At 72.1% G+C, this 55309-nt stretch carries 52 protein-coding genes (2 of these 52 cut by a window edge); 22 read left to right on the forward strand and 30 right to left on the reverse strand.

Annotation, left to right across the window (positions count from 1 at the left end):
• Positions 1 to 105 carry the final stretch of a phenylacetic acid degradation bifunctional protein PaaZ gene (gene paaZ / locus ACFVN5_RS03915; protein WP_376953351.1) on the forward strand. It extends 1977 nt beyond the left edge of the window, so only the last 105 of its 2082 coding nucleotides appear in the window; the start codon falls outside the window, past its left edge; it ends in the stop codon at positions 103 to 105.
• 27 nt (positions 106 to 132) lie between these two features.
• Here the strand turns inward: paaZ and ACFVN5_RS03920 are convergent, their stop codons facing one another.
• Positions 133 to 2232 carry a RecQ family ATP-dependent DNA helicase gene (locus ACFVN5_RS03920; RefSeq protein ID WP_376953352.1) on the reverse strand — a complete coding sequence of 700 codons (2100 nt, stop codon included), beginning with the start codon at positions 2230 to 2232 and terminating at the stop codon, positions 133 to 135.
• 184 nt (positions 2233 to 2416) lie between these two features.
• Here ACFVN5_RS03920 and ACFVN5_RS03925 point away from each other — a divergent pair, with 184 nt between their 5' ends.
• Positions 2417 to 2764, forward strand: coding sequence for a hypothetical protein (locus tag ACFVN5_RS03925; RefSeq protein ID WP_376953353.1), 348 nt, complete (start codon positions 2417 to 2419; stop codon positions 2762 to 2764).
• Between the two features lie 25 nt (positions 2765 to 2789).
• Here the strand turns inward: ACFVN5_RS03925 and ACFVN5_RS03930 are convergent, their stop codons facing one another.
• The 3 genes from ACFVN5_RS03930 to ACFVN5_RS03940 form a co-directional block, all read right to left on the reverse strand.
• Positions 2790 to 3503 (reverse strand): ANTAR domain-containing protein, encoded by a 714-nt coding sequence (locus ACFVN5_RS03930; RefSeq protein WP_376953354.1) that lies wholly within the window; start codon positions 3501 to 3503, stop codon positions 2790 to 2792.
• Entirely contained in the window at positions 3500 to 4207 is a 708-nt protein-coding gene (locus ACFVN5_RS03935; RefSeq protein ID WP_376953355.1) for a GAF and ANTAR domain-containing protein, read from the reverse strand. The genes ACFVN5_RS03930 and ACFVN5_RS03935 overlap by 4 nt, the downstream gene beginning before the upstream one ends.
• Positions 4208 to 4373: 166 nt before the next feature.
• Complete coding sequence (locus ACFVN5_RS03940; RefSeq protein ID WP_376953357.1) at positions 4374 to 5444, reverse strand: LLM class flavin-dependent oxidoreductase; 1071 nt, start codon at positions 5442 to 5444, stop codon at positions 4374 to 4376.
• A 111-nt stretch (positions 5445 to 5555) separates the two neighbouring features.
• Here ACFVN5_RS03940 and ACFVN5_RS03945 point away from each other — a divergent pair, with 111 nt between their 5' ends.
• Positions 5556 to 5750, forward strand: a complete 195-nt coding sequence (locus ACFVN5_RS03945) for a hypothetical protein (RefSeq protein ID WP_376953358.1) — start codon at positions 5556 to 5558, stop codon at positions 5748 to 5750.
• A 16-nt stretch (positions 5751 to 5766) separates the two neighbouring features.
• On the opposite strand, the gene ACFVN5_RS03950 is transcribed toward ACFVN5_RS03945, so the two are convergent.
• The 3 genes from ACFVN5_RS03950 to paaI form a co-directional block, all read right to left on the reverse strand.
• Positions 5767 to 6417 (reverse strand): TetR/AcrR family transcriptional regulator, encoded by a 651-nt coding sequence (locus tag ACFVN5_RS03950; RefSeq protein ID WP_376953359.1) that lies wholly within the window; start codon positions 6415 to 6417, stop codon positions 5767 to 5769.
• Between the two features lie 140 nt (positions 6418 to 6557).
• Positions 6558 to 7811 (reverse strand): phenylacetate--CoA ligase PaaK, encoded by a 1254-nt coding sequence (paaK, locus tag ACFVN5_RS03955; RefSeq protein ID WP_376954307.1) that lies wholly within the window; start codon positions 7809 to 7811, stop codon positions 6558 to 6560.
• Between the two features lie 156 nt (positions 7812 to 7967).
• Positions 7968 to 8381, reverse strand: coding sequence for a hydroxyphenylacetyl-CoA thioesterase PaaI (gene paaI / locus ACFVN5_RS03960; RefSeq protein ID WP_376953360.1), 414 nt, complete (start codon positions 8379 to 8381; stop codon positions 7968 to 7970).
• Between the two features lie 137 nt (positions 8382 to 8518).
• On the opposite strand from paaI, the gene paaA reads away from it, so the two are divergent.
• From paaA to ACFVN5_RS03990, 6 genes are all read left to right on the forward strand, one after another.
• Positions 8519 to 9502 (forward strand): 1,2-phenylacetyl-CoA epoxidase subunit PaaA, encoded by a 984-nt coding sequence (gene paaA, locus ACFVN5_RS03965; RefSeq protein WP_376953361.1) that lies wholly within the window; start codon positions 8519 to 8521, stop codon positions 9500 to 9502.
• On the forward strand, positions 9502 to 9807 hold the full coding sequence (gene paaB / locus ACFVN5_RS03970) for a 1,2-phenylacetyl-CoA epoxidase subunit PaaB (RefSeq protein ID WP_136707718.1): 306 nt from the start codon (positions 9502 to 9504) through the stop codon (positions 9805 to 9807). The genes paaA and paaB overlap by 1 nt, the downstream gene beginning before the upstream one ends.
• Positions 9804 to 10712: a 1,2-phenylacetyl-CoA epoxidase subunit PaaC gene (gene paaC, locus ACFVN5_RS03975; protein WP_376953362.1), complete on the forward strand. Its 909-nt coding sequence runs from the start codon at positions 9804 to 9806 to the stop codon at positions 10710 to 10712. The genes paaB and paaC overlap by 4 nt, the downstream gene beginning before the upstream one ends.
• A complete protein-coding gene (gene paaD, locus ACFVN5_RS03980; protein WP_376954309.1) occupies positions 10709 to 11254 on the forward strand; it encodes a 1,2-phenylacetyl-CoA epoxidase subunit PaaD in 546 nt (181 codons plus the stop codon). The genes paaC and paaD overlap by 4 nt, the downstream gene beginning before the upstream one ends.
• Positions 11254 to 12480, forward strand: coding sequence for a 1,2-phenylacetyl-CoA epoxidase subunit PaaE (gene paaE, locus ACFVN5_RS03985; RefSeq protein ID WP_376953363.1), 1227 nt, complete (start codon positions 11254 to 11256; stop codon positions 12478 to 12480). The genes paaD and paaE overlap by 1 nt, the downstream gene beginning before the upstream one ends.
• 123 nt (positions 12481 to 12603) lie before the next feature.
• Complete coding sequence (locus ACFVN5_RS03990) at positions 12604 to 13389, forward strand: enoyl-CoA hydratase/isomerase family protein (RefSeq protein WP_376953365.1); 786 nt, start codon at positions 12604 to 12606, stop codon at positions 13387 to 13389.
• An 85-nt stretch (positions 13390 to 13474) separates the two neighbouring features.
• Here the strand turns inward: ACFVN5_RS03990 and ACFVN5_RS03995 are convergent, their stop codons facing one another.
• The 10 genes from ACFVN5_RS03995 to ACFVN5_RS04040 all read right to left on the reverse strand — a co-directional run bounded on the left by ACFVN5_RS03995 (position 13475) and on the right by ACFVN5_RS04040 (position 25425).
• A complete protein-coding gene (locus tag ACFVN5_RS03995) occupies positions 13475 to 15091 on the reverse strand; it encodes a peptide ligase PGM1-related protein (RefSeq protein WP_376953366.1) in 1617 nt (538 codons plus the stop codon).
• Complete coding sequence (locus ACFVN5_RS04000) at positions 15088 to 16224, reverse strand: adenylate/guanylate cyclase domain-containing protein (RefSeq protein WP_376953367.1); 1137 nt, start codon at positions 16222 to 16224, stop codon at positions 15088 to 15090. Before ACFVN5_RS04000 ends, ACFVN5_RS03995 begins: the two co-directional genes overlap by 4 nt.
• The gene (locus ACFVN5_RS04005) at positions 16214 to 16606 is read right to left on the reverse strand and encodes a response regulator (protein WP_376953368.1); all 393 of its coding nucleotides are present in this window, start codon (positions 16604 to 16606) and stop codon (positions 16214 to 16216) included. Before ACFVN5_RS04005 ends, ACFVN5_RS04000 begins: the two co-directional genes overlap by 11 nt.
• Positions 16603 to 18885 (reverse strand): GAF domain-containing protein, encoded by a 2283-nt coding sequence (locus ACFVN5_RS04010; RefSeq protein ID WP_376953369.1) that lies wholly within the window; start codon positions 18883 to 18885, stop codon positions 16603 to 16605. Before ACFVN5_RS04010 ends, ACFVN5_RS04005 begins: the two co-directional genes overlap by 4 nt.
• Positions 18886 to 19013: 128 nt before the next feature.
• Entirely contained in the window at positions 19014 to 19373 is a 360-nt protein-coding gene (gene mnhG / locus ACFVN5_RS04015; protein ID WP_376953370.1) for a monovalent cation/H(+) antiporter subunit G, read from the reverse strand.
• Positions 19370 to 19642, reverse strand: a complete 273-nt coding sequence (locus ACFVN5_RS04020; RefSeq protein WP_376953371.1) for a monovalent cation/H+ antiporter complex subunit F — start codon at positions 19640 to 19642, stop codon at positions 19370 to 19372. The genes mnhG and ACFVN5_RS04020 overlap by 4 nt, the downstream gene beginning before the upstream one ends.
• Positions 19639 to 20232: a Na+/H+ antiporter subunit E gene (locus ACFVN5_RS04025; RefSeq protein ID WP_376953372.1), complete on the reverse strand. Its 594-nt coding sequence runs from the start codon at positions 20230 to 20232 to the stop codon at positions 19639 to 19641. The genes ACFVN5_RS04020 and ACFVN5_RS04025 overlap by 4 nt, the downstream gene beginning before the upstream one ends.
• Positions 20229 to 21815, reverse strand: a complete 1587-nt coding sequence (locus tag ACFVN5_RS04030) for a Na+/H+ antiporter subunit D (protein WP_376953373.1) — start codon at positions 21813 to 21815, stop codon at positions 20229 to 20231. Before ACFVN5_RS04030 ends, ACFVN5_RS04025 begins: the two co-directional genes overlap by 4 nt.
• Positions 21812 to 22330: a Na(+)/H(+) antiporter subunit C gene (locus tag ACFVN5_RS04035; protein WP_376953374.1), complete on the reverse strand. Its 519-nt coding sequence runs from the start codon at positions 22328 to 22330 to the stop codon at positions 21812 to 21814. Before ACFVN5_RS04035 ends, ACFVN5_RS04030 begins: the two co-directional genes overlap by 4 nt.
• Positions 22327 to 25425 (reverse strand): Na+/H+ antiporter subunit A, encoded by a 3099-nt coding sequence (locus tag ACFVN5_RS04040; RefSeq protein WP_376953376.1) that lies wholly within the window; start codon positions 25423 to 25425, stop codon positions 22327 to 22329. Before ACFVN5_RS04040 ends, ACFVN5_RS04035 begins: the two co-directional genes overlap by 4 nt.
• 116 nt (positions 25426 to 25541) lie before the next feature.
• Here ACFVN5_RS04040 and ACFVN5_RS04045 point away from each other — a divergent pair, with 116 nt between their 5' ends.
• Both ACFVN5_RS04045 and ACFVN5_RS04050 read left to right on the forward strand, forming a co-directional pair.
• Positions 25542 to 26762, forward strand: a complete 1221-nt coding sequence (locus tag ACFVN5_RS04045) for an AAA family ATPase (protein WP_376953377.1) — start codon at positions 25542 to 25544, stop codon at positions 26760 to 26762.
• Entirely contained in the window at positions 26762 to 27667 is a 906-nt protein-coding gene (locus tag ACFVN5_RS04050; protein WP_376953378.1) for a sulfurtransferase, read from the forward strand. The genes ACFVN5_RS04045 and ACFVN5_RS04050 overlap by 1 nt, the downstream gene beginning before the upstream one ends.
• Here ACFVN5_RS04050 and ACFVN5_RS04055 read toward each other — a convergent pair.
• On the reverse strand, positions 27664 to 28536 hold the full coding sequence (locus tag ACFVN5_RS04055; RefSeq protein WP_376953379.1) for a class I SAM-dependent methyltransferase: 873 nt from the start codon (positions 28534 to 28536) through the stop codon (positions 27664 to 27666). The genes ACFVN5_RS04050 and ACFVN5_RS04055 overlap by 4 nt on opposite strands.
• A 109-nt stretch (positions 28537 to 28645) precedes the next feature.
• Between ACFVN5_RS04055 and ACFVN5_RS04060 the strand changes: the two genes are divergently transcribed.
• Positions 28646 to 29602: an FKBP-type peptidyl-prolyl cis-trans isomerase gene (locus ACFVN5_RS04060; protein WP_376953380.1), complete on the forward strand. Its 957-nt coding sequence runs from the start codon at positions 28646 to 28648 to the stop codon at positions 29600 to 29602.
• Positions 29603 to 29632: 30 nt separating this feature from the next.
• Here the strand turns inward: ACFVN5_RS04060 and ACFVN5_RS04065 are convergent, their stop codons facing one another.
• From ACFVN5_RS04065 to ACFVN5_RS04075, 3 genes are all read right to left on the reverse strand, one after another.
• The gene (locus ACFVN5_RS04065; protein ID WP_376953381.1) at positions 29633 to 30556 is read right to left on the reverse strand and encodes an energy-coupling factor transporter transmembrane component T family protein; all 924 of its coding nucleotides are present in this window, start codon (positions 30554 to 30556) and stop codon (positions 29633 to 29635) included.
• On the reverse strand, positions 30553 to 32325 hold the full coding sequence (locus ACFVN5_RS04070) for an ABC transporter ATP-binding protein (RefSeq protein ID WP_376953382.1): 1773 nt from the start codon (positions 32323 to 32325) through the stop codon (positions 30553 to 30555). The genes ACFVN5_RS04065 and ACFVN5_RS04070 overlap by 4 nt, the downstream gene beginning before the upstream one ends.
• Before the next feature lie 135 nt (positions 32326 to 32460).
• Complete coding sequence (locus ACFVN5_RS04075) at positions 32461 to 33774, reverse strand: glycosyltransferase (protein WP_376953383.1); 1314 nt, start codon at positions 33772 to 33774, stop codon at positions 32461 to 32463.
• A gap of 230 nt (positions 33775 to 34004) precedes the next feature.
• Between ACFVN5_RS04075 and ACFVN5_RS04080 the strand changes: the two genes are divergently transcribed.
• The gene (locus ACFVN5_RS04080) at positions 34005 to 34421 is read left to right on the forward strand and encodes a transferase (protein ID WP_376953384.1); all 417 of its coding nucleotides are present in this window, start codon (positions 34005 to 34007) and stop codon (positions 34419 to 34421) included.
• A gap of 299 nt (positions 34422 to 34720) precedes the next feature.
• Here the strand turns inward: ACFVN5_RS04080 and ACFVN5_RS04085 are convergent, their stop codons facing one another.
• Positions 34721 to 35785 (reverse strand): LLM class flavin-dependent oxidoreductase, encoded by a 1065-nt coding sequence (locus ACFVN5_RS04085; protein ID WP_376953386.1) that lies wholly within the window; start codon positions 35783 to 35785, stop codon positions 34721 to 34723.
• Between the two features lie 208 nt (positions 35786 to 35993).
• On the opposite strand from ACFVN5_RS04085, the gene ACFVN5_RS04090 reads away from it, so the two are divergent.
• On the forward strand, positions 35994 to 37466 hold the full coding sequence (locus ACFVN5_RS04090; protein ID WP_376953387.1) for an FAD-binding protein: 1473 nt from the start codon (positions 35994 to 35996) through the stop codon (positions 37464 to 37466).
• Positions 37467 to 37549: 83 nt separating this feature from the next.
• On the forward strand, positions 37550 to 38734 hold the full coding sequence (locus ACFVN5_RS04095) for a hypothetical protein (protein WP_376953388.1): 1185 nt from the start codon (positions 37550 to 37552) through the stop codon (positions 38732 to 38734).
• A 65-nt stretch (positions 38735 to 38799) separates the two neighbouring features.
• Here ACFVN5_RS04095 and ACFVN5_RS04100 read toward each other — a convergent pair whose 3' ends face one another.
• The gene (locus ACFVN5_RS04100) at positions 38800 to 39201 is read right to left on the reverse strand and encodes a hypothetical protein (RefSeq protein WP_376953389.1); all 402 of its coding nucleotides are present in this window, start codon (positions 39199 to 39201) and stop codon (positions 38800 to 38802) included.
• A gap of 112 nt (positions 39202 to 39313) precedes the next feature.
• Between ACFVN5_RS04100 and ACFVN5_RS04105 the strand changes: the two genes are divergently transcribed.
• On the forward strand, positions 39314 to 40315 hold the full coding sequence (locus tag ACFVN5_RS04105; protein ID WP_376953390.1) for an LLM class F420-dependent oxidoreductase: 1002 nt from the start codon (positions 39314 to 39316) through the stop codon (positions 40313 to 40315).
• Between the two features lie 120 nt (positions 40316 to 40435).
• On the opposite strand, the gene ACFVN5_RS04110 is transcribed toward ACFVN5_RS04105, so the two are convergent.
• On the reverse strand, positions 40436 to 40714 hold the full coding sequence (locus tag ACFVN5_RS04110; protein WP_376953391.1) for a glutaredoxin family protein: 279 nt from the start codon (positions 40712 to 40714) through the stop codon (positions 40436 to 40438).
• 82 nt (positions 40715 to 40796) lie between these two features.
• Here ACFVN5_RS04110 and ACFVN5_RS04115 point away from each other — a divergent pair, with 82 nt between their 5' ends.
• Positions 40797 to 41234, forward strand: a complete 438-nt coding sequence (locus tag ACFVN5_RS04115; protein WP_376953392.1) for a YdeI/OmpD-associated family protein — start codon at positions 40797 to 40799, stop codon at positions 41232 to 41234.
• Between the two features lie 125 nt (positions 41235 to 41359).
• Here the strand turns inward: ACFVN5_RS04115 and ACFVN5_RS04120 are convergent, their stop codons facing one another.
• The 3 genes from ACFVN5_RS04120 to ACFVN5_RS04130 all read right to left on the reverse strand — a co-directional run bounded on the left by ACFVN5_RS04120 (position 41360) and on the right by ACFVN5_RS04130 (position 46803).
• Complete coding sequence (locus ACFVN5_RS04120) at positions 41360 to 44902, reverse strand: TM0106 family RecB-like putative nuclease (RefSeq protein ID WP_376953393.1); 3543 nt, start codon at positions 44900 to 44902, stop codon at positions 41360 to 41362.
• A 62-nt stretch (positions 44903 to 44964) separates the two neighbouring features.
• On the reverse strand, positions 44965 to 45981 hold the full coding sequence (locus ACFVN5_RS04125) for a zinc-binding alcohol dehydrogenase family protein (RefSeq protein ID WP_376953394.1): 1017 nt from the start codon (positions 45979 to 45981) through the stop codon (positions 44965 to 44967).
• A gap of 186 nt (positions 45982 to 46167) precedes the next feature.
• Entirely contained in the window at positions 46168 to 46803 is a 636-nt protein-coding gene (locus ACFVN5_RS04130) for a TetR/AcrR family transcriptional regulator (RefSeq protein WP_376953395.1), read from the reverse strand.
• A gap of 119 nt (positions 46804 to 46922) precedes the next feature.
• On the opposite strand from ACFVN5_RS04130, the gene ACFVN5_RS04135 reads away from it, so the two are divergent.
• The 5 genes from ACFVN5_RS04135 to ACFVN5_RS04155 all read left to right on the forward strand — a co-directional run bounded on the left by ACFVN5_RS04135 (position 46923) and on the right by ACFVN5_RS04155 (position 52707).
• Positions 46923 to 48482 carry a purine-cytosine permease family protein gene (locus ACFVN5_RS04135; RefSeq protein WP_376953396.1) on the forward strand — a complete coding sequence of 520 codons (1560 nt, stop codon included), beginning with the start codon at positions 46923 to 46925 and terminating at the stop codon, positions 48480 to 48482.
• Positions 48479 to 49513, forward strand: coding sequence for an agmatine/peptidylarginine deiminase (locus tag ACFVN5_RS04140; protein ID WP_376953397.1), 1035 nt, complete (start codon positions 48479 to 48481; stop codon positions 49511 to 49513). Before ACFVN5_RS04135 ends, ACFVN5_RS04140 begins: the two co-directional genes overlap by 4 nt.
• On the forward strand, positions 49510 to 51390 hold the full coding sequence (locus tag ACFVN5_RS04145; protein WP_376953398.1) for an amidase: 1881 nt from the start codon (positions 49510 to 49512) through the stop codon (positions 51388 to 51390). Before ACFVN5_RS04140 ends, ACFVN5_RS04145 begins: the two co-directional genes overlap by 4 nt.
• A 20-nt stretch (positions 51391 to 51410) precedes the next feature.
• Positions 51411 to 51782: an HNH endonuclease gene (locus ACFVN5_RS04150; protein ID WP_376953399.1), complete on the forward strand. Its 372-nt coding sequence runs from the start codon at positions 51411 to 51413 to the stop codon at positions 51780 to 51782.
• A 169-nt stretch (positions 51783 to 51951) separates the two neighbouring features.
• A complete protein-coding gene (locus ACFVN5_RS04155) occupies positions 51952 to 52707 on the forward strand; it encodes an SDR family NAD(P)-dependent oxidoreductase (RefSeq protein WP_376953401.1) in 756 nt (251 codons plus the stop codon).
• Positions 52708 to 52777: 70 nt separating this feature from the next.
• Here the strand turns inward: ACFVN5_RS04155 and ACFVN5_RS04160 are convergent, their stop codons facing one another.
• The 3 genes from ACFVN5_RS04160 to ACFVN5_RS04170 all read right to left on the reverse strand — a co-directional run.
• Positions 52778 to 53290, reverse strand: a complete 513-nt coding sequence (locus ACFVN5_RS04160; protein ID WP_376953403.1) for a hypothetical protein — start codon at positions 53288 to 53290, stop codon at positions 52778 to 52780.
• 345 nt (positions 53291 to 53635) lie between these two features.
• Positions 53636 to 55183, reverse strand: coding sequence for a molybdopterin-dependent oxidoreductase (locus tag ACFVN5_RS04165; RefSeq protein WP_376953405.1), 1548 nt, complete (start codon positions 55181 to 55183; stop codon positions 53636 to 53638).
• A 77-nt stretch (positions 55184 to 55260) separates the two neighbouring features.
• A protein-coding gene (locus ACFVN5_RS04170) for an alpha/beta family hydrolase (protein ID WP_376953406.1) crosses the window boundary here: on the reverse strand, positions 55261 to 55309 show its 3' portion. Its footprint extends 659 nt past the window's final position; only the last 49 of its 708 coding nucleotides appear in the window; the start codon falls outside the window, past its right edge — the gene reads right to left on this strand; the stop codon is at positions 55261 to 55263.

Consider the following 55309-nt stretch of genomic DNA (forward strand, 5'->3'; position numbering starts at 1 on the left):
GAGGTGCGCTGGGACGCGGTGCTGAAGAACCAGGACGACGAGCTCGTCGCGACCTACGACGTGCTCACCCTCGTGGCGAAGGAGCAGGCGCCGCAGCCGGCGTAGCGCCGGGGACCCGCCGCGTCGCGGGCCTCAGCCGCGCAGCGCCAGCACGAACGGGAGCACCGCGGTCGCGCCTCGCTCCCGTAGGGTCCGTGCCGCGACGGTGAGCGTCCACCGGCTGTCGGCCTGGTCGTCGACGAGCAGGACGCCGCCCTCGGGCATCTCGAGCCCGTCGGCGGTGAACCGGTCCCAGACGCCGGCGAGCCGGAAGGCGCTGTTCCCGCCGGGCCGACCGGCGGGGCCGCCGTCCACCGGCGTGAGCGCCCCGAGGTAGGGCATCCGTCCGATCTCGGCGATGCCACGGGCGAGCGAGTCGACGAGCAGCGGCCGCGACCGCGACGGCACCGAGGCGACGGCGACGGGCCGATCGGCCCAGCCCCAGTCGGCGAGCACGCGCACGCAGGCCGCCAGCACCTGCGACGGGACCGGCCCGTCGGGCGTGCCCGGCGCGAGCAGCTCGCGCATGGTGCCGCCCCAGCCGAGGTCGGTCAGCCGGGCGAGCGCCCGGCCCTTGTCGGCCTGCTCGCCGGCCGGGATGCGGCCCTTGACCGGGACCCCGAGCCGGTCGGCGCCGGTCGGCCAGGCGCGACGCGGCTCGATGGGCACGCCCACCCGGTCGAGCGCGCCGGCGGCGGCCTCGGCGGCGCCGTCGGCCAGTCCGCCGGGGTACCAGGCGCCGGCACAGGTGTCGCAGCGGCCGCAGGGCACCGCCGTCTCGTCGTCGAGCGAGCGCTGGAGGAACGCCATGCGGCATCCGTCGGTCTGCTCGTACTCGATCATGTGCCGCTGCTCGGCTTCGCGCTCCTCGGCGATGCGCCCGTAGCGCTCGGCGTCGTAGCTCCACGGCTCGCCCGTCGCGACCCAGCCGCCCTGCACACGCCGGACGGCGCCGTCGACGTCGAGCACCTTGAGCAGCAGCTCGAGCGGCGTGCGGCGGATGTCGACCCGGGCCTCGAGCGCCGGCGTCGACAGCGGCTCGTCGGACAGCTCGTCGATCACGCGGCGGGCGCGCTCCTCGTCGGGCATCGACGCCGTCGCGAAGTAGTGCCAGATCGCCGGGTCCTCGTTGCCGGGGAGCAGGAGCACGTCGGCGCGCTCGGTCGCTCGGCCGGCCCGCCCGACCTGCTGGTAGTAGGCGACCGGCGACGACGGCGCCCCGAGGTGCACCACGAAGCCGAGGTCGGGCTTGTCGAATCCCATGCCGAGCGCGCTCGTGGCGATGAGCGCCTTCACCTCGTTGCGCTTCAGCAGGCGCTCGGACTCCTCGCGCTCGTCGGGATCGGTCTGGCCCGTATAGGCGCGGACGTCGTGCCCGCGCTCGCGCAGGAGGCGCGCCGTGTCGTTCGCCGCCGAGACGGTCAGCGTGTAGATGATGCCCGAGCCGGGCAGGTCGTCGAGGTGGCTCAGCAGCCAGGCCAGGCGGGTCGTGGAGTCGGGGAGTCGCAGGACGCCGAGGCGAAGCGACGAGCGGGCCAACGGGCCGCGGATCGTCAGCACCTCGCTCCCGCCGAGCTGCTCCGCGACATCCGCCACCACCCGGCTGTTCGCCGTGGCCGTGGTCGCGAGCACCGGCACGTCGGCCGGAATGCGGGCGATGAGGTCGCGGAGCCGACGGTAGTCGGGCCGGAAGTCATGACCCCAGTCGCTGATGCAGTGCGCCTCGTCGACGACGAGCAGCCCGATGCGTCGCACCAGCGCAGGCAGCTGCTGCTCGCGGAACGAGGGGTTGTTGAGCCGCTCGGGCGACACCAGCAGCACGTCGACCTCGTCGGCGTCGAGCCGGCGCACGACGTCGTCCCACTCGTGCGGATTCGTCGAGTTGATCGCCACCGCGCGCACGCCCGCACGCTCGGCCGCCGCGATCTGGTCGCGCATCAGCGCGAGCAGCGGCGAGACGAGCACGGTCGGACCGCCGCCCCTGCGGCGGAGCAGCGCCGTGGCCACGAAGTAGACCGCGGACTTGCCCCAGCCGGTGCGCTGCACCACGAGCGCGCGGCCTCGCCCGTCGACGAGCGCCTCGATCGCCTCGAACTGCCCGTCGTGGAACTCCGCGTCGGGCCGGCCCACGAGCTCGCGGAGCGCGGCGAGGGCGTCGGCACGCGTGGCGTCGGTCGTGACGAGGGCGGTCATGCCTCCACTCTCGTCGATGCGGCCGACATCCACGCGATGCGATCCACGAGACCGGCTTCACCACAAGGGATTGAGGCGGCTCGGCGGCCGCGTTAGCGTGGACCTGTCGACCCCCCGGACCCTGGGATCGGAACCCTACCGGCCGCCTCGGCGGCACTCCGCTTCCAGAGGGGGGTCTGGGACCATGCACCGAATCCACTATGGAGCGGTCGCGTACCTCACCGGCGACGAGATCGCTCGCGCCGTGCTCGACTACGCCGCCCTCCTCGCCCGCAGCGGGGACGCCGACGTGGTGGCGTTGCCCGTCCGGGAGCCCGACGGGTCATTGCGCGAGGTCCGCCTGGTCCTGGGCGCCGGGCTGCCCATCGCCGCCACGGACATCGGTCCCGGCAATCCCGAGGAGCTCCACGACGATGTGCTCATCGCGGACCTCGACCGACGGGCGGCGAAGCGACGACACACGGTCAGAAGCCTGACGACCGAGGAGATGGGCCAGCTCGCCGCGTCCGACGAGGACTTCCTCGACTACTGACGCGGGGTGCCCCGGAGCTCCGCGTTCAGAAGATGAGGTGGCGCTGCACCAGCTGCTCCGCGACGCTCGTGAGCGGCAGTTGGTTGTTCCGGGCGTAGTGCCGCATCATCTCGAACGCCTGGTCCATCGACACGTCGTGCGTGTGCGCGAGCACGCCCTTCGCCTGCTCGATGACGACGCGCGTGTTCAACGCGAACTGGAGCTGCTCTCGGGTCGTCTCGGTCGCGCGCATCGTGCGCTCATGCAGGATGCCGATCGTCGCCACGTCGGCGAGCGCCTGCGCGGCGCGGAGGTCGTGCGCGTTCAGCTCGCCGGTCTCGGTCCGGAGCAGGTTGACCGAGCCGATGGTCGTGTCGCGGAGGCGGAGGGGGATCGCGTACGCCGACCGGAAGCCGGCGTCGAGCGCCGCCCGGTTGAACGGACCCCAGCTCGTCGGCGCGCTCTCGATGTCGGGCACCGAGATCACGAGCGCCGTGCGGTAGCTGTCGATGCAGGGCCCGGCCTCGGCGGACAGCTGGATGGTCTCGACGAGTCGGCTCTCCTCGTTCGTGGACACGACGAGCTCGAGGTCGCCGAATTCGTCGGCGAGCAGCAGTCCGGCCGCCGAGACGTCGAGCAGCGTACGGCAGGTCTCGACGAGCGTCTGCAGCAGCTCGACCACGTCGTAGTCGTCGACCAGCGTGTCGGCCAGGCCCGCGAAGACCTCGAGGATGCGGTCGTGCCGATCGGTGTCCCTCATCGGACGTCTTCGATGCGGTTCTCGACCATCCGGAAGGTGAGTCGACGCGACACGATGTCGTCGGCGATCGCCCGCATGCTCCGCCGCTCGGTCAACGCCTGCCCCTGGATGAGCGCGTGGGCGTCCTCCGCCGAGATGCCGAGCTGGGCGATCACGAATCCGGTGGCCTGGTGGATCGTTCGGCGGGAATGTCGGGTCTGGCCGTCCTCCTCGAGGTTGCCGGCGAGGCGCACTGCGCGTCGGAGCACGTGCCGGCTGATGAGGTCCGTGATGGCGGCCACCTGTTCCGCCTGCTCGAGCGGGAGCTCGGCCGGCCGTTCGTTGTAGAGGTCGAGCGCGCCGATGTGCATCGCGCCGATCGAGAGTGGGAACGCGAACAGCGCCCCGACCTGCTCCTCGCGGAGTGCGTCGGAGAAGGCCGGCCAGTTCCGACGTGGGTGGTTCCGGATGTCGGGTTCGAGGATGGGCCGGCCGAGGTCGACCGAGTCCCAGCACGGTCCCTCGCCGAGGTCGAGCTGCAGCTCGTCGATGCGTGCCGCGATCTCGTCGCTCGCCGAGACCGTCTCGGAGCCGAGGAACCGCCCGAGGGTCGACACCGCTGCACCCGACATCGGGATCGCGACGAGCACGGAGTCGGTGAGGTCCTCGTCGACGAGATGGGGGCGCGAGAGCACCTCGATGGCCGCGTCGAAGCGAGCGCTCATCGCGGGCTCCGCGGCATCTCGGCCACCATCGCCTCGGGCGCTCGCTGCACCATCACGTGCTCACGGTATCGCAGCGGAATCCCGCCCACACGGGGGTTGTGTTTCTGCGCGGCGGAGAGACGGCGAGACGTCCGCGTGAGCGGCCTCGCGGCAGGTCGCTCCAGGATCAGCGATTCGGCGTCCACCCGATCGCCGGGCCGACGTGCTCGGCGATCGAGGCGAGCAGCCGCGCGTTGTAGTCGACGCCGAGCTGGTTCGGCACGGTGACGAGCAGCGTGTCGGCGGCCGCGACGGCCTTGTCGTTCGCGAGTTCCTCGGCGATGCGGTCGGGCTCGCCGATGTAGCTCTTGCCGAAGCGCGCGAGCCCGCCGTCGAGGAATCCGACCTGGTCCCTCGTGTCGCTGCCGACGCGGGGGCCGAAGTACTCGCGGTCCTCGTCGGTCACGAGCGGGATCACGCTGCGCGACACCGAGACGCGCGGCGTCCGCTCCCAGCCGGCGGCCTCCCACGCGTCGCGGTACAGCTGGATCTGCTCGTACTGCAGCTCGTCGAACGGCACGCCCGTGTCCTCGGTGAGCAGCGTCGAGCTCATCAGGTTCATGCCCTGCTCGGCGGTCCACTCAGCGGTCGCACGCGTGCCGCTGCCCCACCAGATGCGGTCGACGAGGCCGGGCGACTGGGGCTGGATCGGCAGCGGCGCGGTGGACCCGGTCATCTGCGGGTTGCCCGCCACGACGCCGGCGCCCGTGATCGCGGCGCGGAACAGCTCGGTCTTCTGGCGCGCGAGGTCGGCGTCAGTCTCGCCTTCGGGCGGCACGAACCCGAACGCGTGCGAGCCGTCCTGCGCGGGCTCGGGCGAGCCGCGGCTCACGCCCAGCTGGAGTCGCCCCTCGCCGCCGGCGTGGGCGCTGATCAGGTCGGCGGCCGCGGCATCCTCGGCCATGTAGAGGGGGTTCTCGTAGCGCATGTCGATGACGCCCGTGCCGATCTCGATGCGGCTCGTGCGGGCGCCGATCGCGGCGAGCAGCGGGAACGGGCTCGCGAGCTGCCGCGCGAAGTGGTGCACGCGGAAGAACGCGCCGTCGATGCCGAGCTCCTCGGCCGCCACCGCGAGCTCGATCGACTGCACGAGCGCGTCGCGTCCGGAGCGCGTCGACGACTGCGGCGAGGGATGCCAGTGGCCGAACGAGAGGAATCCGATGCGCTGCTTCACGACGGGTACAGCATCCTGCGGCATCCGCTCATTCCCCTCTGCTCCGCGGCCGCCGAGAATAGGGCATCTGCCGGATGCCGGGCGGCCACCTCAGACAGGAGTCTAGGGTCAACGACGCACGGAACCGGAGTGGACATGTTGATCTCGGAACTGACCTTCCCGCATCTCGCCGAGGCACGCGAGGCCCAGCTCGTGCAGCAGCTCGAGCGTCGCCGGGTCGTGGCCGAACGACTCGCCGTGGCGTCGGGCGACGCGCCGGCGCCCGCACGACGTCGACGCGAGCGGATGCCACGCGCCCGCGTCGCGACGAACGAGCCCTGCCCGGCGTAGACCTCGCGCCCCGGACTCAGCCGAGCAGCTCCTGCACTCGGTTCGACGTGGGCATGCGCAGCCCGTCGAGCGCGATCGCGATGACGTCGTCGGCGAGGCGGTCGGCGTCCTCGGCGCCGCCCGGCCGGTACCACTCGACGATCGAGTTGATCATGCCGAACAGCAGCCGCTCCACGACGCGCACGTCGATGTCGCTGCGCAGCGACCCCTCGGCCTGCGCCTCGGACACGAGCGCCGTCACCCGCTTGTCGAACGCGCGCCGGCGGGCGAGGGCGCGGCGCTCCACCTCGGTGTTGCCGCGCACGCGCAGCAGCAGGGTCACGTAGGGCAGCTTCTCGACGAGCACATGCACGGCGCCGCGCAGCACGTGGTCGAGCCGGTCGGCGGCACGCCGGGGCGCCGCCCCGTCGACGAGCTCAGGATGCGCCGCCTCCTCCAGCACGCCCTCGAGCGCGCCGAGCGCCGTGTCGAGGGCGCGGTCGAGGATCTCGTCCTTCGACGCGAAGTGGTGGTAGATCGCGGACTTCGAGAGGCCGAGCCGGTCGGCGAGCACGCCCATCGACGTCGCGTCGTAGCCGTACTGGTTGAACGCGGCGACGGCGACGTCGAGGATGCCCTGCTGGTCGTAGCCGGGGCGTCCCCGTCGGAGGCTTCCGTTCTCTGACATCGCCCCCAGTCTCCCATCTCGGTCGTCCCGCCGGCCGTTGCGCCACTTCCGTGCCCTCTGCGCCAGGCGAGATGGCGCGGTGGCCGCCGAAGTGGCGCAGAGCGGATGCCCCGCGCCGGCCGCCCGGCACGTCTCCGACCTCAGCGGAGGTCGTAGACCCGCTTGTACTTGCCCTCGCTGCGCGGCAGGGCGCCCGGCTCCTCGAGCTGCACGGCGACCGTCGAGCCGACGTGCACCTTGATGCGCTGCGCGAGGACGACCGCGGCGGCCTCGCACGTCTCGATCGAGAGGTCGGGGTGCCGCTCGATGCGCACCTTCAGGGCATCCATTCGCCCCTCCTTCGAGAGCTCGAGCACGAAGTGCGGCGTGAGCTGCTCGATGCCGAGCACGAGCTCCTCGATCTGCGTGGGGAACAGGTTCACGCCGCGCAGGATGATCATGTCGTCGTTGCGGCCCGTGATCTTCTCCATGCGACGCATGCCGGGACGGGCGGTGCCGGGCAGCAGGCGGGTGAGGTCCCGCGTGCGGTACCGGATGACCGGGAACGCCTCCTTCGTGAGCGACGTGAACACGAGCTCTCCCAGGTCGCCGTCGGCCAGCACGGCGCCGGTGTCGCCGTCGATGATCTCGGGCAGGAAGTGGTCCTCCCAGAGGTGGGGGCCGTCCTTCGTCTCGAGGCACTCGTTGCCCACGCCCGGTCCCATGACCTCGCTGAGGCCGTAGATGTCGAGCGCGTCGAGCCCGAGGCGCTGCTCGAGCTCGTGGCGCATCTCGTTGGTCCACGGCTCGGCGCCGAGCACGGCGACCTTGAGCGACGTGGAGCGCGGGTCGATGCCCTGCTCGACCATGGCGTCGGCGATCGTGAGCAGGTAGCTCGGCGTGCAGAGGATCGCGTCGGGCTCGAAGTCCCGGATGAGCTGCACCTGGCGCGCGGTCTGGCCGCCCGACATCGGGATGACCGTCGCGCCGAGCTTCTCGATGCCGGCGTGCGCGCCGAGTCCGCCCGTGAAGAGCCCGTAGCCGTAGGCGTTGTGCACCTTCATGCCGGGCCGGATGCCGCTGGCCCGCAACGACCGGGCGACGAGCGTCGCCCAGCGGTCGAGGTCGCCCGCGGTGTAGCCGACGACGGTCGGCCGGCCGGTCGTGCCGCTCGAGGCGTGGATGCGCGCGACCCGCTCCATGGGCACGGCGAACATGCCGAAGGGGTAGGTCTCGCGCAGGTCGGCCTTGGTCGTGAACGGCAGCTTCGCGACATCCGCCAGCGAACGGATGTCGCCGGGCTGCACGCCCGCCTCGTCGAACTTGCGTGTGTAGAGCGGCACGTGCTCGTAGGCGTGCCACACGGTCTGCTGCAGCCGCTCGAGCTGGAGCGCCTCGATCTCGGCGCGGGACATCCGCTCCTCGGGGTCGAGCTCGGCGGCGGGCACGGGCTCGAGGCCCGAGACGCTGGGGGAGATGGTCGTCGTCGACACGTGGTGCTCCTGTGTGTGGTGGCCGGTCCCTGAGCCTGTCGAAGGGACCGTGTCCGGGGTGCGTTCCCTTCGACGAGCTCAGGGAACGGCGCGGTTCGTGGAGAGGGAACGGCCGCGGAACTCGGCGACCGCGTCGCCGTGCTCGTCGACGACCGAGACGTCGTAGAGTCCGGTGCGGCCCGACCGGGTGCGGCGGACGGCGGTCGCGGTGAGGGTCTGCCCCGCGCGAGTGGACTTCAGGAAGGTGATGTCGGCGCCCGCCGCGACGGTGACGTTGTCGTCCTCGTTGCAGGCGATGGCGAAGGCCGTGTCGGCCAGGGTGAAGACGAGGCCGCCGTGGGTGATGTGGAAGCCGTTCGTCATGTCCTCGCGCACGAGCATCGACACGACCGCGTGGCCGGGATCGTCGCGCTCGACGACCATGCCGAGGGCGGCGGAGGCGAGGTCGCGGTCCATCATGGCGCGATTGGCCTGGCTCGTGGCATCCGTCATGCGCTGCTCCTCGTCGAGTTGCGCGCCGTTGCTGCGGCGCTGAAGATGACTATATACTAACTGAACGATCGGTTAGTAATACCGGATGCCGCGGCGTACCGCCGGCGCCGGATACCGCCAGAACACAGGAGTCGACGATGACCGCACCCGCAGACCTCAGCGTCGCCAGTCGTGAGGAGCACGACGAGGCCGCCCAGGCGCTGTTCGACGACCTCATCGCCAAGGACTCGCGCATCGAGCCGCGCGACTGGATGCCCGAGGCGTACCGCAAGACGCTCATCCGGCAGATCAGCCAGCACGCGCACTCCGAGATCATCGGCATGCAGCCCGAGTCCAACTGGATCTCGCGGGCGCCCAGCTTGAAGCGCAAGGCGATCCTCATGGCCAAGGTGCAGGACGAGGCGGGCCACGGGCTCTACCTCTACTCGGCCGCGCAGACGCTCGGCATCGGGCGCGAGGAGATGATGCAGCAGCTCATCGAGGGCCGGGCGCGCTACTCGTCGATCTTCAACTACACGACGCCGACCTGGGCCGACATGGGCGCCATCGGGTGGCTCGTCGACGGCGCCGCGATCTGCAACCAGGTGCCGCTGTGCCGCGCCTCCTACGGACCGTACGGCCGCGCGATGGTGCGCATCTGCAAGGAGGAGTCGTTCCACCAGCGGCAGGGCTTCGAGATCCTGCTCGAGCTCATGCAGGGCACCGAGGCGCAGCGCGAGATGGCGCAGGATGCGGTGAACCGCTGGTACTGGCCGAGCCTCATGATGTTCGGCCCGCCCGACGACCAGTCGCCGAACTCGGCGCAGTCGATGGCGTGGAACATCAAGCGCTTCTCGAACGACGAACTGCGCCAGCGCTTCGTCGGCATGCTCGTGCCGCAGGCCGAGGTGCTCGGCGTCACGCTGCCCGACCCGAACCTGGCGTGGAACGAGGAGCGCCAGGCGTACGACATCAGCGAGATCGACTGGACCGAGTTCAACGAGGTGCTCGCCGGCCGCGGACCCGCGAACGCCGAGCGCCTGCGCCGCCGGCGCGAGGCCCACGAGGACGGCGCCTGGGTGCGCGAGGCGGCCGCCGAGTACGCCCGCAAGCAGGCCGAGCGCGCGAAGGCGGTGGCGTGATGAGCACTCCGGGCGAGACGGGCACCGAGGCCTGGCCCCTCTGGGAGGTCTTCGTGCGGGCCAACCGCGGCCTCAGCCACGTGCACGTCGGGTCGCTGCACGCGCCCGATGCCGACATGGCCGTGCGCAACGCGCGCGACCTCTACACGCGCCGCAACGAGGGCGTCTCGATCTGGGTGGTGCCCGCCGACGCGATCACCACGAGCGACCCCGACGCGAAGGGCGCGTTCTTCGAGAGCCCCGCGGGCAAGAACTACCGCCACGCGGTGTACTACACGAAGTCCGAGGGGGTGAAGCACCTGTGAGCGACGTTCGTTCGTCGAGTAGCGCCGCCGGAGGCGACGCGTATCGAGACGCAGACCCGGTTCGGGATGCCCACGGCGACGTCTCCGTCGACCAGGTCGAGCTCGTCGAGGAGCTCGCGGGTGCCGGTCTCACGGGCACCGGCGGCACGGCATCGGCGGATGCCGCGGAGTACGCGATGCGGCTCGGCGACGACGCCCTCGTGCTCGCCCAGCAGCTCGGCATGTGGATCACCCGCGCGCCCGAGCTCGAGGAGGACGTGGCCCTCGGCAACATCGGCCTCGACCTCATCGGGCACGCCCGCTCGCTGCTGCACTACGCGGGCAGCGCCACCGGCCGCAGCGAGGACGACCTCGCGTACTGGCGCGACGAGCCCGAGTGGCGCAACGCCTGGATCTTCGAGCAGCCCAACGGAGACTTCGCGCACACGATCGCCCGCCAGCTCGTGGTCGCGACGTATCTGCTCGAGCTCTACGGCGAGCTCTCGGCGTCGACCGACCCGACCCTCGCCGCCGTCGCGGCGAAGGCGGCCAAGGAGGTCGACTACCACCGCGACCACGCCGTGCAGTGGACGCTCCGACTCGCGCACGGTACCGACGAATCGCGTCGCCGCATGACGATCGCGATCGCCGACACCTGGCCGTACATCGACGAGCTCTTCGAGGACGACGAGCTCACCGAGCGCCTCGCCGCCGACGGCGTCGCGGTGCTGCCGTCGACGCTGCGCGCCCGGTTCGACGAGGTCATCGCCGCCGTGCTCGCCGAGGCCGAGCTCGAGCCCCCGACCGGCCGCACGGCGTTCATCGCCGCCGGCCGCGGACGCTCCGGCGGCCACACCGAGCACCTCGGCCCGCTGCTCGCGGAGATGCAGGTGCTCGCCCGCCAGCACCCGGGGGCGTCGTGGTGACCGCGGTGGCGGCATCCGTCGCCCGGCCCGTGCCGAGCGACCCGGCCGCCCGACGCGCCTGGGACGTGGCCGCGACCGTGACCGACCCCGAGATCCCCGTGCTCACGATCGAGGACCTCGGCGTGCTGCGCTCGGTCGAGGTCGCCCCCTCGACGAGCTCAGAGGGCGTCGCGGTGCGCGTGCAGCTGACCCCGACGTACAGCGGATGCCCCGCGCTCGACGCCATGCGCGACGACGTGCTGGTCGCGCTCACCCACGCCGGCTACGACGAGGTGCAGATCGACCTCGTGCTCGCGCCCGCGTGGACCACCGACTGGATGAGCGACGCCGGCAAGGAGAAGCTGCGCCGCTACGGCATCCAGGCGCCTACCGGTCACGCCGCGGCGAAGCAGGGGCCCGTGCGCCTGCAGCTCTCGGTGAAGTGCCTGCGCTGCGACTCGCTGAACACGCGCGAGCTCGCCCGCTTCGGCTCGACGTCGTGCAAGGCGCTGTACGAGTGCCGCGACTGCCTCGAGCCCTTCGACTACTTCAAGGTGCTCTGATGGCGGCGCGCAACCTGGGGTCGATCGGACTCGGGTTCGGCACGTCGACCGGCACCGCCCCGAGCTCCGCGCAGCCCGTGGACAGCTCCGTGGCCGAGGCGTTCCTCGCGTCGACGGTCGGCGGTGAGCACGTCGCGAAGCGCCACCGGGCGCGGTTCCACGAGCTCGAGGTCGCCGAGGTGCGTCCGCTCACGGCCGACGCGGTCGAGGTGACCTTCGCGGTGCCCGAGGAGCTCGCCGACAACTACACGTACCTGCCCGGGCAGTACGTCGCGCTCCGCAAGGAGCTCGACGGGCACGAGCGCCGCCGGAGCTACTCGATCTGCCGACCGCCCGAGCGCGGCAGCATCTCGGTCGCCATCAAGCGCGACCTCGGCGGCATCTTCTCGTCGTGGGCGAACTCCGAGCTGCAGGCGGGCGACACGCTCGACGTGATGAGCCCGCAGGGCACGTTCACCTCGACGCTCGACGCGCTCGACGGCAAGCACATCGTCGGCATCGCCGCCGGCAGCGGCATCACGCCGCTCATGGCGCTCGCGCACACCGTGCTCTCACGGTCGGCGACGGCGGAGTTCGAGCTCGTCTACACGAACCGCTCGACCCTCGACGTGATGTTCCTCGAGGAGCTCGCCGACCTGAAGGACCGCTACCCGTCGAGGCTCGCCGTGCACCACGTGCTCTCGCGCGAGCAGCGCACCGCGCCGCTCCTCTCGGGCCGCATCGACGCCGAGAAGCTCGGCACCATGCTCGACGTGCTCATCCGGCCCGAAACCGTCGACGAGTGGTTCCTCTGCGGACCCTTCGAGCTCGTGCAGCTCGCCCGCGACACGCTCGCCGCGACCGGCGTCCCGGCCGACCACGTGCGGTACGAGCTGTTCACGACCGACGCCGACCGCGTCGAGCCGCGGCACGGGCGCCCCGTCGAGGTGAAGCAGGGCGAGGAGACCGTCGCCATCGAGTTCACGCTCGACGGGCAGTCCTCGACCGTCGAGAGCCCCGTGTCGGCGAACGAGTCGATCCTCAACGCGGCGCTGCGCGTGCGCCCCGACGTGCCGTTCGCGTGCGCGGGCGGCGTGTGCGGCACATGCCGCGCGCGCCTCGTCGAGGGCAGCGTGAACATGACCGAGAACTACGCGCTCGAGCCCGACGAGCTGGAGCGCGGCTACGTGCTCACCTGCCAGTCGCACCCGAAGTCCGACCGCGTCGTGGTGGACTATGACGTCTGAGCGTGAGACGCTGCTCGCGCTTCTCAGGAGCACCCGGCCCGCATCGCACGCTTCTCAGGAAGACACGCCGGGAGCGCGACCGAATCACCGAGAACGTCCTGAGAACGGGATTGAGAGGCGCAGATGATCGAACTCAGCGTTGCCGACGGCGTGGCCGAGGTCGTGCTGAACGCCCCCGACAAGCTCAACGCGCTCGACGTCGCGGCGCTCGCCGAGCTGGCCGAGGCGTACGCGTCGGCCGAGCGGGCCGCGGAGGCCGGTGACGTGCGCGCGCTCGTGCTGCGCGGCGAGGGTCGCGCGTTCTGCGCCGGCCGCGACATCTCGGGCGTCGACCCGCGCGACGACGACGTGCTCGGCTACCTCGGCGGGCGCGTGCAGCCGCTGCTCGAGCGGATGGCGTCCTTCCCGGCGCCCACGTTCGCGGTCGCCCACGGCGCGTGCCTCGGCGTCGGACTGGGACTGCTCATCGCGAGCGACATCGTCTACGTCGCCGAAACCGCGAAGATCGGGTCGCCGTTCGCGAACCTCGGCGCCACGCTCGACTCGGGCGGCCACGCGCTGTTCTTCGAGCGGCTCGGCGCGCACAAGACCATGGACCTCATCGTCACGGGCCGGCTCATGTCGGGCACCGAGGCGGTGGCCGCGGGCCTGTTCTCGCAGGTGTTCCCCGCCGACGAGGTGACGGATGCCACCCGCGCGGCGGCCCGCGCCGCGGCATCCGGGGCCACCCAGGCGTTCGTGGCGTCGAAGGCGCTCATCGCGTCGCTGCGCGACGACCGCCTCGGGCACTGGCAATCGATGGACCAGGAGAACCGCGCGCAGGCGGCGCTCTGCGACACGGACGACTACCGCGAGGGATTCGCGGCGTTCCAGCAGAAGCGCCGGCCGGAATTCACCGGTCGGGGCTGACTCCCGAGGGTTGAGGAGCGGCGGAGCCGGGTCTCGAAACCCCGTGCCTGCACGAGCGGGTTTCGAGACGGCGCTGCGCGCCCCCTCAACCCGCGAGGTCGGGCAGCGCCCGCTGCGTGCCGGCGAGGCGCGCCTCGTCGAAGAGCACGCGCCCGGCGCGCTCGTAGAGTTCCATCGCCTGCTCGGCAGTGTCGCCGACGGCGGTCATGCCCACGCGGCCGTGCTCGGTGATCGAGCTGATCATGTGGAACACGATCCCGGTCTGCCGCGACTGGTCGAAGTGCAGGCCGTGCCGCGCGACGACGTCGAACAGGTCGCCGACCGAGAGCGCACGGAGCTCCCCGCCCTCGAGGTGATCGGTGGCCACGAGGTGCTTCTCGGCGCCCTCGGGAGTGAGGAAGCGGCCCGTCTCGGCGTCGTACCGCCCGTCGGTGAGGAACTGCAGCGTCAGGAACGGATGCGTCGTGCCGCCCTTGCGGAGGTTGAGCTCGATCGCGTACGCGGACCATCCGCCCGCGGCATCCCGCATCGTGACGAAGTCGACCGCGAACCGCCCGAGCACGCCCTCGGCGGCCAGCCGCTCGCCGATCGCCGCCGCCGGCTCGCTGATGAGGCGGGAGTACGCGGGGTCGGCCGGGAACACGCAGCCCAGGTAGCTCTGCCCGCTCGCGCCGCCGAGCAGCTGGTCGTGCGTCGACAGGAGCTCGACGGTGCCGTCGGGAAGCGAGCGCAGCTGCACGCTCGGGCTCAGCAGCTCCTCCCCGACGATCCGCTCCTCGACGATGCCGCCGTCGGACTCGAGCCTCGCGACGTACGCGGCGAACGGGATGTCCCTCGCCTCGAGCTGCATCCCCTCGACGCGCTCGGCGATCGCCGCCCGTCGCTCGGCCGGGGGCAGACCGCCGACGCCGGCGAGGTCGACGAGCGCGTTGCCCGCCCCCGAGACGCCCTCGTTGAGCTTGACGATGACCTGGCCGATAGTGGGGCGGGCGTCGAGCAGGTCGCCGATCGCATCGACCACCTCGTCGAGGCCGTGCAGGTCCTCGGCGCCGAGGGGGTACGGCACCCCGACCTCGCCGAAGAGCCGGCGGCATCCGGTTTTCGTGCCGAGGTCCGACAGCCGTGGATCGGAGCCGTACATCGGGATGCCCAGGGTGAGCGCCAGGTCGCGCTCGAGTTCGGTCGTGTTGTACGGGATGAGGTGGCTGCGTGCGCGGTTCGGGATGAGCGCCGCGATCTTCTCGAGCAGCCTCGGACGCTCGAGCAGCTTCACGCTCAGGGGGCGGGGCGACGCGTCGCCCACGGACACCATCGTGAGGCGGGCCTGCGCGTGGCTCGGGATGACCCCGGGCAGGAGCGCGAGGTAGTACTCGATGATGCGCGGGTCGACGGGCATCGACGAGACGTAGATCATCCGGAGCCGCGGCTGGCGGAGCAGGAGCAGCAGGAAGAGGAACCGCTCCTCGAACGCCTGCGCCATGCTGCCGCTGCCGCTCCCCGGGACCGTGCGGCTCAGCGTCACCGACGGGACGACGACGACCGACTCGTCCTCGAGCCCGATTCGCATCGCGTCCCACACGGATGCCATGCGGTCCTGGAGCCGGTCGAAGCGGAGGTTCCGGGCGTCCTCGTCCAGGTCGGACAGCGTGGCGGCGTCGGATGCCGTCGCCGTCGGTGCCGCGGTCCCATCGAGCGTGGTCATGTCCCCACCTGCGCTTCCGTGTCGTCGATGCCCGTGATCGCGAACGCGCGCACGGGCTTGCTGAAGCCGCGCAGGTCGAGCTCGCCCACCGGCTCGCCCATCGCCATTCCCTCGGCCGCCGAGTACACGCGCTGGGCCACGAGGATCTGCCCGGCATCCGCCACCGCGCACAGCCGGGCGGCCAGGTTCGTGACGCTGCCGATCGCGGCGTAGTCGAACCGCCCCTCGAAGCCGATGCGGCCGAGCGTCGCGTACCCCTGCGCGATCCCGATGCCGAAGCCGAGGTCGTTGCCACGCCGGCTCCAGTCGTGGGCGAGCTCGGCGACGCGCTCCCGCATCGCGACGGCCATCGCCACGGCGCGCCCGGCGGGGTCGTCCACCGGGAGCGGATCGTTGAAGAACACCATGAGCCCGTCGCCCGTGAACCGCTCGAGCGTGCCCTCGAACCGGTAGATGAGCTCACCGAGCGCGTGGTGGTACTCGGCGAGGACGCCCATGACCTCCTCGGGCTCGCTCGCCTCGGCGAACGAGGTGAACCCCCGGAGATCGCAGAACACCACGACGATCTCGCGCCGATGGCTGGCCAGCACGCCCTCCTCGCCCGAGTCGAGCACCACGTCGACGAGCTGCGGGGAGAGGAAGCGCCGGAGCCGGTTGACCCGCTCGAGCTCGGCGACCTGCGCGTCGACGCGCGCCTCCAGCTCGACGTTCCACGCCGCGAGCTCCTCGGCCTGCCGCTCGATCGTGTCGTGGTATCGCTTGATGCGGGCCAGCGACGCGACGCGGGCGAGGAGCTCGCCCTGGTCGAACGGCTTGCTCACGAAGTCGTCGGCACCCGCCTCAATCGCGCGCACCTTCTCCTGCTCCCCGCTCGCGGTGATCATCACGACCGGCAGGTAGGCGAACTCCGCGCTCGCCCGGATGCGGCGGCACACCTCGTATCCGTCGAGGCCGGGCATCAGGATGTCGAGCAGCACGAGGTCGGCGCCGGCGGTCGGCAGCATCGCGAGCGCCTCCTCGCCCGAGGTCGCCGTGAGCACCCGGTAGCCGCGGGGGCTCAGGACCGCGTCGAGCAGCCGGAGGTTCTGGGGCAGGTCGTCCACCGCGAGGATGGTGACCTCGTCACGGGGCATCGGTCCGTCCGTTGCTCAGGAACTGGCTCACCTGCTCGGGCAGCGCCCTGACGCTGATGGGCTTGCCGAGGTAGCCGTCGAAGCCCTCGCGGGCCGTGCGCTCCCGGTCCTCCTTCATGGCGAACGCGGTGACCGCCACCACTGGCACCGAGCCGAGCCGGGGGTCCTGTCGCAGGAGGCGCAGCGCCTCGTACCCGTCGATGCCGGGGAGCTGCAGGTCCATGAGCACCAGGTCGGGCGAGCACGTCCCCGCGAGCTCCACGCCCTCCTCGCCGCTGTGCGCCTCGACCACGTCGTACTCGAAGGCCGTCAGCACGTCACGCACGAGCTTGAGGTTCAGCGGGTTGTCCTCGACGACGAGGATGCGTCGGCCGGGCATCATCCCGCCTCCTCCGGACCTGAGGCCAGCCGCCCGTTGCGACCCGAGAGCGAGCCCGAGTGCACCGCGCCGACCCGCCGCAGCGCGCCGACGAGCTCCTCGCGGCCGACGGGCTTCACGAGGTAGTCCGTCGCGCCCAGCGTCATGCCGCGCGAGCGCTCGTCGAGGATCGAGACGATGATCACGGGGACCGCGCTCATCGCCTGGTCCTCTCGTACACGGGTGAGCACCTCCCAGCCGTCAAGTCCCGGCATCCGGATGTCGAGCACGACCGCCGCCGGCCCGTGCGCCCGGATGAGCTCGAGCCCCTCCTCGCCGTCGCGGGCGTGCACGACCTGCACGCCCAGCCCGTCGAGGTAGGCCGTCATGAGGTCGAGGGATGCCCGGTCGTCGTCGATGACGACCACGACCGGGAGGTTCGCCTGCTCGGCGGGCTGGGGCGCCTGCGCGACCACCGGTCCATCGAGGGGCAGCGTGAAGCCGAACGTGCTGCCGCGGCCGACCTCGGACTCGAGCCACATCCGACCGCCGAGCAGCGCGACGATCCGGCGGCACAGCGTGAGGCCGAGGCCGGTTCCCTCCTCGCGCTGGGTGCCGCGACCGCCCTGCTGGAACGACTCGAAGATGCGCTCGCGGTCGTCCGCCGGAATGCCGTCGCCGTCGTCGGTGACGGTCACGGCCAACTCGTCGCCGTCGCGCCGGGCGACCACCGCGACGTGGCCGCCGTCGGGCGTGAACTTCACCGCATTGCTCAGCAGGTTGAGCAGCACCTGCTTGACGCGCAGCTCGTCGGAGTCGATGACGTCGACCGTCGGATCCACCTCGAGGCTCAGCGTGAGCCCGTGCATCGCCGCGCGCTCGCGCACCATCGAGAGGCCGTACTCCATGGCCGACGACACCGAGAACGTCGACGGCGCGAGCTCCATCCGCCCCGCCTCCACCTTGGAGAGGTCGAGGATGTCGTTGAGCAGGTTGAGCAGGTGCCGGCCCGAGCTCAGGATGTCGCGGAGGTACTCGTCCTGGCGGTCGTTGAGCTCGCCGAACATCCGCTCCAGCAGCACCTCCGAGAACCCGATCACCGCGTTGAGCGGCGTGCGGAGCTCGTGCGACATGCTGGCCAGGAACTCGGACTTGTGCTGGCTCACCACCTCGAGCTCGGCCGTCTTCGTCTCGAGCTCGCGGAAGAGCCGGGCGTTCCAGACCGCGAGCGCCGACTGGCTCGCGAACGTCTCGAGGAACTCGATGGTCTCGTTCGAGAAGCCGCCGGGCCGCTTGCGGCGCACGACGAGTGCGCCGATGATCTGCGACCCGCGGAGCACCGGCACCGTGAGCACCGAGCGCCAGCCGTCGTCGTGCAGGAGCTGCAGGTGCGGATCGAGCTCGACGGTGTCGAGGTCCGCGACCCACATCGGGTGGCCCTCGAGTGCGGCGCGCCCGACCAGCGTGGTGTCGAGGTCGATGCGGATGCCGCGGAGCTTGCGCAGGAGCTCGGCGCTCGACGCGTACGCGCTGCGCACCGAGAAGCTCCGGTCCTCGGGGACGTACTCCATGATGGAGCCGCCGTCGCACCCGGCGAACCGCACGGCGTTCATGATGATGCTCGAGAGGACCTCGTCGAGCACGAGGCTCGAGCTCACCGCCTCCCCGACCTCGCTGAGCGCCTCGAGCTGCTCGATCCGCCGTGCGAGCTCGGCGCCGCGCGCCTCGAGGGCGCGCACGAGGTGCACGTTGCGCACGACGACCGCGGCCTGCGCCGCGAACGCCTCGAGCAGCGCGATCGCCCGCGCGTCGAACGGGGCGACCTCGGTGCGGAAGAGCGAGAGCGTGCCGACCACGTCGTCATCGAGCATCATCGGCGCCGAGATGAGCGTGCGGAAGCCGCCGATCTGCTGCAGGTCGAGCCGGCCGTACTCGGGATCGATGAGCACGTCGGAGACCTGCATGATCCGTCGGTCCTGCACCGCGCGGCCGACGAGCGACCGCCGGTCGAGCGTCAGCGGGTTGGCCTCCACGTAGGCGACGAACTCGTCGGACAGGCCGACCGAGCTGGAGAGGGCGAAGTGATCGCCCTCGACGAGGTAGATCTGGCCGGCGGCGGCGCGGCACAGGCGTCGCGCGCTCTGCACGACCGTGTCGAGCACGGCGTCGGGATCCGAGGAGGACCGACCGAGCGCGGTGAGCACCTCGTTCATCGCCGCGAACTGCTCGGTGGCGTCGGTGTAGTCGCGCTGGAGGCGTTCGAAGTCCTCCTCGCTGATGCTGCTGCGACCCCGCTCGCTCAAGATGGCCTCTCCTTCGCTGGAGAGAGTTCGCACGAACGCGACTTCAGCCGTATTCTCCACCCGCCGGAACGGGGGCTGCAATCACCTCGTTCGCGTGACAGCGACTGAGCGGGGGAGGTTCGTCGACCTCAGCGGTGCGCGTCCTCCTGGTCGTGCTCCTCGATGTCGCGGCCCAGGTCGTCCTCGATGAGCAGGTCGCGGCGCACGTGGTCGGTGCGGTACGCCGACCGGCCGAGCATGTGCGCGGTCATCGGCTGCGTGAGCAGCTGGAAGGTCATGACCAGCACGATGGTCGTGAGCACGCCCCACGTCGGCACCTGCAGGAGGATCGCGAGCACCACGGCGGCGAGGCCGAGCACCTGCGGCTTCGTCGCGGCGTGCAGGCGGGTGAGCACGTCGGGGAACCGCACGATGCCGATGCCAGCGGCCATGGAGAGGAAGGCGCTCACCAGGATGAGCACGCCGACGACGATCTCGGTGGCGTTCACGAGGCATCCTGCTTCGCCATGAACCGGGCGATGGAGATCGACCCGACGACCGCGAACATCGCGAGGATGAGCATGACCACGAGGGTGTCGGTGTGCTTGTTGATCGCCATCTCGGCGCCGAGCGCGCAGATCGCGATGGCGAGCAGCACGTCGGTCGCGAGCGCCCGGTCGAGGATCGACGGCCCGCGGATGATGCGGAAGACCGCCGCGAGCGCGCCGATGCCGAACATGACGCCCGCGATGATGCTGACGACGGTGAGGAAGGTCATGGGGTCCGTCCCTTCTCGGCGGCGCGCCGCGCGCGCTGCTCCTCCCGCACGGCGACCGCCTGGGCGTGCGTGCCGATCGCGAGCACGATGCGCTCCTCGGTGCCGAGCACCCCGCGCCTGGTGCGCTCGATGTCGGCCTCGGTGCGGGTGCCGAGCGCGTGCAGGTAGAGCAGACCGCGCTCGCGGTCGATGTCGACCACGACGGTGCCCGGCACGACCGAGATCGCCTCGGCGGTGAGGGTCGTGACGAGGTCGGAGCGGGTGAGCAGCTGCACGGCGATGATCGAGTTCATCGGCTTCCACCGCGGGTTCACGGCGAGAAGGGCGACCTGCAGCGACGCGACGACGACGTCGAACATCATGCGCAGGCCGAGCAGCAGGCCGCGCCACGGGTTGAAGCGTCCGCTGAGGAGCACGGGCGGCAGGTAGAGCACGCGCGTGACGGCGATCGCGAGGATCACGCCCGTCACGACCGTGAGCGTGTCGACGTGGTCCCAGAGGAAGAGCCACAGGGCGACGAGCCCGATGAGCAGCGGCAGCTGCCGCCACACCGACCGCCAGCGCGACACCTCGAGCTCGGGCCGGCTCATCGAATGCCTCCGGGGAACACGAGCGAGACGTATGCCTCGGGGTTGACGAGGTCGAACGAGGCGCGGTCGGTCAACTCGAAGAGCGGACCGGCGAACACCGTGAGCAGCACCGTGACCACCACGAGCGTCGTGGTCGCCGCGACCATGAGCATCGGAGTGGTGCGCGTCGCGGTGACGGTCGCGCCCTCTGGCGCCTCCTGCACCGAGCCGAGCAGCACCGACTCGTACCCCTCGAGCTCGTCGCGTCCGCGCCAGAACGCCATGTTCCAGAACCGCGTCAGGGCGTAGAGCGTGATGAGCGAGGTGGCGGCGCCCGCGGCGATCACGGCCCAGGTCAGCCAGGCCATGCCCGCGGCATCCGCAGCGCCCGCCTGCTCGGCCCCGGCGAGGAAGAGGCCCGTCTTGCCGAGGAAGCCCGAGAACGGCGGGATGCCGCCGAGGTTGAGCGCCGGGATGAAGAACAGGATCGCGAGGAAGGGCGACGCCTTGAGCAGGCCCGCGAGCCGGTTGATGGAGGTCGCGCCGCCGAAGCGCTCGATGAGTCCGGTCGTGAGGAACAGCGTCGTCTGCACGGTGATGTGGTGCACCACGTAGTAGATCGTGGACGCGAGGCCGAGCTGCGTGCCCACGGCGATGCCGAAGATCATGTAGCCGATGTGGCTCACGAGCGTGAACGAGAGGAGTCGCTTGATGTCGGCCTGCGTGAGCGCGCCGAGGATGCCGATGAGCATCGTGAGCCCGCCGACGACCATGAGCAGCACCGTGAGGTCGCTCTCGGTGAAGATCACGGTCTCGGTGCGGATGATCGCGTAGACGCCGACCTTCGTGAGCAGGCCGGCGAACACGGCGGTGACCGGTGCGGGCGCGGTCGGGTAGGAGTCGGGCAGCCAGAACGACAGCGGGAACACCGCCGCCTTGATGCCGAAGGCGATGAGCAGCAGCAGGTGCAGGATGAGCTGCACGCTGTCGGGGAGCTCGGCCAGGCGCACCGAGAGCTGCGCGATGTTCACGGTGCCGGTCGCGCCGTAGATGAGCGCGATCGCCGAGAGGAAGAACAGCGACGAGACGAGGCTCACGATGATGTACGTGACGCCGGCGCGGATGCGCTCGCCCGTGCCGCCGAGCGTGAGCAGCACGTAGCTCGCGGACAGCAGGATCTCGAACCCGACGTACAGGTTGAACAGGTCGCCCGCGATGAATGCGTCGAACACGCCCGCCGACAGGATGAGGTAGCTCGGGTGGAAGATCGACACCGGCGTCTCGCGGTGGCGGTCGGCAACGCCCTGGCCGACGGCGTACACGAGCACCACGAGCAGCACGATCGCCGAGATGAGCAGCATGATCGCCGACAGGCGGTCGACGACGAGCACGATGCCGTACGGCGCCGGCCACGCGCCGATCGACACCACGGTCGGCTCGCCCGCGTCGACGGCGCCGAGCAGCACGGCGGCGATCACCGTCACCGTGCCGAGCACGCCGGCGCTCACGGCCATCTGCGCGCGGCGGTGGCGGCCGAGGATGAGCGCGGTCGCCGCCCCGAGCAGGGGCAGCAGCACCACGAGCGGCACGAGCACGGCGGTCATCGGTCGTCACCCCCGTCGCTGCGGTCGCGAGCGGATGCCTCGAGTTCCAGCTCCTCCTCGAACCCCTCGTCGGGCTCCTCGTCGCTCGCGTCGATGATCTCCTGGATCGCCGCGTCGTCGGCAGCGGAGCTGCGGATGAGGTCGGCGGCCTCCTCGGCGTCCTGCACGTCCTCCTCCTCGTCGTCGACGAGGTCGCCCTTCGTGCCGAGCTGGGCGAGCCACCACGACCGGTAGATGAGGGCGAGCATGAACGCCGTGATGCCGAGGTTGATGACGATCGCGGTCAGTACGAACGCCTGCGGCAGCGGGTCGGAGATCTCGTCGGGGTCGACGCCCTCGCCGAGGATCGGTGCGAGGCCCGGGGTGCCGCTCATGAGGTAGATGAGGATGTTCACGGCGTTGCCGACGAGCAGGAATCCGATGAGCACGCGGGTGAGGCTGCGCTCGAGCATGATCGAGATGCCCGCGCCGAAGAGCACGGCCATGAGCACGACGAGCGTGAGCGAGGCGGTCATCGGCGCACCTCCTCGGCGGTGTCGGAGGCGCGGTCGGTCGTGGTCAGCGGGGTCTCGAGCTCGGCGTCGAGGTGCTCGGGGCGCTCGGCGATCTCGGGTCCCTCGCCCTGCTCGAGGTCGGCGCCGGCCGCCGCGCCACCGCGGTCGAGGTCGCCGCCCTCCTCGCTCTCGTCGCCGGCCAGCTCCTCCTGGCGGTCGACCTCGCCGCCGAGCGAGCGGAGGATGTCGAGCACGAGGCCGACGACCACGAGGTAGACGCCGATGTCGAACAGCGTCGAGGTGCCGATCGAGATGGTGCCGATGAGCGGCAGCTCGGCCTCGAACCAGGCCGACTCGAGCGGGGCGCCGCCGAACAGCAGCGAGGCCGCCGCGGTCCCCGCGGCGAGCAGCAGGCCCGTGCCGAGCAGGCGTCCGGCGTCGACGGGGGCCGCCTCGCCGAGCTCGTACCGCCCGCCCGCGAGGTAGCGGGCGACGAGCGCGAGGCCGGCGAGCAGGCCGCCCGCGAAGCCGCCGCCCGGGGCGTTGTGGCCCACGAAGAGCAGGTAGACCGACACGATGATCGCGGGGTGGAACAGCAGCCGCACGAGCACCTCGATGAGGATCGAGCGGTTGCGGGGCGAGAGCGTGCGACCGGCGAGGAGCCACGTCTGCCGGGTCGAGGCGGCTTCGGCCGCGGCATCCGTCTCGCCCTCGGTCTCGGCGAGGCTCGTGCGCGGGGCGCGGATGCTCGACGCCTCCTCGGGGACCGGGCGGAGGCGCTGGCGCCGGTCGACGGGCACGTCGAGCTCGGCGAGGTCGAGTCGCGGCGCGCCGCCCGTGCGGCCCGAGACGAAGATGAGGCTCGCGACGCCCGTCGCGACCGCGACGAGCACCGAGATCTCCCCGAGCGTGTCCCAGGCACGGATGTCGACGAGCATGACGTTCACGATGTTCTTGCCGTGCGCCTCGATCGCGAGCGCCGGCAGCCCGTCGGCGATGGTCGGCTCGATGCGCGCGCCGAGCGCCACCAGGCCGATGATCCCCATCACGATGCCGGCGAGCGCGCCGATGATGCCGCGGGCGACCTTGTGCACGGGCGGGTTGCGCTGCGCGATCTGCTTCGGAAGGCGGCGGAGCACGAGCACGAACACCACGAGCACGATCGTCTCGACGAGCGCCTGCGTGAGCGCGAGGTCGGGCGCGCCCGACATGCCGAACAGCAGCACGAGGCCATAGCCCGTGACGCTCACGAGCAGCACCGCCGTCATGCGCTGCTTGACGGTGGCGGCGGCGAGTCCGGCGATCGCCATGACGAACGCGAGGAACGGCTGCGCCGGGTAGTCCCAGAGCCGCACGCCGTCGGGCCAGGCTGTGTTCATGACGGATGCCGCGCCGAGCCCGCCGATGAACACGGCGACGATGATCGCCAGGTAGCCGGGCAGCCCGCGGTGCTGGATCGCCGTCGTGACCGCCGCTGCGACGCGGTCGACGACGGACACGATGCCGAGGTAGCCGCGCGCCGAGTCCACCATCGGGGTCACCGCGGCCTGCAGGCGGGCGACGCGTACGCGACCCCAGACGAGCAGCGCGCCGAGCGCGAAGACCGCGAGCGAGATCCACAGCGCGGGCTCGAGCCCGTGCCAGAGCGCGAGGTGGTAGTCGTGCGGGCCCGGCAGCTCGTCGGCGTACGCGGCGAGCAGCGGCTCGATCGCCGGGATCGCGAACGCCGCGACGAGGCTCGCCGCCGAGAGGATGCCGGGCGCCAGGCCGATGAGCGGCGACTCCGCGTGCAGCGGTGTCGGCTCGACGCTGCGGCGGGTCCAGAACGCGCCCCACACGAAGCGGACGGAGTACGCGACAGTGAGCACCGAGCCGAGGAACGCGCCCACCAGCGCGACCCACGCCCACGACTCGCCGGCCGCCGCGGCCTCGAGGAACGCCGTGAAGACGGCCTCCTTCGCTACGAACCCGAGCAGCGGCGGGATGCCCGCCATCGACGCGGCGGCGAGGATCGCGATCGTCGCGATCACGGGCATGCGGCGGCCGAGCCCAGAGAGCTTACGCCAGTCGCGCGTGCCGGCGGCGTGGTCGACGATGCCGACCACGAGGAAGAGCGCGGCCTTGAACAGCGCGTGCGCGAGCAGCAGCGTGACGCCGGCGAGCGCCGCGTCGCGCGTGCCGTAGCCGGTGACGAGCACGAGGAACCCGAGCTGGCTCACCGTGCCGTAGGCGAGCAGGAGCTTGAGGTCGTACTGGCGCAGCGCACGCCAGCCGCCGACGAGCATCGTGAGCACGCCGAGTCCGATGACGATCGGATGCCACACCGTCAGGTCGGCGTACCCGGGCGCCATGCGCGCCACCAGGTACACGCCCGCCTTCACCATCGCCGCGGCGTGCAGGTACGCCGACACCGGCGTGGGGGCGGCCATGGCCGCGGGGAGCCAGAAGTGGAACGGCACGAGCGCGCTCTTCGAGATGGCCCCGACGAGCACGAGCGCGATGCCCCACTCGCCCGCCGCGCCGGTCACGGGGTGCGCCACGAGCTCCGAGAGCGAGGTGGTGCCGCCCGCGACGACGAGCAGCACGAGGCCCACGAGCATCGCGAGGCCGCCGAACGTCGTGACGGTGAGGGCCTGCAGGGCCGCGCCTCGGCTCTCCTTCCGGCCGGTGTAGTGGCCGATGAGGAGGTACGAGAGCACGCTCGTCGCCTCCCAGAAGACGAACAGCAGGAACACGTCGTCGGCCGTGACGAGGCCGAGCATCACCCCTGCGAAGGCGAGGAGGAGCGCCGCGAACCGCCCGAGCGCGGGCTCGTCGTCGCGGAAGTAGTGCGTGCAGTAGAGGAGCACGAGCGCGCCGACGCCGGTGACGATGAGCGCGAGGAGGAGCGCGAGGGCGTCGAGGCGGAACGACAGCGCGATGCCGAGCTGCGGGATCCACGGCACGACCTCGACGACCGGCGTGCCCGCGAGGACCCCCGGCAGCCACGTGAGGAGCAGGACAAAGACCGCGGCGGGCACCAGCGCGATGATCGGGAAGACCCGGCGGCCGAGCAGCCTCGTTGCGAGCGGCGTGAGGAGCGCGACGACGCCGAATGCGACGAGGCTGGCGATCATCCGACCTCCCAAGCCTCGCGCAACATTCCGTCCGACCAGTCTACCGAAGGCCGAAGGGTGTTTAGGTCGATTTATCGACGCTTCATAAAGCAGCCAAAGACTCATAAACTCGGGGCGTGGACGCCGTCAGCAATCCGTACACACCCAATGCCGGGGCGACGCCCGAGATCGTGGTCGGACGAGACGACCAGCTCGAGGCGTTCACCGTCCTGCTCCAGCGCCTCGAGCGGGGTCGCACCGAGCAGTCGATGGTCATCACGGGTCTCCGTGGGGTCGGCAAGACCGTCCTCCTCGGCAGGTTCGGCGAGATCGCGCGCCGTGCCGGGTGGGAGGTCGTCGAGATCGAGGCGAGCAAGCACGACGACACGCGCTTCCGCCAGGCGATGTTCTCGCAGCTCAAGGCCGCCCTGCTCCGCCTCTCGCCGCGGGCGCGGTGGACGGATCGAGCGCGTCGCGCCGCGGAGGTGCTGAGCGCCTTCGCGGTCTCCGTCGACCAGAAGGGCACGTTCAGCGTCAGCTGGGACGTGCCCGCCGCCGAGGGCGCCGGCGATCACGGCGACCTCTCGATGGACCTGACCGACGTGTTCGTCGCCCTGGGGGAGGCGGCCGAGGAGCAGGACCGGGGCGTCGCGCTCCTCGTCGACGAGGTCCAGTTCCTGGGGCGGAGCCAGCTCGAGGCGCTCATCCAGGCCGTGCACAAGACCGTCCAGCGCCGTCTGCCGATCACCTTCGTCGGGGCGGGCCTGCCGCAGATCGCGGAACTGGCCGGCGACGCGAAGAGCTACGCGGAACGCCTCTTCACGTTCCCCTCGGTCGGGTCGCTCGACGACGAGGACGCGAGGAAGGCGCTCATCGAGCCCGCGCTCCTCGAGGGCGTGACGTTCGACGACGATGCGGTCAAGCTCGCGATCCGCATCACCCAGGGATACCCGTACTTCATCCAGGAGCTCGGCTACCAGGTCTGGGGCGTCGCGACCGAGCACCGCATCCGGCGCGCCGACGTGGCGGCGGCTCGGGAGGCGTACGAGGCCAAGCTCGACGGGTCGTTCTTCCGCGTCCGCCTCGATCGGGCCACCCCGCTGCAGACCGCCTACCTGCGGGCGATGGCCGAACTCGGCCCGAAGCCGCAGAAGGCATCGGATGTCGCGCGGGTCATGGGGCGGGAATCGACCCAGCTCGGGCCGACCCGGGCCGAGCTCATCGACATGGGCCTGCTATACACGCCCGAGCACGGCTACGCCGCGTTCACGGTTCCCGACTTCGACGCCTTCATGCTGCGGGCCGTGCCCGAGCTCCACGTGCCCGAGATCCAGAAGCGGAAGCGGAGAGAACCCTGATGACCGCGTCTCCCATGCCGATCCTCATCACCGCCGACGACCTCGCCCGTCGCCTCGACGACGAGCAGACCGCAGGGTCGAACACCCGCACGGTTGTGCTCGACGTGCGCTGGTCGCTTCCCGTGCCCGACGGACGCCCGGCATTCCTGGCGGGGCATATCCCAGGAGCCATCTACGTGGACCTCGACCGTGACCTCGCCGACCACGCGGTCACCGGCCGTGGGCGGCACCCGCTGCCGGCGGAGGCGGCGTTCACCGAGGCCATGCGCTCGTGGGGCCTGCGCGACGGCGACACCGTGGTGGTCATGGACGACCTCGGGAACCAGTCCGCGGCGCGAGCGTGGTGGCTGCTGCGCCACGCCGGGTTCGGCGACGTGCGGATGCTCGACGGCGGGCTCCGGGCCTGGGCCGCGGCGGGGCATCCGCTCGAGGAGGGCACGACCACCGCCGAACGCGGCGACGCCACCGCGCACTTCGGCGCGATGCCGCTCATCGACGCCGACGGCGTGGCCGCCCTGCCGGCGACCGGCGTCGTGCTCGATTCGCGCGCGGCGGAGCGATATCGGGGCGAGGTCGAGCCCATCGACCCGCGCGCCGGCCACGTGCCCGGCGCGCGCTCCGCGCCCACCGCGGCGAACCTCGACGCCGACGGGCGCTTCCTCGCGCCCGACGAACTCCGTGCGAAGTATGCCGCGCTCGGCATCGAGCCCGGCACGGCCACGGCGGCCTACTGCGGCTCGGGCGTCACGGCGGCGCACCAGGTCGCGGCCCTCGCGCTCGCCGGCATCGACGCGGCGCTCTTCCCCGGCTCATGGAGCCAGTGGTCGAACGAGCCAGGGCGCCCGGTCGCGACCGGGGGCGAGCCCGGCGACCCCGTGCCATCCGTCGGGGGCTCGCAGAACTAGTCGGGGCGGCGGCCGACGGCGATGATCGTCGTGGCGTCGACGGCGTGCACGTCCGCGTCGGCAATCGCCGCGAGGTACCGCTCCCGCACCGCGTCGAGCTCCGACTCGTCGAGCCCGTCGACCAGTCCGTGCAGCCCGGTGCCCTGCACGAGGAGCCAGGCGACTTCGGGGGTGAGGTCGACGTGCCGCTGCACGGCCTCGGCCCGCACCTCGACGAGGCCGAGTTCGGTCAGCCAGTGCGCGAGGCTCCCGGCCGTGTCCGCTGCGACGACGGTGTGCGGAGGCTCGGCGGCGGCGTCGGATTCCTCGTCGGCCGGTTCCTCGGGCTCCTCGTCGGACTCGGCCGCCGCCGATCCGCCGGCCGTGGCCGATCCGCCGGCCGCGGCGGCGAGCAGCCCGGGCAGCGGATCCAGCGAGTCGCGCGCCCAGACCGCGATCACGATGCGACCCCCCGGCCGGGCGCGCTCGACCAGGTGACGGGTCCCCGCGGTGACGTCGTCGAACGCCCCGATGCCGAGCACGCACTGCACGAGGTCGTAGCCGTCGGGCTCCCACTCGGCCGGATCGGCGACGTGCAGCTGCAGCTGCGGCATCCGCTCGCCGGCTCGCTCGCGGGCCAGCTCGACCAGCGACGCCATCGGCTCGACGGCGTCGACGAGGCCGCCGACGCCCACGAGCTCGGCCGTCGGCAACGCGGATGCCCCGTCGCGCGCGTACGCGTCGAGCACGCGTTCATCGAACTGCGGATGGGACCGAAGGAGCACGGCCGTGGAGATCGTGTCCCAGAGCACCTCGTCGAGTCCGGCGACGGATGCCGCGGACTCGGTGAACTCCCCAGCGGAATCGGGTACGGTCGTCGTGTCCCCCATCTGCCCATTCTCGTCCTGATCCGGCGGAAATCCGAAGTCTCAGGCAATCGAGAGCCAGCACCGGGCAGACTGGCAGTTCGCGCTTCCGATCGAAACGAGAATCCCCCTCATGAACCGTGCCCTGCGCCGCACTGCGCCTGTCGCACTCGCTGCCGCCGCCGCGCTCGTCCTCGCGGGCTGCGCCGCCGGCCCCGGACCCGAGACCACGACCCCGGCCGCGGCCGACTGCATGGACGTGCCGTCCGGGTCGCTCAGCGACAGCGTGAAGGTCGAGGGCGACTTCGGTGCCTCGCCGACGGCGACGTTCACGACGCCGCTCGAGGCCGATGAGCTCGAGCGCACGGTCCTCATCGAGGGCGACGGCGAGGTGACCAAGTCCGGCGATGACGTGAACGCGATCGTGAGCGCGTTCTCGGGCACCACCGGCGAGCAGGCCTTCTCGCAGCCGGCCACCATCACGGCGGGCGACGACAGCGTGTTCGACGCGTTCCTCGCGGGCATCGACTGCGTGCCGACCGGCTCGCGCACCGTCACGGTCGCGCCGGCCTCCACACTCTACGGCGAGCAGGGCAACGAGACGATCGGCATCGCGCCGAACGAGACCGTCGTCATCGTGGTCGACGTGCAGGAGCCGCTCAAGCCCGCCGAGTGGAAGAAGGACGTGCCCGAGGTGAAGTTCGGCGCCGAGGGCGAGCCGCCCACGGTGACCCTGCCCGACACGGCCCCGCCGGCCGAGTACCAGCTCAAGGTGCTCGAGGAGGGCGACGGCGCCGAGGTGCAGTCCGGCGACAACGTGACGCTGCACTACCAGGGCACCAGCTGGGACACGGGCGAGGTCTTCGACCAGTCCTACGGTGGCGACCCCGCCCAGTTCACGACCGACGCGGTCATCCAGGGCTTCGGCGCTGCGCTCGTCGGCCAGAAGGTCGGCACGAAGCTCATCGTCACGATCCCGCCGCAGTACGGCTACGGCACCGACCCGAACGGCGGCGAGCTCGCCGGCCAGACGCTCGTGTTCGTCGTCGAGATCATCGACACCGCGCCCGCGACGGAGCAGGGCCAGTAGGCACGTCGGGCGGCCGTCGCGCGACGCGCGTCACGGCCGCCCGGCCAGCCCGCCGAACCCGGCGGTGAGGCCCCACCAGTAGACCGCGGCGATCGCGCACCACGAGAGCACGACGAAGGCGGTGTCGCGAGCGCGCCAGCGGCTGACCGTGCGCTCGGTGCGCGTCGGGTGCGCGCCGAACGCCCGCGCGTCCATCGCGAGGGCGACGCGTTCGGCGTGGCGGATCGCGCTGGCGAGCAGCGGGATCGCGACCGCGAGGGTGCGACGCACCGCGGCGATCGGGCCGCGTCCGTGGTCGAGTCCGCGCACGCGCTGGGCCGCCCGGATCACCTCGAGCTCGTGCCCGAACCGCGGCACGAAGCGCAGCGCCGCCAGCGCGGTGTAGCCGATCCGATAGGGCACGCGGAGGTTCTGCACCAGGGCGCGAACGAGCTCGGGACCCGACGTGGTCAGCCCGGCGATGAGGCTCAGCACGAGCAGCGCCGCGATGCGAAGCGCCGCGGCGAGCCCGATGAGGTAGGCCGCGAGCGTGAACTCCCAGCCGCCGATCTCGACGAGCACGACGGATGCCCCGGGGCTCCCGGTCGGGATCCGGCTCGGGTCGACCCAGACCCCGAAGCTGACGCCGAGCACGGCGACGAGCACGGGCAGGCCGATGAGGAGCAGCGCGACCCAGCGCGCCCGGAGCCGGGCGCCGACGAGCAGGACCGCGAGCGACAGCAGGATGAGCACCGTCGGGATCGCGAGGCCGCGCGTGAAGATGAGCGCGATGATGGCGGGCAGCGGCGCGGCGAGCTTCGCGAGCGGGTTGAGCGCGTACAGGAATCCGCCCCGCGGCGCGCGACGCTCGGCGTAGGGATCGACGATGGTGCTCGCCGCGCCGGTGTCCGTGGTGTCGGACACCGGCGCCTGCAGCGCCTCGCGCGCCTCGCGGGCCTCGGCCGAGGCGGTCATGCGGCGCCTCCCGACGATCCCGCCCGCCGTGACGGCAGCTGCGACATCCGCGTGACCGCATGCCACTCGGGATGCCGCGCGAGCCCGCGGGTCGCGCGTGCGAGCGGCGGGTGACGGAGCCCGGCCTCGTCGATGAGCGGCCCGGCGAGCACCTCGGCGGTGGGTCCGGAACCGAGCACGCGGCCATCGGCCATGACGGCCACGCGCGTGGCGTAGTCGGCGACGAGCTGCAGGTCGTGCGTCACGACGAGCACGGTCGTGCCCTCCTCGTGCAGCGCGCGCAGCACGTCGAGCAGCTCCGCCGCGCGCTCGCGGTCCTGGCCGAACGTCGGCTCGTCGAGCGCGATGACCGGCGCACCGGCGATGAGGGCCGTGCCGACCGAGAGGCGGCGCTTCTGCCCGCCCGAGAGCAGGAACGGATGCTGCCCCCGGAGTTCGCCGAGGCCGAAGCGCTCGAGCATGCGCGCGACCTCGCCCGCACGCTCGGGCTCGGGCACGTCCTGCATCCGCAGGCTCGTCTCGAGCTCGTCCTCGACCGTGGTGGCGACGAACTGGTGTTCGGGGTTCTGGAAGACGAAGCCGATCCGGCGGCTGCGCTCACGCGAATCGGCGCGCTGCGGGTCGAGGCCGAGCACGTCGACGGTGCCGGATGCCGCGGGGATGACTCCTGCGAGGGCCTGCAGCAGGCTCGTCTTGCCGGCCCCGTTCGTGCCGACGACCGCGAAGAACTCGCCGGCCGCGACGTCGAGGTCGATGTCGTGCACCACGACCGGACCGCGGCGTCCGCCCCGGCGCACGGAGAGCCTGCGGACGCGGATGGCGGGGGCGGGGGCAGGGCCGGCCGGGGCCGTCTCCGCCGACGCCGCCGCCGGCGCCGCCTGCCCGCCCGCCACATCGACGAGCGGCGCGGGCAGGTCCTCGACCGCGTCGAGCGCGGCGGCGAGCTCGGCGGGCGTGAGCGGCAGCGGATCGAGCTCGACGCCGGCGGCGCGGAGCCGCAGCGCCGCGAGCGTGGAGACCGGGAGCCAGACGCCGAGGCCGAGCAGCTCCTCGACGTGGTCGCGGAGCACCTCGCGCACGGGTCCGTCGAACGCGACGCGGCCCTCGGCGTCGAGCACGACCGCCCGGTCGACGATGTCGACGGCGGCGTCGAGGTTGTGCTCGACGAGCACGATCGCGTGGTCGCGCGTCGACGCGAGCTCGCGCAGCACGGCGTAGACCTCGTCGATGCCGGCGGGGTCGAGGTTGGCGGTCGGCTCGTCGAGCACGAGCACGGGCGCCGCCATCGCGAGCGCGCAGGCGATGGCCAGGCGCTGGCGGCCGCCGCCCGAGAGCCGATCGGGATTGTCGGCCCGCCGCTCCCAGAGCCCGACGAGCTTGAGCGCCCGTTCGGCGCGTGCGAGCACCTCGTCGGCGGGCACGAGCTGGTTCTCGGGGCCGAAGCAGACCTCGTCGAGGAGCGTGCCGGTGACCACCTGGGCGTCGGGGTCCTGGAACACCATCGCGACGTGCGCGCTGAGCACGCCGACGGGATGCTCCCGGCTGTCGAGCCCGGCGATCGAGACCGTGCCGTCGAGCGCCGCGGGCACGGCGTGCGGTACGAGGCCGTCGAGCGCGAGCGCCAGCGTGGATTTGCCGCAGCCCGACGGTCCGAGTACGAGCACGACCTCGCCGGCCCGCACCGCGAGGCTCACGCCGTCGGGCGTCGCGCGGGTCGCACCGTCGTGGCGGATGCGCACGGCATCGAGCTCGAGCAGGGGAGCGGTCATCGGGAGTCCCGGTCGTGCCGGCTGCCGCCGGCGGGCGAGGCGTCGCCGACGGTGTCGGCTTAGGACAGCCTAACCTTTCGCGTTCGGGCCGGGCGAGGCGCGGCATCCGCCCGCTTCGCCCGGCCCGACGACGCCTCAGCCGACCGGCGTCTCGAGTCGCAGCGAGGCGGCGATGACGGATGCCTCGAGCTCGGCCTCGATCAGGTCGAAGGTGTCGTAGTTGCGGATCCGGGCGGCCATCGCGCGGGCGCGATCGCCGTACGTGCGATCGGCGAGCACCTCGTCGACGGCCTTCGCGACGGCGGCCGCGGTGGGCGTGCCGGTGCGGAGGTTCACGCCGACGCCCGACCACTGCACGCGCATCGAGACCTCGGGCTTGTCCTCGGTGTCGCCGGCCGCGACGATCGGGACGCCGTGGCTCAGGGCGAACTGCGTGCCGCCGAAGCCCGCGTTCGTGACGAACACGTCGGTCTTCGGCAGGAGGAGGTCGTAGGGGAGGAACTCCGCGGCGCGCGCATTGCCCGGCAGCTCGCCGAGCTCCTCGACCGGACGACCGCCGGTCGCCACGACCACGAGCACGTCGCGCTCGGCGAGCGCGTCGAGCGTCGGACGCACGAGCCGGTCGAAGTCCTTGTTGTCGATCGTGCCCTGGGTGACGTGCACGACCGGGCGGTCGCCGTCGAGCTCGTCCCACCACGACGGCAGGGCCGCGTCGGCCGGAGCGGGCGGCAGCACCGTGCCCACGAAGCGCACGTTCGGGCTGAGGTCGCCGCGGGGGTACTCGAACTCGGCGGGCGAGAGCTGCAGGAACCGATCGCACTTGCGGGTGGAGTCGAACACGAACGTGTCGAGGCCCGAGCGGCCGAGGTCCCGCATGATCTGCTGCGCGAGGGCCTGCGTCTTGCGGAACACCACCTTCGTCACGAGCTCGTTGAGGACGCGGTTCCGGAGCCGGCCGATCGCGCCCGGCTTCGGCGCGAGGCCGAATCCGGCGGGCGCCGTGTCCACGCTGAGCTGCACGAGGGGGATCACGCCGACGCCGAGGATCGGCGGCCGCGTGGCGGGGTCGTCCAGCAGCAGCGGCACGATGCCGGCGAACGCGCCCTCCGCGAGGATCGCGGAGGGCCCGAGCTCGGCGATGGCCTGCTCGAGTGCGCGGTACTGGTCGGGCACGGGGCGCACGAACATCGTCTGGACGTCGTACTCGAGCTTCGCGATGCCGTGGTGGCGGTCGCGGTCGGGCAGGAGCTCCTGCATGACGCGGTCGTCGTAGTCGGCGATGCCGACGAGTGGGCGGTGGTCGGCGCCGGCGGCGAGCACGGCGTCGCGGAAGCGCGATCCGGTGAGCACGGTGACGTCGTGGCCGCGGCCGACGAGGTCGCGGGCGATGGCGATCATGGGCGCCACGTGGCCCTGGATGGGGCTGGCGCAGAGGAGGTAGGTGGACATGGGCAGCGAAGCTATCCAGCGCGGGGAACCCTCGACAAGCGATTCGGGCCGGTTTCGGGGTTGGCCCCACCGGGTTTCAGGGCTGGCACCGAGCTGTGGGTTCGCTGGGGCTCCCTGAACCCCCGTCGAAGTGGGGAATGCCCCGGTCAGCCCCGATGTTGTACCAATGTCCGGACGTGGAGCCACCACGTCGGAGCGGCGTGGGAGGACCGCGCCGGAAGGAGGAGAACGTGGGCATCAGCTACGTCGAGTTCGAGGACGAGAACGGGGTGCTGCGGCGTTACCGCAAGCACGTGAACGGTCGCGGCCTCGTCGCAACGACCGCGAAGGTGGACCCCACTGCGTTCGTGGACCCGACGGCCTACGTCGACCCGGGCGCCGAGGTGCAGCGCAACGCGAACATCGGTCCGGGCGGCTGGGTCGATCGCGACGCCATCGTCGCGGAGCGCGCCGTGATCGGCGTGCGCGCGCACGTCGGACGTCGCGCCGTCGTGGGCCGGAACGCGGTCGTCGGTCCCTATGCCGAGATCGGCGCCGACGCACGCGTGCAGAACGGCGCGCGCGTGCCGCGCGAGGCCACGATCGCCGAGGGCGCGGAGTTCCACGCGTCGAGCGACGACCTGCGCCGGCTCGGCCTGGCGGCCTGAGCCGCGACCAGACGACACGGATGCCCCGGGGTGCACAGGCCCGGGGCATCTGCATGTTCGGGGTCGGTCCGGTCGTCGAGTAGCGCCGCACCTCCGGTCGTCGAGTAGCGCCGCCGGAGGCGACGCGCTGTGCCCGGTCGTCGAGTAGCGCCGCCGGAGGCACGCACCTCCGGTGGTCGAGGAGCGCCGCCGGAGGCGACGCGTATCGAGACGCGCCTGCGCCGGTGCACGGGTCTCGATACGCGTCCGGCTCCGCCGGGCGATACTCGACCACCGGGGTGGTCCGGCTCCGCCGGGCGCTACTCGACCACCGGCGGGGTGGACAACTCCCGCGCCAGCAACTCCAGCGTCTGCTCGCGGCCCGGCGCGGCATCCGCCGGCTCGGACTCGTACGCACCCGCGATCGGCGACACCATGACCTCGTCGACGCCGTGCCGCTCGGCGAAGCGCCGGAGCTCGGCGGCCGCCGTCGCGGCATCCGCGATGACCCAGCGTCGGCGCATGCCCGCGATGAGCTCGTCGGCGATCGAGTCGCCGGGTGCCGACTGCGCCTCCTCGACGGTTTCGAGCGGCCGCATGGGTCGGTTCGTGCGCAGCCGCGCCATCGACCGCAGCTGCGGCAGGGCGCGCGCCTCGGCCTCCTCGACGGTCGGCGCAACCGACGCGTTCATCGTGAGGAACGTGACGGGTGACGGATGCCGCTCGCTCGGCCGGTACTCGGTGCGGTAGAGCTCGAGCGCACGCTCGAGGCCCTCGCCCGAGAAGTGGTTGGCGAACACGTAGGGAAGGCCGAGCTCGGCGGCGAGCTTCGCCGAGTAGTCGCTCGACCCCAGGAGCCACAGCTCGGGCACCTCGCTCGCTGCCGGCGTCGCAGTAATCGGGTACTCGCGTCCGCTCGTGAGGCGCAGCGTCGCGCCGTCGGGCGAGAGCAGGCTCAGGATGTCGGCGACGTGGTCGGGGAACCGGTCGACATCGGCCGTCGGTCCGCTGATCCGCAGCAACTGCGTGATGACGGGGTCGCTGCCGGGCGCGCGGCCGATGCCGAGGTCGATGCGTCCGGGCGCGAGCGCCGCGAGCGCGGCGAACTGCTCGGCGACGACGAGCGGCGCGTGGTTCGGCAGCATCACGCCGCCCGATCCGACGCGGATGCGCTCGGTCTGCGCCGCGGTCGCGGCGATGAGCACGGGCGGGGTCGTCGACGCGACGGCCGGCATGTTGTGGTGCTCGGCGAACCAGTAGCGCGTGTAGCCGAGGCGGTCGGCGAGCTGCGCGAGGCGCACGGATGCCGCGACCGCCCCCGCGCTGGTCTGGCCGCTGCGCACCGGGACGAGGTCGAGCACGGAGAGGCGGGGCGTGGGAGTCATCCCTCTCGGCAACCGCGGTGCGGGGACCGCTATTCCGCGGACAGGGTTGTCCCTGAGCCGATCGGAGGGATGCCCCTGTCGTCCGTCGGCCCCATTCGTCATGGGATGGAGATCGCGTTCGTGCGCGCCGACGGGATCCCCCGCGGCCGTCCGCCTCCGAAGCGAGGGCCCGGGCCCGCGAAACGCGAGATCCCGAGAGGAACCATCCGTGAACACCCCTGTGCCCGGCGCCGCGACGGCGTCCGCCGACGTCCGCACCGAGTCCGACGACGTCACCACCTTCTCGCTCCGCGAAGCGCTCGCCCTGCTCGACGACCGCATCGCGGGCCGTGTGCTCATCCCCGGCGACCCCGGCTGGGACGAAGCGCGCTCGGCCTGGAACCTCGCCGTCGACCAGCGCCCCGTCGCCGTGGTCGTCGCGGGCGCCACCGACGACCTCGTGCAGGCCGTGCGCACCGCGAAGGGCCTCGGGCTCTCGGTCGCGCCGCAGGCGACCGGCCACAACGCCGGCCCGCTCGCCGCGGGCAACGGCCTCGCCGACGCGCTGCTGCTGCGCACGTCGGAGCTGCGTGCCGTGGCGGTCGACCCCGAGCAGCGCGTCGCCCGCGTGGAGGCCGGCGCGCTCTGGGGCGACGTCGTCGCCGCGGTCGCGCCGCATGGCCTCGCCGCGCTCGCCGGATCGTCGCACGACGTGGGCGTGGTGGGCTACACGCTCGGCGGCGGCATCAGCTGGCTCGGACGATCGCACGGCCTCGCCGCGAACCAGGTCCTCGCCGTGGAGCTCGTCACCGCCGACGGCGTGCTGCGCCGCGTCGACGCCGACCACGACCCCGAGCTGTTCTGGGCGGTGCGCGGTGGCGGCGGCGACTTCGGCGTCGTGACCGCCCTCGAGTTCCGCCTGTTCCCGATCGCCGAGATCATCGCCGGCACCCTGTTCTTCCCGCTGGAGCGCGCCGAGGAGGTGCTGCAGGCCTGGGCCGCGTGGACCGCGACCGTGCCCGACAGCGTCACCTCGGTCGGCCGCGTGCTGCGGTTCCCACCCATGCCCGACCTGCCGCCGTTCCTCTCGGGCCAGTCGTTCGTCGTCGTCGAGGCCGCGATCCAGGAGTCGTCCGAGCGGGCCGACGAGCTGCTCGCGCCGTTGCGCGCACTCGATCCCACGATGGACTCGGTGCACCCGCAGCCGATGCCCGAGCTGCTGCAGCTGCACATGGACCCGCCCGCGCCCGTCCCGGGGTACGGCGACGGCATGCTCCTCACCGAGCTCCCGCCGGCCGCCGTGCGCGCGTTCGTGGCCGCGGCCGGTCCCGACTCGGGCAGCGCCCTGCTCTCGGCCGAGATCCGGCACCTCGGCGGCGGCCTCCGGTCTGAGGCGGCGCACGCCTCCGCGGCCGAGCGCGGCACCCCGGCGCCGGGCGCGATTGCCGGCCTCGACGCCGAGTACGTCGTGTTCGGCGTGGGGATCGCGGTGCCCGGGGCATCCGAGGCGCTCGCGATGTCGCTCGGCCGGCTGCTCTCTCGCGTCGAGCCGTGGCGCGCACCGCTCGACTACCTCAACTTCGCCGAGCGCGAGCGTTCGGCCGAGCGCATCTTCGGAGCGCGCGTGCACCGCCTGCGCGCGCTGAAGAACGCCGTGGACCCCACGGGCGTGATCCGCTCCAACCACCCCGTGCGTCGGTGACGGGGGGTGTCGCTCGCGCCGCGGCCTTCATAGGCTGGGTGCGAGCGACACCGCCGTCGCGCGATTCCCCGGGGAGGGAACGAATGACGCTCCACTACGAACTGCCGACCACCGCGGACTTCGCCGCACTGGCCGGCCCGCACCACCCGGCGATCACCATCTACGCGTCCACCTCGCCGGTCGTCAGCGAACGAGAACGGTCCGAGGTGGCCGTGAAGAGCGCGTTCGACGATGCGATCGAGCAGGTCAAGGCCTCGGGCGCCTCCGCCGCCGAGGTCGACGAGCTGCGCCGTGCCCGCGACGCGATCGTGCTCGACCAGCAGCTCTGGGGGAACCTCGCCCGGTCGATGGCGATCTTCGTCGCGCCGGGCTTCAGCGAGGTGTTCGTGCTGCCGAACCGCCTCGACGACGCCGTGCACGTCGGCTCGCACTTCACGCTCGGCCAGCTGCTGCGCGCCCCCAGCCAGGACCAGGAGGCGTTCGCCGTCGCGATCTCCGCGAACGAGTGGAGCCTCTGGCACGCGACGCCCACCGACCGCGCCGCCCAGATGCCCGTCGAGCCCACCCTCCCGAAGAACGCCGAGGAGGCCGCGAACCGCGAGCCCGGCGGCGCCGGCACGAAGCGCGTCGGCGGCCACGGCGATCGCGGCACGAGCGAGGAGGACAAGCGCGCCGCGACGCTCGACATCTACGCGAAGCGCGTCGCCGACGCGGTCCGCCAGGAGCTCCAGCTCCACGATCCCGACGAGCGCGTGCCCCTCTTCGTGTTCGCGACCGAGCCGACGCTCAGCGGGTTCATGGAGCGCGCGCACAACCACCGCCGCATTGTCGCCGTCCCCGGCGGACCCGACCGGCTCGGCCCCGCAGAGATCGACGAGGCGCTGCGCATGCAGCTCGCGACCCTGAACATCAACGAAGCGGATGCCGCGCTGCACGGCCTCACCGAGGGCAGCGCCGGCCGCGTCGAGCGCGACCTCGCCGCCATCGGGCGCCTCGCGGCGGACGGCGCGGTCGAGACCCTGTGGTTCGACTTCACGACGTCGGTGAACGGCACGCTCGACCACGAGTCCGGCGCGATCGAGTTCGCGACCGGCAACGGCGAGGGCGAGAGCCTGCAGGACGGCACCCTCGCGGGCGACGTGCTGCCGCAGCTCGCGCTGCTCGTGATCGCGAAGGGCGGCAAGGTCGTCACCGTGCGCAGCGACGACCTCGACGACAACGTCTGGTCGGGCCCCGCGATGGCCGAGCTCCGGTACGCGCTGGCGTAGCCGGAGCTCCGAGTCGCCCGGCTGCGTTCGTGCAGCCGGGTCGGTAGGTCAGCCGGTCAGATCGGTCAGACGGCGGATGCCGCGAGTCGCCCCTGCGCGGCATCCGACCCCCGGCGCACGCTGCGCCGCCCCTTGGGCAGCGCGGCGACGACGACGGGGATCGTGAACCCCTCGCGCCAGCCGAAGCGGACCACGATCTGACGAGCCCGCGAGTCCTCGACGATCGCCTCGACCGTCGTCTCGGTCACCACCCGCGGGGCCTTGCGCGGCTCGAACTCGCGGAGCTCGAGCCAGAGGGTCTCGGGGTGGGGGACCACGCCGGGGTTCGCGGCGACGAGTCGCAGCTCCCAGCCGCTGGTGGGGCAGAGGCCCGAGCCGGTCACGCGGATGAGGCGGCCGGCGGACGATTCGATCGCGGTCGCCCGGAAGTCGGCGGCAGAGAAGTCGCAGTGGTTCGGCGCAGTCATGTCTCCGACGCTAAGCGCGTCCCGTCGGGTCGTCCTCAGTGCTGGCGCTGAGATGCACCGACGGTGAGGAAGCGGTTTCCGGCGTGCTTCGGACCGACCTAGGCTGGAGCGCATGCGATTCGGAATGTTCGTTCCCCAGGGTTGGCGTCACGATCTCGTCGGCATCGAGCCGGCCGAGCACTGGGACACGATGCGCGGGCTCGCCGAGTTCGCGGATGCCGGACCCTGGGAGTCGATCTGGGTCTACGACCACTTCCACACCGTGCCGGTCGCGAGCGAGACCGAGGCGACGCACGAGGCGTGGACGCTGACGTCCGCGTTCGCCGCGACGACGTCGCGCGTGCGGCTCGGCCAGATGTGCACGTGCATGAGCTACCGCAACCCCGCCTACCTCGCGAAGGTCGCCGCGACGGTCGACGTGATCTCGGGCGGGCGGGTCGAGATGGCGATCGGCGGCGGCTGGTACGAGCACGAGTGGCGGGCGTACGGCTACGGGTTCCCGCCGGTCGGCGAGCGGCTCGCGCGGCTCCGCGAGGGCGTCGACATCATGCGCCAGGCGTGGACGACCGGCTCGGCGACGCTCGACGGGAAGCACTACCAGGTCGACGGCGCGATCGTGCGTCCGCTCCCCCTGCAGCCCGGGGGCATACCGATCTGGATCGCGGGCGCGGGCGAGAAGGTCACGTTGCGGATCGCGGCGAAATACGCGTCGTACACGAACTTCGCCGGTTCGGTGGAGGAGTTCGTGCACCGGAGCGAGGTGTTGCGCGCACACTGCGAGGACCTGGGCACCGACTTCGAGGCGATCACGCGCTCGACGAACTTCAACACCGTCGTCGGCGTCGACGAGGCGGATGTCGCGCGCCGGCTCGACGTCATCGAGGCGCGCGTCGCGCCGTACCTCGGCGCCGCGAAGACCGCGGAGTACATGCACGCGTTCCGCGGACCCGAGGCGTTCGCCGTCGGGACGCCGTCGAAGGTCGCGGCGATGCTCGCGGAGCGCCGCGAGGCCGGACTTGGATACGCGATCCACTACTTCCCCGAGGCGGCCTTCGACCGCTCGGGGCTGGAGCTGTTCGCGAACGAGGTGATCCCGGCGCTGCAGGAGCGCTAGGACCCGCGGGTCGAGGAGCCGCGCAGCGGCGCCACCCCGCGGGTCGAGGAGCCGCGCAGCGGCGCAACCTCGCGGGTTGAGGAGCCGCGCAGCGGCGTCCCGAAACCCGCTCGCGCAGGACTACGCCGCGATGGCCTCGTCGAGCTTCGCGCCGAGCTCCGCGTCGGTGGGCTCGGTGAAGTGGGTCCCGTCGGGGAACACGACCACGGGGATCTGCGTGCGGCCGCTGATCGCCTTCGCGCGGTCGGCGCCGTCGACGACGGCCTCGAGGTCGACGTACTCGTAGTCGACGCCACGGCCGTCGAGGAAGGCCTTCGACCGGCGGCAGTCGCCGCACCAGGCGGCTCCGTACATCGTGATGCGGGCAGGGTTCAGGTCTGACGTTGCAGGGGAAGTCACGAAGAGACCATACGCAGCGAGCCTGTGCGGTATTCCCAGCTTCGGCCTACCGCGTGTTCGGCGCCGGTGGCAGACTCGCCGCATGCGATTCGAGACGGAGCTGCTGCTGGTGGACGGCCGGAACACCGGGATCGAGGTGCCGCCCGAGGTCGTCGAGTCGTTCGGTGCCGGCAAGCGCCCGCCCGTGGTCGTGATCGTGAACGGCTTCGAGTACCGCAGCACGATCGCGCCGATGGGCGGCACGTTCCTGATCCCGTTCAGCTCCGACAAGCGCGCGACGACGGGCCTCGCCGGCGGCGATCGCATCGTCGTGGAACTCGAGCTCGACACGGCGCCGCGCATCGTGGACCCGCCAGCGGACTTCGCCGAGGCGCTCGACGCGACGCCCGGCGCGCGCGAGGCGTGGGAGAAGCTCTCGCCGAGCCACAAGAAGGCGCATGTCACGGCGATCGAGGGCGCGAAGGCCGCCGAGACGCGCCAGCGGCGCATCGCGAAAGCGGTCGAGCAGCTCACGAGCTGAGCCGGCCCGGTCGTCGAGGAGCGCCGCCGAAGGCGACGCGTATCGAGACGCGACACGGGGTCTCGATACGGCTGCAGCGCGGCCCACTCGACCAACGGGGGCGGGCCCCGGCGCGACGGGCCGCCCTAGACCGCGACCGCCTCGGGCACGTCGGCCCCGACCAGCCGGATGAACGCGCTGAGCTGCGCGACTCCGTCGGGGCGGCGGGGGAGCGCGTCGAGCAGGCCGGGCGAGTAGAGCAGGTAGGCCGCCCACTTCGCTCGGGAGATCGCGACGTTGAGCCGGTTCTTGAGCAGCAGGAACTCGATGCCGCGCGGCGCCGCGCTCGCCGACGATGCGGCGAGCGACACGATCGCGACGGCGGCCTCCTGCCCCTGGAACTTGTCGACCGTGCCGACGGGCACGTCGGGGAAGCCCGCTCGCTCGAGCGCTTCGCGCACCGTGGTGAGCTGCGCGTTGTAGGGCGTCACGACGATGAGGTCGGTCTGGCCGAGCGGCCGGGCCGTCTCCCGGACGGGACCGTCGGCCGTGTCGCGGGCGTCGGACCACTCGCGCCCGAGCAGCGAGGCGACGAGCTCGACCACGAGCTCGGCCTCCTCGGGCGACCAGGTCGTGTTGCCCTCGTGGTCGACCGGGATCGGTCGCACGCCGGGCTCGATGCCCTCGAGGTGCCGGGTCGAGGCGACCGGGTGCGAGCGGAGCTCGCCCTGGTAGGCGAGCCGCGACACCGGTGCCGCGACGGCGGGGTGCATCCGGCGGCTCTCGGCGAGGAAGTAGCCGTATTCAGGCGGGAGGACCTCGTGGCCGTCGGCGACCCAGCCGAGCGCGGACGTGTCGACCGGCTCGGGGTGCAGGGCCTGGCTCACCTGCGGCAGCTGCTGCGGGTCGCCGAGCAGCAGCAGGTTGCGCGCGGCCACCGAGACGGCGATCGTCGACGCGAGCGAGAACTGCCCGGCCTCGTCGATGACGAGGAGGTCGAGCGAGCCCCGCGGCACGCGCTTGACGTTGCAGAAGTCCCACGCCGTGCCGCCGATGACGTAGCCCGATGGTCGCTCGGCCGTGAACTTCGACAGGTCGTCCTTCTTGGCGAAGGCCGTGAACACCCGCGACTCCACCTCGGCCGGATCCTTCACCGCCTTGCCCACGAGCGCGGCGTCGAGGCCGGCCTCCACGACCGCCTCGAGCACGTGCTCGACGACGGCGTGCGACTGCGCGACGACGCCGACCCGCCAGCCGTGCTCGGCGACCAGTCGCGCGATGACGTGCGAGGCCACGTAGGTCTTGCCCGTGCCGGGTGGGCCCTGCACGGCGAGGTACGAGTGCTCGAGTCGACGCACCGACTCGACGACGGCGTCGACGTAGTCGGCGCCGAGCACGGGTGCGAGTCCGCCGGCGGCACGCGGCGCGAGGCGACGCAGCACGTCCATCGCGGGGTTCGAGGGGAGCGACGGCACGGCCGCGGGGATGGGCGCGGCCCACTCCGCGATCGCCGCCTTGAGGGCGCGCGAGTCGGGCGGCCACCCGGGCGTCATCGCCATGGGGAGCGCCGGCCACGTGGCATCGGCGACGCCGACCTCCTCGACGAGCACCCCGGTGTCGGTGACCTCGAGGATGGTGCCGTTCGACCAGGCCCGCTGGCCGGGGCGCAGCGTGCTGGACGGGAACGGCGCCGGCCACTCGTAGAGCAGGAAGACGCTCGCGCCCACGCCGAACCGCGATCCGGGGGCGATGCGCCCGCCGAGCAGCACCTCGCGGCGGGGGTACTGCCGCGTGCCCTCCTCGTACCAGCGCTGCGCGACGCGCGATGCCGCAGGGTCGACGACGAGCACGTCGCGGTGGTTCTCCCAGGAGTCGACGGGCTGGTCGACGCGCAGGTAGTGCGACCACCAGAAGCTCTTCGCCTCACGGTCGTGGTAGTCGATGGCCGCGGCGGACAGGGCCAGCGCGAGCTCGTCGGGCGTGCGTCCGTCGCCGGGCGCAGCCGGACCGACGAGCTCGCGCAGCTGCAGCGCCAGCGGCGTCGGTTCGTAGACCTTCGCCGCGCCTTCGGCGAGGTAGGCGGGCGGCACGGGTTCGACGCCTTCACGCCGTGCGATCGCGAGCAGCCAGTCGCGCAGGCGGCGGGTGGACACGCAGTCGTAGCGGTTGTAGTCGGCGAGGTCGTCGAGGATGCGCTCGCCCTCGGCGGTCTCGGCCGCGCCGCCCGACTCGACGAGCTGGCGCGCTCGGACGTATTCGGTGATCGAGTCGGCGCCGCTCTTCACGTCGGCCTCACGGAGCTCGTCGCCCATGTAGAGCGGCTCGAGCTTCTTGATCGAATAGGAGCGGCTGCCCACGCGCACCGACCGCTTCACGATCGGATACAGGTCCACGAGCACGCCGTCGTGCAGCAGCTGGTCGACCTCGGCCTCGCCGACGCCGTGCCGTGCGGCGATGGTCGTGAGGTGCGTGCGCTCGTAGGACGCGTAGTGGTAGATGTGCAGGTCGGGATGGGCCTGGCGACGCAGCTTCACGAGCTCGAGGAACTGCAGCAGCGCCTCGCGCTCTTCGGCGAACGAGTGCGCCCAGAGCGCCGTGTACTGCTCCTGCTCGTCGACCATGCCCCAGAGGTAGTCGAGGTTCCACGACGTGGCGTCGCCCTCGGTGTAGAGCGGGTCGCCCTCGAAGTCGAAGAACAGGTCGCCGCGATTCGGCTCGGGGATCGCCGCGAGCGCGGCCGCCTCGCGCACCTCGACCGGCGGCGCGAGGGGCGGATCGTCGGGGCCGCGCTCGCCCGAGGCCTCGGCGGCGAGCTCGGCCGCCTCGGCCAGGAGCTGCAGGCGAGCCTGCGCGCGCAGGTTCTCGACCGTCGAGTCGATGAGGTGCGGAACCGGCCCGCTCGACGCCGCGAGCCCGTCGATCGTCGTGATGCCGGCCTCGGCGAGCGGCTCACGCTGGGTAACGCGCAGGCTGCCGACGAGCAGCACGTCGCGGTTGGCCTGCACCTCGAGCTCGCACGTGGGGCAGCGGCCGTCGTGCGCGTAGCGGGGATCGCCCCACGCGACCGGCCCGTCGGCGGCGACGCGCTCGTCGACGAGCTGCCGCAGCCGTGCCACGCGCTGCACGTAGACCGGGGTGATGTCGTCGCGCCGGTGCTCGCTGTTCGTGCCGTCGCCGAGCAGCAGCTCGACGACGTCGTCGCTCGGGATGCCGAGGCGGTCGAGCTGGGATGCGTAGGCCGCGAGCTGCAGGAGCGCGGTCACGCGGGCGTGCCGGGCGAGCTTCGAGTCCTGCACGCGGTAGCGCCCGTCGGGCCGGCGGACGATGAAGTCGGCGAAGCCGATGAACCCCGCTTCGGCGAACGTCGCCTGGTACACGACCGGAACGCCCGCCTCGAGGGCGGCGCGGGTCGCCTCCACCGCCGCGGCGACCGCCTCGGTGTCGCGGACGTTCGGCTGGGGGATCTCGACGACGCCGACGCCGAACTGCTCGCGGTAACGCGCGAGCACCCGCCGCTCGTGCTCGTCGCCGAGGCGACCCGCGCGTTCGAGCATCGCGTCGGCGTTGGGCTCGAAGAGGGTCTCGCGGCCGAGCTTCACGTCGAGCTCGCGCAGGAACGCGAACTCGCACTCGGACGCCTTCTTCAGGTCGCTCGCGCTGGTGACCACGGAGCCGTCGACGACGAACATTCGGCTCCTTCCCTCGGCTTCGCCACCACGCTAGCGGGCGCGACCGACATCGGCCCGCGGGCTCAGCGCGTGACGACGACCTTGCCGATGCTGCGGCCCGAGGCGACGATGGCGTGCGCCTCGCGGAGGCCCGCGGCATCCAGCCCGCTGATCTCGCGCGTGAGCGTCGTGACGAGCGTGCCGGCCTCGAAGTGGCCGGCCGCGGCGTCGAGCAGTTCGTGCTGGCCGATCATGTCGGGCGTTTCGAAGACGCCGCGCGTGAACATCGACTCCCACAGCCAGGCGATGCTCTTCGACTTCAGGGCGCGCAGGTCCATGTCGGGGTCCTCGTCGATGGCGACGATCTGCCCGAACGGCCGCACGACCTCGGCGAAGAGCGGCACGCGGCCGTGGGTCGCGGGCGTGAAGACCCGGTCGAGGCCGCCGGGGGCGAGTTCGCGCACGGATGCCGCGAGGTCCCCGCGGTGATCGAGCACGTGATGCGCGCCCATCCGTCTCGACCACTCCTGCGACTCGGGGCGCGACGCGGTCGCGATCACCGTGACGTCGGTGAGCCGCCGCGCGAGCTGGGTGAGGATCGACCCCACGCCGCCCGCGCCGGCGAGCACGAGGAGGGTGCCAGTGCTGTCGGCGCGCAGCCCGAAGCGGTCGAACAGCGACTCCCACGCGGTGATCGTGGTGAGCGGCATCGCGGCCGCCTCGGCCATCGAGAGGTTTCCGGGCTTGCGGCCGACGAGCCGCTCGTCGACCGCGTGGAACTCCGCGTTCGTGCCCTGCCGGTTGTTCACGCCCGCGTGGTACACCTCGTCGCCGGGGGAGAACAGGGTGACGTCGGGGCCGACCGCCACGACGGTGCCGGCGGCGTCGTAGCCGAGCACGACGGGTGGAGCGTCGGCGGCGCGCCGTATCCGCGTCTTGAGGTCGACCGGGTTCACCGAGACGGCGGCCACCTCGACGAGCACGTCGCGCGGGCGCAGCTCGGGCAGCGGCAGGTCGACGTCGGCGAGCGCGCGGTCGTCGTCGAGGGGGAGGGCGCCCGTGGCGGCGACGGCGCGCATGGTGGTCGGGAGGGTCGTCATGATGAAGGGAACCGAGGGCCGGGGTAGGGGATTCCCTGGGAAGCCGTTTGCGCGGGGTGGTTTCGAGACGGCTGCTTCGCGGCCTCCTCAACCAACGGAGCGCTTCGCTGCCTCCTCAACCACCGGGGTGGTTTCGAGACGGCTGCTTTGCGGCCTCCTCAACCACCGGAGCGCTTCGCGGCCTCCTCAACCACCGGGGATCGGGGCGAGCGCGCCGCGCCCCAGGCCGAGCATGCCCTCGACGGCGTGGCCGATGCGCGAGCCGCGGTCGGTCGCGTCCTCCCAGCGCACGAGCGCGTGCGCGTTGAGGCCGTCGATCATGCCAAGCAGCTGCCAGGCCACGGATGCCGCGTCGTCGGTCTCGAACTCCCCCGCTTCGACGCCCGCCTGCACGATGCCCTGCACAAACCTTCGCCAGTCGTCCATCTCCTCGCGCACGCGCTGCGCGAGGGCCTCGTTCCGGCGGCCGAGTGCCCACGCCTCGACCCAGATCACGGTGACGTCGTCGCGCGTGCCGTCGAGGAGCGTGTCGAGCAGGTTCGCCAGCCGCGCGCTCGGCATCGGCAGGGGACCCACCAGATCTTCGAGCTCCGCGAGCTCGGCCGCGACGATCGCGCCGAAGGTGTTCGCGACGAGGGCGTCCATGTTCGGCTCGTAGTGCGCGACGAGGGCGGGGGCCACGTCGATGCGCGCGGCGACGCTGCGGAGCGTCACGGCGTAGAGGCCGTGTTCGAGGGCGACGGCGCGCGCGGCATCCGTGATCTCGGCGGAGCGCTCTGCGGGCGACTTGCGTGCGGCCTTCTTGCGAGGGGGTCTTGACATCGTGACCTCAGTGTAGGTAGCGTCCTTGCAACTTATTGATCGTGTGATCAATAATAGGTCGGGTCACCGGCCGAGTCCAGAGATCGCCTCGAGCGATCGAAACCGGAGAGTCCTCAACGATGAGCCAGCACACCCCCGACCCCAGCGCGGCAGCGTCGCCGCACGCGTCGGCCGCGGCATCCGACCGCGCCGGCCACATCGAGACCCACGGCGTCGACGTCATCCCCGACGTCGAGCGCCACGGCCGCCCGCGCGAGCTGTTCTGGATCTGGATGAGCGCCAACGTCGTCTACCTCTACTTCGTGCTCGGCGGCGTGCTCATGCTGCTCGGCCTCTCGATCTGGGAGGCGCTCGCGATCACCGTGGTCGGCAACCTGTGGTGGGCGGCCGTCGGCTGGCTCGCCGTGAGCGGGCCCGCGTCGGGCACGCCGAGCGTCACCGTGATGCGCGCGATGTTCGGCATCCGCGGCAACCGCGTCTTCGGCGGCGGCCTCGGCGTCGCGATCGGCCTCTTCTACGAGATCATCAACATCGCCGTCGCGACGCTCGCCGCCAACGCGCTGCTCGGGCTCATCGGCATCGACGTGTCGGGCGGCCTCGGCTGGGTCGTGCTCGTCGTCGTCGCCGCGCTGAGCTTCGTGCTCAGCGTCTACGGCCACGCGACGATCACCAAACTGTCGCCGTACTTCTCGGCCGCGCTCGCCGTCGCGTTCATCGTGCTCGCGGTGTTCGTGTTCCAGGCCGCCGACTTCACGTACCGGCCGGCACCGCTGCCCGACGGCGACCACTGGGCCATGGTGCTGCTCGGCTACGCCATCGTCGCCTCCGGCCCGCTCTCGTGGGGCACCGGCGCCGACTACGCCCGGTATCTGCCGCGCGACACCCCGAAGCGCAAGGTCGCCCTGTGGACCGCGCTCGGCGGGTTCATCCCGGCCGTGCTCATCGGCACCCTCGGCGTGGCCGCCGGCACCGCGATCGACATGACCGATCCGCAGCTCACCATCGGCGAGATCGTGCCCGGGTGGTTCACGCCGGTCTTCCTCGCGATCGTCGTGCTCGGCAGTATCACGAACAACGTGCTCGTCGCGTACTCGACCGGCCTCTACGCGCAGGGCCTCGGCATCAGGGTCTCCCGCGCCGCGACCGTGATCATCACGGGCGTGCTCGCCACCGCTGCCGCCGGCTGGTTCGTCTACCTCGCGCCGAGCTTCCTCGACACGCTCAACGCGTCGCTCGAGCTCAGCGTCACCGTGCTCGGACCGCTCGTCGCCATCTACGCGGTCGACATCCTGCTGCGCCGCAACCGCTACGACGGCGTCGCGCTCAGCGACGAGCGCCGCGGCAGCCCGTTCTGGTACAACGGGGGCGTGTTCTGGCCCGGCGTCATCACCATGGTGGTCGGCACCACGCTCGCCGTGCTCATGGCCAACACGACCCTCTACGTCGGCCCGATCGCGGCCGCACTCGGCGGCGCCGACCTCTCGGCCGTGGCCGGCCCGTTCCTCGCCGGGGCGCTCTACGCCGTGCTCTGGCTCACGACCTCGCCGTACCGCGACCGAGCGCTCCGCCCCGGTGCGCCGACCGTCGGTCGATTCGAGACATCGGATGCCGCGGCATCCGGAACCCAGCAGGCGGATGCTGCGGCATCCGCCCCCGTCACCATGGAGGTACCCGCATGACCTGGCGCATGCCCGCCGAGACCGCCCCGCACGAGCGCACCTGGATGGCGTTCCCGCGCGAGGGGATCACCCTCGGCGAGTCGACGTCCGACCGCGAGGAGGGCTACGCCGCGTGGACGGCCGTGGCGCACGCCGTGGCCGAGTTCGAGCCCGTGTCGATGCTCGTCGATCCGACCGAGCGCGAGCGTGCGGCGTCGATGCTCGGCGACGGCATCGAGCAGATCGAGGCCCCCGTCGACGAGTTCTGGATGCGGGACCACGGCCCCACCTTCGTCTTCGATGACGAGCGCCCCGGCGTCCTCGGGGCCGTGGACTGGGTGTTCAACGGCTGGGGCGCGCCCGAGTGGTCGGAGTGGCGCAAGTCCGCCGAGCACGCGCGCCTCATCGCCGACCTCGTCGGCGCCGAGACGGTGAGCAGCCTGCTCGTGAACGAGGGCGGCGGCATCCACGTCGACGGCGAGGGCACCGTGCTCGTCACCGAGACCGTGCAGCTCGACCCGCGCCGCAACCCGTACGCGGACCGGGCGCGCGTCGAGGCGGAGCTCGCCCGCACCATCGGCGCGACCCGCGTCGTGTGGCTCTCGCGTGGACTGACCCGCGACTACGACGACTTCGGCACCAACGGCCACGTCGACATCGTGGCGACGATGCCGTCCGCCGGGCGCCTCCTGCTGCACGACCAGCGCGACCCCGAGCACCCCGACCACGAGGTGACCCGCGAGCTCCGCGCCCACCTGGCCGAGCAGACGGATGCCGCGGGCCGCCGCTTCGAGATCCTCGACCTGCCGGCGCCCGAGACGCTCCGCGACGACGAGGGCTTCGTCGACTGGAGCTACGTGAACCATCTCGTCGTGAACGGCGGCGTCATCGCGTGCGGGTTCGGCGAGGCGCGAGCGGATGCCGCGGCGCGCGAGATACTCGAGGCGGCCTACCCCGGGCGGCGGGCCGTCACCGTGGACGCGCGACCGTTGTTCGCCCGTGGCGGCGGCATCCACTGCATCACGCAGCAGCAGCCGGCGGTGACGCGATGAGCGGGTACACCTCCCGGTGGTCGAGTAGCGCCGCCGCAGGCGACTCCCGGTGGTCGAGTAGTGACGCCGCAGGCGACGCGTATCGAGACCCGAACACGTCACGTCTCGATACGCGGCCGGCTGCGCCGGGCGCTCCTCGACGACCGGAGGGGTTCGACGTCGTCGAGGCGTCGATCGCGGAGCTGCGCGCGGCGCTCGAGGACGGGCGTGCGACCAGCGAGTCGCTGACGCGCGCGTACCTCGAGCGGATCGAGGCCTACGACGGGCTGAGCACCGCGACCGCGCTCAATGCGCTCGTCGTCATGAACCCGTCGGCGATCGACGACGCGCGGGCCTCCGACGAGCGCCGCGCCCGCGGGGAGACGCTCGGCCCGCTCGACGGGATCCCGTACACCGCCAAGGACAGTTACCTCGGGCGAGGCCTGACCGCGGCGGCCGGCAGCCCCGCGTTCGAGCACCTCGTCGCGCAGCGCGACGCGTTCACGATCGAGCGGCTGCGCGCCGCCGGCGCCGTGCTGATCGGCCTCACGAACATGCCGCCGATGGCGAACGGCGGCATGCAGCGCGGAGTCTACGGCCGCGCCGAGAGCCCGTACAACGCCGAGTACCTCACGGCGGCCTTCGGCTCGGGCTCGTCGAACGGCTCGGGCACGGCCACCGCGGCATCCTTCGCGGCCTTCGGCCTCGGCGAGGAGACCTGGTCGAGCGGCCGCGCGCCCGCGTCGAACAACGCGCTGTGCGCGTACACCCCCTCGAGAGGTGTCATCTCCGTGCGCGGCAACTGGCCGCTCGTGCCGACCATGGATGTGGTCGTACCGCACACACGGTCCCTGGCCGACCTGCTCGAGGTGCTCGACGTGATCGTGGCCGACGATGCCGAGACGCGCGGCGACTTCTGGCGCGTGCAGCCGTGGGTCGAGATCCCCGCGTCGTCGTCGGTGCGGCCCGAGTCGTACCCGGCGCTGCGGCCGACGGATGCGGCGGCGGCCCGCTCGGCGCTCGCCGGGAAGCGGTTCGGCGTCCCGCGCATGTACGTGAACGACGACGCCGAGGCGGGAACCGCCGACGCGGGTCGCGCCCCGGGCATCGGCGGACCGACCGGGCAGCGCATCGAGACGCGACCCTCGGTGATCGACCTCTGGGAGGCCGCCCGCCGCGACCTCGAGGCGGCCGGCGCCGAGGTCGTGCTCGTCGACTTCCCGGTCGTGTCGAACTACGAGGGGGACCGCCCCGGCGCGCCCACGATCGCGACCCGCGGGCTCGTGAGCCCCGAGTACCTGCACCGCGAGATCGTCGACCTCTCGGCCTGGTCGTGGAACGACTTCCTCGAGGCCAACGGCGACCCCGCGCTCCACTCGCTCGCCGACGTCGACGGCTCGCGGATCTTCCCGCAGCCCGAGGGCGCCCTGCCCGACCGGTACACCGGCTTCGACGACGACATCGCCGAGTATCCCGACTGGGCTCGCGCGAACCCGGGCGCGACGTTCGCCGACATGCCCGAGCTCGAGGGGGGACTCCGCGGCCTCGAGGAGACCCGGCGGATCGACCTCGAGCAGTGGATGGACGACCTCGGCCTCGACGCCGTGGTGTTCCCGGCGGTCGCGGACGTCGGTCCGGCCGACATGGACGTGGTCGAGGCATCCGCCGACCTCGGCTGGCGCAACGGCGTGTGGGTCGCGAACGGCAACCTCGTGCCGCGGCACCTCGGCATCCCGACGGTCACGGTGCCCATGGGCACGATGGCCGACATCGGGATGCCGGTGGGGCTCACCTTCGCCGGACGCGCGTACGACGACAACGCGCTGCTCGCGCTCGCCGCGGCCTTCGAGGCGACGGGATCGCGCCGCACCGAGCCGCCGCGCACGCCGAGGCTCTGAGGGCTGGCTACCCTGACGGCATGGCGGTCAGCCGGTCCCGCACGGCGGTCTACGCGCGACGGCGCAAGCGACGCATGGCGCGCGTCACGCACGACCTCAGCGACGCGCAGTGGGCGGCGCTGACCGCCGAGTGGCAGGGATGCGCCTACTGCGGGGCGTCCGATCGCGCCCTGCAGCGCGACTGCGTGCTGCCGATCTCGCGCGGCGGGCGCTACACGCTCGAGAACGTCGTGCCGGCGTGCGGATCGTGCAATGCGAGCAAGTGCAACGACGAGGTCACCTCGTGGCTGCGCCGCAAGAAGCTCGACGAGCGCTCCTTCCTGCTCAGGCAGCGAAAGATCGCGCTGGCGCTCATGGCGCGGTTCGCGGGCCCGGATGCCGCGGCGACCTGACACGCCACCCCGCCCGCACTCGCCGGCCTGACCCCCGATCCGGTGCGAAGGGTACTCCTGCCGCGGGACCTTCGACTGGTCGGCCTCCCAGCCGCCGTTCCTACGCTGGCGATGGACGGACCGGCCGAGAAGGGTTCCCGGCTCCGCGTCCGCCCGGGGAGGACCCACCATGGCCACGTACGACGTGGGAGGACGCTCGGCGATCGTGACGGGCGCGGGCAGCGGCATCGGCCGTGCGATCGCGCTCCTGCTCGCCGCGAACGGCGCGTCCGTGATCGTGAACGACCTCGACGAGGGGCACGCGAACGCGGTGGTCGACGAGATCCGGGCGGCCGGCGGCACCGCCGAGGCATCCGTCGGCGACGTCACGGATGCCGCGTGGATCGCGTCGTCGATCGAGCAGGCGAACGCGCTCGCCCCGCTGAAGATCGCGGTGAACAACGCCGGCGTCGGCGGACCGTCCGCGCTCATCGGCGACTACCCCGACGACGGCTGGGACACGGTCATCGGCGTCAACCTGAGCTCGATCTTCCACAACCTGAAGGCGCAGCTGCCCGCGATCGCGGCGAACGGCGGCGGCGCGGTCGTCAACATCGCCTCCATCCTCGGCAGTGTCGGATTCGCGACCTCCTCGGCCTACGTCAGCGCGAAGCACGGACTGGTCGGCCTCACGAAGAACGCCGCGCTCGAGTACGCCGACCAGGGGGTGCGCGTGAACTCCGTCGGTCCGGGCTTCATCAAGACCCCGCTGCTCGACGCGAACCTCGACGAGGCGACCATGCAGTTCCTCGTCACGAAGCACCCGATCGGACGCCTCGGCGAGGCCGGCGAGGTCGCCGCGCTGGCGGCGTTCCTCGCGAGCGACGCCGCGAGCTTCATCACGGGCAGCTACCACCTCGTCGACGGCGGCTACACCGCCGTCTGACGCCCCGGGCTCGGGCGGATGCCGCAGCGCATCATGCGCGGCACCCGCCCACCCGAGTTCCGTCGTGGAGTCACAGCGGCCGGGATCGCGCGATGAGGTCGTCGATCCGCTCGGGGCGGTACAGTCGGACAGCGGTAAGCGAGGTCACCGTAACCGGCTCCCCGAGGATCGACCGCGCGATGCCCGCGAGCACCACGACGGCTCCGCTGCCGTCCTCCAGGCGGGTGTCGACCAGGAGTTCGACGGGATCCGGTCGGTCAGCGCCCCATTCGAACTCGTCGTCGATCACGCCACCGGACTCCGGCGACTCGATCATGACCCGCACATCTGTTCCGCCGCGGGTGGCGAACTCGCGGATCAGCCGTCCCCGACTCAACGCGAGCCGATTCCGGATCGGCAGATCCTCGAACGTCATCGCCGAGGCACCGGAAGCCGCCTCCGCGCTGACTGCGCCGCCGGCGGCTCGTGACAGCTGCGCTTCCGCGTACTCCGCGACCGCCTCCCGCACCACCGCCTTCTTCGGCAGGTCCATGAAGTACGCCAACTGCGCGATTCGCCGGTCGGTGGCCACATCGATCTTCACTGCCCGCTCGACTGCGCTTCGTGACCCAGTCATGGCGCTGAGTCCTCTCTCGATGCATCGGGGTCACCGAACATAGTTCTCGCGGGGAACTCGGTACCGAAGTTCCGAAGTTCCGAAGTTCCGGGGCTTCTCGGGGGAAACACTCCCACCTCGCCGGCCCGGCGAGCGCGGGCGAAGCCGACGCAGTGATGCGCCGCTCGGGTCGGCTGGGTGTCGAGGACGGGTCGTCGGCGATCGGAGGGGGCCCGGAAGTTCGCCGGCTTGTGTGGGATGGGGGCGCGCCGGGCGACGGTGCAGGACGAGGCGTGAGCCGGAGGTCCGGGATGGGGGCGCGGTATGGGCGCGTCAACCGACGGTGACCGAGCGCTCGTCGAGGCCGGTGGCGCCGTCGGGCACGACGCCCTGCATGTCGGAGGTCTGGACCTCGCCGTCGGCGTCGGTCGCGCGGACGCGGAGGGTGTGGGTGCCGGATTCGGCCTCCCAGTCGAAGCGCCACTGCACCCAGGTGTCGATCGAGATCGCCTCGGCGAGGGTCGCCGGCTGCCACGGCCCGTCGTCGACCTGCACGTCGACGGCGGCGATGCCGACGTGCTGGTGCCAGGCGACGCCGGCGACCGTGATCGTGCCGGCCGTCAGCTGCTGGCCGCCGCGCGGGACGTCGATGCGGCTCTGCAGCTTGATCGGGCCCTTCGCGCTCCAGCCGCGGTCGGTCCAGTAGGCGGATGCCGCGTCGAACCGCGTGACCTCGAGGTCGACCACCCACTTCGTCGCCGAGACGTAGCCGTAGAGCCCGGGCACGACCATGCGGACGGGGAACCCGTGCTGCGCCGGCAGCGGCTCGCCGTTCATGCCGACGGCGAGGATCGCGTTCCGGTCGTCCTGCAGCACCGCGAGGGGGGTCGACGCGGTGAACCCGTCGACGCTGCGCGAGAGCACCATGTCCGCGTCGGCACTCGGGTTCGCCCGGGCGAGCAGCTCGCGGATCGGATACCCGAGCCAGACCGCGTTGCCGATCAGGTTGCCGCCGACCTCGTTCGAGACGCAGGCGAGGGTCGTCACGCTCTCCTCGAGCGGGAGGGCGAGGAGCTCGTCCCAGGTGAGCGTGACCTCCTGGTCGACCATGCCGTGGATGCGGAGGCTCCACGTCTCGGGGTCGACCGCGGGCACCGCGAGGGCGGTGTCGATCCGGTAGAACTGCTCGTTCGGCGTGACGACCGGGGTCAGGCCCTCGATGTCGAGCTCGGCGCCGGAGGGAACGGTGGCGTTCGTCGTCGGCTTCGGCAGCGTGATCGTGTCGCGGATCGCCGTGACCGCTCGCGTGCCCGCCTGCAGGGCGTAGCCGCCGACCGCCGCGAGCACTCCGAGCGCCGCGGCCCCGCCGGCCCAGCCGAGGAAGCGCCGCCGGTCGATGCCCTCTGGGCGCTTCGCGGGCGGCGCGGCATCCGTCGATGGAAGCCGGGTCACCAGGAACTGGAGCGTGATCACCGACGCGACGGCCGCGAGCGCGGGCGGTGCGAACGCGAGCAGCGGCGCGTTCGCCCGGGTCATCGCGGCGACGACGCCCACGAGCCCCAGGGCGCCGAAGAGGACCCGCCCCCAGGGTGGACGTCGCACCTCGAGCACGCCCGCCGCTCCGGCGACGGCGAGCAGCACGATCGCGATGCCGGTGAGCAGCGCGACCTTGTCGGCAGTGCCGAACAGCCCGATCGCTGCATCCTTCGCCCACGGCGGGGCGAGGTCGATGAGCAGCGATCCGACGACGACGAAGGGACTCGCCTCGGGGGCGAGGATCGCCGCCGCGAGCTCGCCGACGCCGGCGCCGAGGGCCACGGATGCCACGCCGGCCATCGCGGGGAGCACCCAACCCCGCGCGCGACCGGTCGTCGTGGGCATGCGACCAGCGTATGTCGGCCAGGCTGCGCGTCGACTCGGAAGTTTCGCGCCTGTGGATGAGCGATGAGCGGTGGCGCTCAGCCCGCCGCGCACGCCGCCATGAACGCGGCCGCGCGCGGGGCGAGC

Origin of the sequence: Agromyces sp. NPDC057865 (assembly GCF_042796995.1) — a bacterium.
In the GTDB taxonomy this organism is placed as follows: domain Bacteria; phylum Actinomycetota; class Actinomycetes; order Actinomycetales; family Microbacteriaceae; genus Agromyces.

Bases quoted from the DNA above. Each gene is read 5' to 3' on its own strand.
- ACFVN5_RS03920 (WP_376953352.1), bottom strand. From the start codon at position 2,232: ATGACCGCCCTCGTCACGACCGACGCCACGCGTGCCGACGCCCTCGCC.
- ACFVN5_RS03925 (WP_376953353.1), top strand. From the start codon at position 2,417: ATGCACCGAATCCACTATGGAGCGGTCGCGTACCTCACCGGCGACGAG.
- ACFVN5_RS03930 (WP_376953354.1), bottom strand. From the start codon at position 3,503: ATGAGGGACACCGATCGGCACGACCGCATCCTCGAGGTCTTCGCGGGC.
- ACFVN5_RS03935 (WP_376953355.1), bottom strand. From the start codon at position 4,207: ATGAGCGCTCGCTTCGACGCGGCCATCGAGGTGCTCTCGCGCCCCCAT.
- ACFVN5_RS03940 (WP_376953357.1), bottom strand. From the start codon at position 5,444: ATGCCGCAGGATGCTGTACCCGTCGTGAAGCAGCGCATCGGATTCCTC.
- ACFVN5_RS03945 (WP_376953358.1), top strand. From the start codon at position 5,556: ATGTTGATCTCGGAACTGACCTTCCCGCATCTCGCCGAGGCACGCGAG.
- ACFVN5_RS03950 (WP_376953359.1), bottom strand. From the start codon at position 6,417: ATGTCAGAGAACGGAAGCCTCCGACGGGGACGCCCCGGCTACGACCAG.
- paaK (WP_376954307.1), bottom strand. From the start codon at position 7,811: ATGTCCCGCGCCGAGATCGAGGCGCTCCAGCTCGAGCGGCTGCAGCAG.
- paaI (WP_376953360.1), bottom strand. From the start codon at position 8,381: ATGACGGATGCCACGAGCCAGGCCAATCGCGCCATGATGGACCGCGAC.
- paaA (WP_376953361.1), top strand. From the start codon at position 8,519: ATGACCGCACCCGCAGACCTCAGCGTCGCCAGTCGTGAGGAGCACGAC.
- paaB (WP_136707718.1), top strand. From the start codon at position 9,502: ATGAGCACTCCGGGCGAGACGGGCACCGAGGCCTGGCCCCTCTGGGAG.
- paaE (WP_376953363.1), top strand. From the start codon at position 11,254: ATGGCGGCGCGCAACCTGGGGTCGATCGGACTCGGGTTCGGCACGTCG.
- ACFVN5_RS03990 (WP_376953365.1), top strand. From the start codon at position 12,604: ATGATCGAACTCAGCGTTGCCGACGGCGTGGCCGAGGTCGTGCTGAAC.
- ACFVN5_RS03995 (WP_376953366.1), bottom strand. From the start codon at position 15,091: ATGACCACGCTCGATGGGACCGCGGCACCGACGGCGACGGCATCCGAC.
- ACFVN5_RS04000 (WP_376953367.1), bottom strand. From the start codon at position 16,224: ATGCCCCGTGACGAGGTCACCATCCTCGCGGTGGACGACCTGCCCCAG.
- ACFVN5_RS04005 (WP_376953368.1), bottom strand. From the start codon at position 16,606: ATGATGCCCGGCCGACGCATCCTCGTCGTCGAGGACAACCCGCTGAAC.
- ACFVN5_RS04020 (WP_376953371.1), bottom strand. From the start codon at position 19,642: ATGACCTTCCTCACCGTCGTCAGCATCATCGCGGGCGTCATGTTCGGC.
- ACFVN5_RS04025 (WP_376953372.1), bottom strand. From the start codon at position 20,232: ATGAGCCGGCCCGAGCTCGAGGTGTCGCGCTGGCGGTCGGTGTGGCGG.
- ACFVN5_RS04030 (WP_376953373.1), bottom strand. From the start codon at position 21,815: ATGACCGCCGTGCTCGTGCCGCTCGTGGTGCTGCTGCCCCTGCTCGGG.
- ACFVN5_RS04035 (WP_376953374.1), bottom strand. From the start codon at position 22,330: ATGACCGCCTCGCTCACGCTCGTCGTGCTCATGGCCGTGCTCTTCGGC.
- ACFVN5_RS04040 (WP_376953376.1), bottom strand. From the start codon at position 25,425: ATGATCGCCAGCCTCGTCGCATTCGGCGTCGTCGCGCTCCTCACGCCG.
- ACFVN5_RS04050 (WP_376953378.1), top strand. From the start codon at position 26,762: ATGACCGCGTCTCCCATGCCGATCCTCATCACCGCCGACGACCTCGCC.
- ACFVN5_RS04055 (WP_376953379.1), bottom strand. From the start codon at position 28,536: ATGGGGGACACGACGACCGTACCCGATTCCGCTGGGGAGTTCACCGAG.
- ACFVN5_RS04060 (WP_376953380.1), top strand. From the start codon at position 28,646: ATGAACCGTGCCCTGCGCCGCACTGCGCCTGTCGCACTCGCTGCCGCC.
- ACFVN5_RS04065 (WP_376953381.1), bottom strand. From the start codon at position 30,556: ATGACCGCCTCGGCCGAGGCCCGCGAGGCGCGCGAGGCGCTGCAGGCG.
- ACFVN5_RS04070 (WP_376953382.1), bottom strand. From the start codon at position 32,325: ATGACCGCTCCCCTGCTCGAGCTCGATGCCGTGCGCATCCGCCACGAC.
- ACFVN5_RS04075 (WP_376953383.1), bottom strand. From the start codon at position 33,774: ATGTCCACCTACCTCCTCTGCGCCAGCCCCATCCAGGGCCACGTGGCG.
- ACFVN5_RS04085 (WP_376953386.1), bottom strand. From the start codon at position 35,785: ATGACTCCCACGCCCCGCCTCTCCGTGCTCGACCTCGTCCCGGTGCGC.
- ACFVN5_RS04095 (WP_376953388.1), top strand. From the start codon at position 37,550: ATGACGCTCCACTACGAACTGCCGACCACCGCGGACTTCGCCGCACTG.
- ACFVN5_RS04100 (WP_376953389.1), bottom strand. From the start codon at position 39,201: ATGACTGCGCCGAACCACTGCGACTTCTCTGCCGCCGACTTCCGGGCG.
- ACFVN5_RS04105 (WP_376953390.1), top strand. From the start codon at position 39,314: ATGCGATTCGGAATGTTCGTTCCCCAGGGTTGGCGTCACGATCTCGTC.
- ACFVN5_RS04115 (WP_376953392.1), top strand. From the start codon at position 40,797: ATGCGATTCGAGACGGAGCTGCTGCTGGTGGACGGCCGGAACACCGGG.
- ACFVN5_RS04120 (WP_376953393.1), bottom strand. From the start codon at position 44,902: ATGTTCGTCGTCGACGGCTCCGTGGTCACCAGCGCGAGCGACCTGAAG.
- ACFVN5_RS04125 (WP_376953394.1), bottom strand. From the start codon at position 45,981: ATGACGACCCTCCCGACCACCATGCGCGCCGTCGCCGCCACGGGCGCC.
- ACFVN5_RS04130 (WP_376953395.1), bottom strand. From the start codon at position 46,803: ATGTCAAGACCCCCTCGCAAGAAGGCCGCACGCAAGTCGCCCGCAGAG.
- ACFVN5_RS04135 (WP_376953396.1), top strand. From the start codon at position 46,923: ATGAGCCAGCACACCCCCGACCCCAGCGCGGCAGCGTCGCCGCACGCG.
- ACFVN5_RS04140 (WP_376953397.1), top strand. From the start codon at position 48,479: ATGACCTGGCGCATGCCCGCCGAGACCGCCCCGCACGAGCGCACCTGG.
- ACFVN5_RS04145 (WP_376953398.1), top strand. From the start codon at position 49,510: ATGAGCGGGTACACCTCCCGGTGGTCGAGTAGCGCCGCCGCAGGCGAC.
- ACFVN5_RS04150 (WP_376953399.1), top strand. From the start codon at position 51,411: ATGGCGGTCAGCCGGTCCCGCACGGCGGTCTACGCGCGACGGCGCAAG.
- ACFVN5_RS04155 (WP_376953401.1), top strand. From the start codon at position 51,952: ATGGCCACGTACGACGTGGGAGGACGCTCGGCGATCGTGACGGGCGCG.
- ACFVN5_RS04165 (WP_376953405.1), bottom strand. From the start codon at position 55,183: ATGCCCACGACGACCGGTCGCGCGCGGGGTTGGGTGCTCCCCGCGATG.